This is a genomic window from Mucilaginibacter sp. McL0603, assembly GCF_049992945.1.
GTDB lineage: Bacteria > Bacteroidota > Bacteroidia > Sphingobacteriales > Sphingobacteriaceae > Mucilaginibacter.
On record NZ_CP188251.1, the window covers coordinates 1,902,946 to 1,959,579 of the forward strand.

General features: G+C 42.1%; 63 protein-coding genes (2 of these 63 cut by a window edge). 37 read left to right on the forward strand and 26 right to left on the reverse strand.

Annotated elements, in window-relative coordinates:
- On the reverse strand, positions 1-82 hold the start of the coding sequence (locus tag ACPPVU_RS08785) for a hypothetical protein (protein ID WP_426671318.1). Its footprint begins 155 nt before the window's first position; 82 of the gene's 237 nt are visible here — the first part of the coding sequence; its start codon is at positions 80-82; its stop codon lies off the left edge, out of view.
- A 50-nt stretch (positions 83-132) separates the two neighbouring features.
- Between ACPPVU_RS08785 and ACPPVU_RS08790 the strand changes: the two genes are divergently transcribed.
- The 11 genes from ACPPVU_RS08790 to ACPPVU_RS08840 all read left to right on the forward strand — a co-directional run bounded on the left by ACPPVU_RS08790 (position 133) and on the right by ACPPVU_RS08840 (position 13,674).
- On the forward strand, positions 133-1,092 hold the full coding sequence (locus ACPPVU_RS08790; RefSeq protein WP_426671319.1) for a hypothetical protein: 960 nt from the start codon (positions 133-135) through the stop codon (positions 1,090-1,092).
- Between the two features lie 780 nt (positions 1,093-1,872).
- A complete protein-coding gene (locus ACPPVU_RS08795) occupies positions 1,873-3,381 on the forward strand; it encodes a DUF1254 domain-containing protein (protein WP_426671320.1) in 1,509 nt (502 codons plus the stop codon).
- Between the two features lie 282 nt (positions 3,382-3,663).
- Positions 3,664-4,317: a hypothetical protein gene (locus tag ACPPVU_RS08800; protein WP_426671321.1), complete on the forward strand. Its 654-nt coding sequence runs from the start codon at positions 3,664-3,666 to the stop codon at positions 4,315-4,317.
- 482 nt (positions 4,318-4,799) lie between these two features.
- Positions 4,800-6,650, forward strand: coding sequence for a M12 family metallopeptidase (locus tag ACPPVU_RS08805; protein ID WP_426671322.1), 1,851 nt, complete (start codon positions 4,800-4,802; stop codon positions 6,648-6,650).
- 491 nt (positions 6,651-7,141) lie between these two features.
- Positions 7,142-7,348: a hypothetical protein gene (locus ACPPVU_RS08810; protein ID WP_426671323.1), complete on the forward strand. Its 207-nt coding sequence runs from the start codon at positions 7,142-7,144 to the stop codon at positions 7,346-7,348.
- A gap of 356 nt (positions 7,349-7,704) precedes the next feature.
- Positions 7,705-8,442 (forward strand): carbonic anhydrase family protein, encoded by a 738-nt coding sequence (locus ACPPVU_RS08815; protein WP_426671324.1) that lies wholly within the window; start codon positions 7,705-7,707, stop codon positions 8,440-8,442.
- 335 nt (positions 8,443-8,777) lie between these two features.
- A complete protein-coding gene (locus ACPPVU_RS08820) occupies positions 8,778-9,032 on the forward strand; it encodes a hypothetical protein (protein ID WP_426671325.1) in 255 nt (84 codons plus the stop codon).
- A gap of 94 nt (positions 9,033-9,126) precedes the next feature.
- On the forward strand, positions 9,127-9,360 hold the full coding sequence (locus ACPPVU_RS08825) for a hypothetical protein (protein ID WP_426671326.1): 234 nt from the start codon (positions 9,127-9,129) through the stop codon (positions 9,358-9,360).
- A gap of 130 nt (positions 9,361-9,490) precedes the next feature.
- Positions 9,491-10,921: an ATP-binding protein gene (locus ACPPVU_RS08830; RefSeq protein WP_426671327.1), complete on the forward strand. Its 1,431-nt coding sequence runs from the start codon at positions 9,491-9,493 to the stop codon at positions 10,919-10,921.
- Positions 10,922-11,392: 471 nt separating this feature from the next.
- The gene (locus tag ACPPVU_RS08835) at positions 11,393-12,124 is read left to right on the forward strand and encodes a hypothetical protein (RefSeq protein WP_426671328.1); all 732 of its coding nucleotides are present in this window, start codon (positions 11,393-11,395) and stop codon (positions 12,122-12,124) included.
- 212 nt (positions 12,125-12,336) lie between these two features.
- Positions 12,337-13,674 carry a hypothetical protein gene (locus ACPPVU_RS08840; protein ID WP_426671329.1) on the forward strand — a complete coding sequence of 446 codons (1,338 nt, stop codon included), beginning with the start codon at positions 12,337-12,339 and terminating at the stop codon, positions 13,672-13,674.
- Positions 13,675-14,028: 354 nt separating this feature from the next.
- On the opposite strand, the gene ACPPVU_RS08845 is transcribed toward ACPPVU_RS08840, so the two are convergent.
- The gene (locus ACPPVU_RS08845; protein WP_426671330.1) at positions 14,029-14,229 is read right to left on the reverse strand and encodes a hypothetical protein; all 201 of its coding nucleotides are present in this window, start codon (positions 14,227-14,229) and stop codon (positions 14,029-14,031) included.
- A 663-nt stretch (positions 14,230-14,892) separates the two neighbouring features.
- On the reverse strand, positions 14,893-16,125 hold the full coding sequence (locus tag ACPPVU_RS08850; protein WP_426671331.1) for a metallophosphoesterase: 1,233 nt from the start codon (positions 16,123-16,125) through the stop codon (positions 14,893-14,895).
- Between the two features lie 203 nt (positions 16,126-16,328).
- On the opposite strand from ACPPVU_RS08850, the gene ACPPVU_RS08855 reads away from it, so the two are divergent.
- Positions 16,329-17,432, forward strand: coding sequence for an AI-2E family transporter (locus ACPPVU_RS08855; protein WP_426671332.1), 1,104 nt, complete (start codon positions 16,329-16,331; stop codon positions 17,430-17,432).
- 69 nt (positions 17,433-17,501) lie between these two features.
- Here the strand turns inward: ACPPVU_RS08855 and ACPPVU_RS08860 are convergent, their stop codons facing one another.
- Positions 17,502-18,131 carry a DUF998 domain-containing protein gene (locus tag ACPPVU_RS08860; protein WP_426671333.1) on the reverse strand — a complete coding sequence of 210 codons (630 nt, stop codon included), beginning with the start codon at positions 18,129-18,131 and terminating at the stop codon, positions 17,502-17,504.
- A 352-nt stretch (positions 18,132-18,483) separates the two neighbouring features.
- Here ACPPVU_RS08860 and ACPPVU_RS08865 point away from each other — a divergent pair, with 352 nt between their 5' ends.
- The gene (locus tag ACPPVU_RS08865; protein ID WP_426671334.1) at positions 18,484-19,122 is read left to right on the forward strand and encodes an outer membrane beta-barrel protein; all 639 of its coding nucleotides are present in this window, start codon (positions 18,484-18,486) and stop codon (positions 19,120-19,122) included.
- Positions 19,123-19,214: 92 nt separating this feature from the next.
- On the opposite strand, the gene ACPPVU_RS08870 is transcribed toward ACPPVU_RS08865, so the two are convergent.
- Together ACPPVU_RS08870 and ACPPVU_RS08875 are read right to left on the reverse strand one after the other, a co-directional pair.
- Positions 19,215-19,904 (reverse strand): hypothetical protein, encoded by a 690-nt coding sequence (locus ACPPVU_RS08870; protein ID WP_426671335.1) that lies wholly within the window; start codon positions 19,902-19,904, stop codon positions 19,215-19,217.
- 192 nt (positions 19,905-20,096) lie between these two features.
- Positions 20,097-20,756, reverse strand: coding sequence for a porin family protein (locus tag ACPPVU_RS08875; protein WP_426671336.1), 660 nt, complete (start codon positions 20,754-20,756; stop codon positions 20,097-20,099).
- A 147-nt stretch (positions 20,757-20,903) separates the two neighbouring features.
- Here ACPPVU_RS08875 and ACPPVU_RS08880 point away from each other — a divergent pair, with 147 nt between their 5' ends.
- A complete protein-coding gene (locus ACPPVU_RS08880) occupies positions 20,904-21,464 on the forward strand; it encodes an NUDIX hydrolase (protein WP_426671337.1) in 561 nt (186 codons plus the stop codon).
- A 188-nt stretch (positions 21,465-21,652) separates the two neighbouring features.
- Here ACPPVU_RS08880 and ACPPVU_RS08885 read toward each other — a convergent pair whose 3' ends face one another.
- Together ACPPVU_RS08885 and ACPPVU_RS08890 are read right to left on the reverse strand one after the other, a co-directional pair.
- Positions 21,653-22,030 (reverse strand): YybH family protein, encoded by a 378-nt coding sequence (locus ACPPVU_RS08885; protein WP_426671338.1) that lies wholly within the window; start codon positions 22,028-22,030, stop codon positions 21,653-21,655.
- A 150-nt stretch (positions 22,031-22,180) separates the two neighbouring features.
- A complete protein-coding gene (locus ACPPVU_RS08890) occupies positions 22,181-22,540 on the reverse strand; it encodes a response regulator (protein WP_426671339.1) in 360 nt (119 codons plus the stop codon).
- Between the two features lie 186 nt (positions 22,541-22,726).
- Here ACPPVU_RS08890 and ACPPVU_RS08895 point away from each other — a divergent pair, with 186 nt between their 5' ends.
- Positions 22,727-23,533, forward strand: a complete 807-nt coding sequence (locus ACPPVU_RS08895; protein ID WP_426671340.1) for a DJ-1/PfpI family protein — start codon at positions 22,727-22,729, stop codon at positions 23,531-23,533.
- Between the two features lie 130 nt (positions 23,534-23,663).
- On the opposite strand, the gene ACPPVU_RS08900 is transcribed toward ACPPVU_RS08895, so the two are convergent.
- Both ACPPVU_RS08900 and ACPPVU_RS08905 read right to left on the reverse strand, forming a co-directional pair.
- On the reverse strand, positions 23,664-24,236 hold the full coding sequence (locus ACPPVU_RS08900; RefSeq protein ID WP_426671341.1) for a transposase: 573 nt from the start codon (positions 24,234-24,236) through the stop codon (positions 23,664-23,666).
- A 187-nt stretch (positions 24,237-24,423) separates the two neighbouring features.
- Positions 24,424-25,059: a hypothetical protein gene (locus ACPPVU_RS08905; protein ID WP_426671342.1), complete on the reverse strand. Its 636-nt coding sequence runs from the start codon at positions 25,057-25,059 to the stop codon at positions 24,424-24,426.
- Positions 25,060-25,601: 542 nt separating this feature from the next.
- Between ACPPVU_RS08905 and ACPPVU_RS08910 the strand changes: the two genes are divergently transcribed.
- The 7 genes from ACPPVU_RS08910 to ACPPVU_RS08940 all read left to right on the forward strand — a co-directional run bounded on the left by ACPPVU_RS08910 (position 25,602) and on the right by ACPPVU_RS08940 (position 32,717).
- Positions 25,602-26,699 (forward strand): hypothetical protein, encoded by a 1,098-nt coding sequence (locus tag ACPPVU_RS08910; protein ID WP_426671343.1) that lies wholly within the window; start codon positions 25,602-25,604, stop codon positions 26,697-26,699.
- A gap of 185 nt (positions 26,700-26,884) precedes the next feature.
- Positions 26,885-27,304, forward strand: coding sequence for a putative quinol monooxygenase (locus ACPPVU_RS08915; protein WP_426671344.1), 420 nt, complete (start codon positions 26,885-26,887; stop codon positions 27,302-27,304).
- Between the two features lie 34 nt (positions 27,305-27,338).
- Positions 27,339-27,989: an ankyrin repeat domain-containing protein gene (locus ACPPVU_RS08920; protein ID WP_426671345.1), complete on the forward strand. Its 651-nt coding sequence runs from the start codon at positions 27,339-27,341 to the stop codon at positions 27,987-27,989.
- 105 nt (positions 27,990-28,094) lie between these two features.
- Complete coding sequence (locus ACPPVU_RS08925; RefSeq protein WP_426671346.1) at positions 28,095-28,778, forward strand: DNA alkylation repair protein; 684 nt, start codon at positions 28,095-28,097, stop codon at positions 28,776-28,778.
- A gap of 296 nt (positions 28,779-29,074) precedes the next feature.
- Entirely contained in the window at positions 29,075-31,447 is a 2,373-nt protein-coding gene (locus ACPPVU_RS08930) for an ABC transporter permease (RefSeq protein WP_426671347.1), read from the forward strand.
- A 35-nt stretch (positions 31,448-31,482) separates the two neighbouring features.
- Positions 31,483-31,740 carry a hypothetical protein gene (locus ACPPVU_RS08935; protein WP_426671348.1) on the forward strand — a complete coding sequence of 86 codons (258 nt, stop codon included), beginning with the start codon at positions 31,483-31,485 and terminating at the stop codon, positions 31,738-31,740.
- Positions 31,741-31,841: 101 nt separating this feature from the next.
- Entirely contained in the window at positions 31,842-32,717 is an 876-nt protein-coding gene (locus tag ACPPVU_RS08940; RefSeq protein WP_426671349.1) for a hypothetical protein, read from the forward strand.
- A 451-nt stretch (positions 32,718-33,168) separates the two neighbouring features.
- Here ACPPVU_RS08940 and ACPPVU_RS08945 read toward each other — a convergent pair whose 3' ends face one another.
- Positions 33,169-34,038 carry a hypothetical protein gene (locus ACPPVU_RS08945; RefSeq protein WP_426671350.1) on the reverse strand — a complete coding sequence of 290 codons (870 nt, stop codon included), beginning with the start codon at positions 34,036-34,038 and terminating at the stop codon, positions 33,169-33,171.
- A 70-nt stretch (positions 34,039-34,108) separates the two neighbouring features.
- Between ACPPVU_RS08945 and ACPPVU_RS08950 the strand changes: the two genes are divergently transcribed.
- Both ACPPVU_RS08950 and ACPPVU_RS08955 read left to right on the forward strand, forming a co-directional pair.
- Entirely contained in the window at positions 34,109-34,441 is a 333-nt protein-coding gene (locus ACPPVU_RS08950; protein WP_426671351.1) for a hypothetical protein, read from the forward strand.
- 110 nt (positions 34,442-34,551) lie between these two features.
- Positions 34,552-34,917, forward strand: coding sequence for a hypothetical protein (locus tag ACPPVU_RS08955; protein WP_426671352.1), 366 nt, complete (start codon positions 34,552-34,554; stop codon positions 34,915-34,917).
- Between the two features lie 193 nt (positions 34,918-35,110).
- Here the strand turns inward: ACPPVU_RS08955 and ACPPVU_RS08960 are convergent, their stop codons facing one another.
- Together ACPPVU_RS08960 and ACPPVU_RS08965 are read right to left on the reverse strand one after the other, a co-directional pair.
- On the reverse strand, positions 35,111-35,833 hold the full coding sequence (locus ACPPVU_RS08960; protein WP_426671353.1) for a hypothetical protein: 723 nt from the start codon (positions 35,831-35,833) through the stop codon (positions 35,111-35,113).
- Between the two features lie 118 nt (positions 35,834-35,951).
- Positions 35,952-36,419 (reverse strand): hypothetical protein, encoded by a 468-nt coding sequence (locus ACPPVU_RS08965; RefSeq protein WP_426671354.1) that lies wholly within the window; start codon positions 36,417-36,419, stop codon positions 35,952-35,954.
- A 574-nt stretch (positions 36,420-36,993) separates the two neighbouring features.
- Here ACPPVU_RS08965 and ACPPVU_RS08970 point away from each other — a divergent pair.
- Positions 36,994-37,689, forward strand: a complete 696-nt coding sequence (locus ACPPVU_RS08970) for a S24 family peptidase (protein WP_426671355.1) — start codon at positions 36,994-36,996, stop codon at positions 37,687-37,689.
- A gap of 476 nt (positions 37,690-38,165) precedes the next feature.
- On the opposite strand, the gene ACPPVU_RS08975 is transcribed toward ACPPVU_RS08970, so the two are convergent.
- Both ACPPVU_RS08975 and ACPPVU_RS08980 read right to left on the reverse strand, forming a co-directional pair.
- Positions 38,166-38,786: a dihydrofolate reductase family protein gene (locus ACPPVU_RS08975; protein ID WP_426671356.1), complete on the reverse strand. Its 621-nt coding sequence runs from the start codon at positions 38,784-38,786 to the stop codon at positions 38,166-38,168.
- Positions 38,787-39,024: 238 nt separating this feature from the next.
- Positions 39,025-39,567, reverse strand: a complete 543-nt coding sequence (locus tag ACPPVU_RS08980) for a DUF1572 family protein (protein WP_426671357.1) — start codon at positions 39,565-39,567, stop codon at positions 39,025-39,027.
- Between the two features lie 558 nt (positions 39,568-40,125).
- On the opposite strand from ACPPVU_RS08980, the gene ACPPVU_RS08985 reads away from it, so the two are divergent.
- The 5 genes from ACPPVU_RS08985 to ACPPVU_RS09005 all read left to right on the forward strand — a co-directional run bounded on the left by ACPPVU_RS08985 (position 40,126) and on the right by ACPPVU_RS09005 (position 43,262).
- Positions 40,126-40,335, forward strand: a complete 210-nt coding sequence (locus tag ACPPVU_RS08985; RefSeq protein ID WP_426671358.1) for a hypothetical protein — start codon at positions 40,126-40,128, stop codon at positions 40,333-40,335.
- A 671-nt stretch (positions 40,336-41,006) separates the two neighbouring features.
- Entirely contained in the window at positions 41,007-41,384 is a 378-nt protein-coding gene (locus ACPPVU_RS08990) for a response regulator (RefSeq protein ID WP_426671359.1), read from the forward strand.
- Between the two features lie 536 nt (positions 41,385-41,920).
- A complete protein-coding gene (locus tag ACPPVU_RS08995; protein WP_426671360.1) occupies positions 41,921-42,283 on the forward strand; it encodes a hypothetical protein in 363 nt (120 codons plus the stop codon).
- Positions 42,284-42,517: 234 nt separating this feature from the next.
- Positions 42,518-42,799: a hypothetical protein gene (locus ACPPVU_RS09000; protein WP_426671361.1), complete on the forward strand. Its 282-nt coding sequence runs from the start codon at positions 42,518-42,520 to the stop codon at positions 42,797-42,799.
- Positions 42,800-42,884: 85 nt separating this feature from the next.
- Positions 42,885-43,262 (forward strand): hypothetical protein, encoded by a 378-nt coding sequence (locus ACPPVU_RS09005; RefSeq protein ID WP_426671362.1) that lies wholly within the window; start codon positions 42,885-42,887, stop codon positions 43,260-43,262.
- Positions 43,263-43,317: 55 nt separating this feature from the next.
- On the opposite strand, the gene ACPPVU_RS09010 is transcribed toward ACPPVU_RS09005, so the two are convergent.
- Positions 43,318-43,575 (reverse strand): hypothetical protein, encoded by a 258-nt coding sequence (locus tag ACPPVU_RS09010; protein WP_426671363.1) that lies wholly within the window; start codon positions 43,573-43,575, stop codon positions 43,318-43,320.
- A gap of 513 nt (positions 43,576-44,088) precedes the next feature.
- Here ACPPVU_RS09010 and ACPPVU_RS09015 point away from each other — a divergent pair.
- From ACPPVU_RS09015 to ACPPVU_RS09025, 3 genes are all read left to right on the forward strand, one after another.
- Positions 44,089-44,283, forward strand: a complete 195-nt coding sequence (locus tag ACPPVU_RS09015) for a hypothetical protein (RefSeq protein ID WP_426671364.1) — start codon at positions 44,089-44,091, stop codon at positions 44,281-44,283.
- A gap of 145 nt (positions 44,284-44,428) precedes the next feature.
- On the forward strand, positions 44,429-44,947 hold the full coding sequence (locus tag ACPPVU_RS09020) for a GNAT family N-acetyltransferase (RefSeq protein WP_426671365.1): 519 nt from the start codon (positions 44,429-44,431) through the stop codon (positions 44,945-44,947).
- A gap of 329 nt (positions 44,948-45,276) precedes the next feature.
- A complete protein-coding gene (locus tag ACPPVU_RS09025) occupies positions 45,277-45,462 on the forward strand; it encodes a hypothetical protein (protein ID WP_426671366.1) in 186 nt (61 codons plus the stop codon).
- 169 nt (positions 45,463-45,631) lie between these two features.
- Here ACPPVU_RS09025 and ACPPVU_RS09030 read toward each other — a convergent pair whose 3' ends face one another.
- Positions 45,632-45,991: a hypothetical protein gene (locus ACPPVU_RS09030; protein WP_426671367.1), complete on the reverse strand. Its 360-nt coding sequence runs from the start codon at positions 45,989-45,991 to the stop codon at positions 45,632-45,634.
- 287 nt (positions 45,992-46,278) lie between these two features.
- Positions 46,279-46,782 carry a DinB family protein gene (locus ACPPVU_RS09035; protein WP_426671368.1) on the reverse strand — a complete coding sequence of 168 codons (504 nt, stop codon included), beginning with the start codon at positions 46,780-46,782 and terminating at the stop codon, positions 46,279-46,281.
- A gap of 229 nt (positions 46,783-47,011) precedes the next feature.
- Here ACPPVU_RS09035 and ACPPVU_RS09040 point away from each other — a divergent pair, with 229 nt between their 5' ends.
- A complete protein-coding gene (locus ACPPVU_RS09040) occupies positions 47,012-47,239 on the forward strand; it encodes a hypothetical protein (RefSeq protein WP_426671369.1) in 228 nt (75 codons plus the stop codon).
- A gap of 97 nt (positions 47,240-47,336) precedes the next feature.
- On the opposite strand, the gene ACPPVU_RS09045 is transcribed toward ACPPVU_RS09040, so the two are convergent.
- Positions 47,337-47,570 carry a hypothetical protein gene (locus tag ACPPVU_RS09045; RefSeq protein WP_426671370.1) on the reverse strand — a complete coding sequence of 78 codons (234 nt, stop codon included), beginning with the start codon at positions 47,568-47,570 and terminating at the stop codon, positions 47,337-47,339.
- Between the two features lie 534 nt (positions 47,571-48,104).
- The gene (locus ACPPVU_RS09050; protein ID WP_426671371.1) at positions 48,105-48,734 is read right to left on the reverse strand and encodes a porin family protein; all 630 of its coding nucleotides are present in this window, start codon (positions 48,732-48,734) and stop codon (positions 48,105-48,107) included.
- Positions 48,735-49,068: 334 nt separating this feature from the next.
- Here ACPPVU_RS09050 and ACPPVU_RS09055 point away from each other — a divergent pair, with 334 nt between their 5' ends.
- Positions 49,069-49,821: a hypothetical protein gene (locus ACPPVU_RS09055; protein ID WP_426671372.1), complete on the forward strand. Its 753-nt coding sequence runs from the start codon at positions 49,069-49,071 to the stop codon at positions 49,819-49,821.
- A gap of 27 nt (positions 49,822-49,848) precedes the next feature.
- Here the strand turns inward: ACPPVU_RS09055 and ACPPVU_RS09060 are convergent, their stop codons facing one another.
- From ACPPVU_RS09060 to ACPPVU_RS09085, 6 genes are all read right to left on the reverse strand, one after another.
- Positions 49,849-51,306, reverse strand: a complete 1,458-nt coding sequence (locus tag ACPPVU_RS09060; RefSeq protein WP_426671373.1) for a hypothetical protein — start codon at positions 51,304-51,306, stop codon at positions 49,849-49,851.
- A 190-nt stretch (positions 51,307-51,496) separates the two neighbouring features.
- The gene (locus ACPPVU_RS09065) at positions 51,497-51,712 is read right to left on the reverse strand and encodes a GDCCVxC domain-containing (seleno)protein (RefSeq protein ID WP_426671374.1); all 216 of its coding nucleotides are present in this window, start codon (positions 51,710-51,712) and stop codon (positions 51,497-51,499) included.
- A 4-nt stretch (positions 51,713-51,716) separates the two neighbouring features.
- Positions 51,717-52,322 carry a mercuric transport protein MerTP gene (merTP, locus tag ACPPVU_RS09070; RefSeq protein ID WP_426671375.1) on the reverse strand — a complete coding sequence of 202 codons (606 nt, stop codon included), beginning with the start codon at positions 52,320-52,322 and terminating at the stop codon, positions 51,717-51,719.
- Positions 52,319-52,687: an ArsR/SmtB family transcription factor gene (locus tag ACPPVU_RS09075; protein ID WP_426671376.1), complete on the reverse strand. Its 369-nt coding sequence runs from the start codon at positions 52,685-52,687 to the stop codon at positions 52,319-52,321. Before ACPPVU_RS09075 ends, merTP begins: the two co-directional genes overlap by 4 nt.
- A gap of 260 nt (positions 52,688-52,947) precedes the next feature.
- A complete protein-coding gene (locus ACPPVU_RS09080) occupies positions 52,948-53,637 on the reverse strand; it encodes a hypothetical protein (protein WP_426671377.1) in 690 nt (229 codons plus the stop codon).
- Between the two features lie 114 nt (positions 53,638-53,751).
- Positions 53,752-54,147, reverse strand: coding sequence for a VOC family protein (locus ACPPVU_RS09085; protein ID WP_426671378.1), 396 nt, complete (start codon positions 54,145-54,147; stop codon positions 53,752-53,754).
- Positions 54,148-54,352: 205 nt separating this feature from the next.
- On the opposite strand from ACPPVU_RS09085, the gene ACPPVU_RS09090 reads away from it, so the two are divergent.
- Complete coding sequence (locus ACPPVU_RS09090) at positions 54,353-55,933, forward strand: nucleoside hydrolase-like domain-containing protein (RefSeq protein ID WP_426671379.1); 1,581 nt, start codon at positions 54,353-54,355, stop codon at positions 55,931-55,933.
- A gap of 122 nt (positions 55,934-56,055) precedes the next feature.
- On the forward strand, positions 56,056-56,634 hold the 5' portion of the coding sequence (locus ACPPVU_RS09095; RefSeq protein WP_426671380.1) for a hypothetical protein. It continues 120 nt past the right edge of the window; the window shows 579 of its 699 coding nt (coding positions 1-579); its start codon is at positions 56,056-56,058; its stop codon lies off the right edge, out of view.

Below are 56,634 nucleotides of genomic sequence, written 5' to 3' on the forward strand. Positions count from 1 at the left end.
CCCCATCATCTCCCCATATCAGTAGCATTTTAAAATGTGAAACCGGATTAGCCCCCTTAATGACATATTTAGTACCTGTCATAGCCTTACTTTGTACTATAATATTTAATCAGCCTGTCAAATGATCTTACCATGAAGAAAGTATTATTAACCGCACTGACTGTTTGGACACTAGCCAATTTTTGCCTGGCCCAGGAGAACGGGGCGCTAATTACAAACATTCACATTGATGATAAACTTTTAAGTGATACCACTCTAAACGCGCCATCGGGCAGCGGGCAAAGTAATGGCTTGCTAACCCGGCAGTCAACAGTGCACACGGCACCCTGGTATGTTGAAAAATTTTCTGTATCGGCAGGCTTCTTCTTCGCTATAAATAATACCACTGTTGAAGTAAGCAATTCTGATGGCACCAGGGGAACTGAAATTAATTTTGAAAACAACCTGGGATTTAACAAAACATCGTCAAGTTTTATAGGTGATCTGCAATGGCGTTCATCCAGCCGCTCCCGGTTCGACCTGAGTTACATCTGGTTAAACAGAAGCATAAATTATACGCTGCAAAAAACTATAAATTTTGGAGATCAAACCTATAACCCAAATGCTGATATAAGTGCTTTTTTTAATACAACTGTATATCGTTTTTCTTATGGTTATGCCATTTTTAGCAAAGAAGACTGGGAATTGGGTTTGATGATAGGTTTGCACATTGTAAAGGCCAACGTTGGGATGGGATTACTTGCTAACAATGTTAATGCACAGAAAAATAGTGATTTTGGATTTACGGCGCCTTTGCCCGATATAGGTATATGGGGAGGATACGCATTTAACAACAGATGGGCGTTTAATGGCGAAGTCGGATATCTGAAGATGACGATCAGTAACATAACAGGCAGGATAGTGGCAGCCAATTTTGGAGTGATGTATAAGGCAATTGACAACCTGAAGTTCGCATTAGCTTATACAGGATTTAATTTTAAAGTTGATGTTGAAAGAGAACGCCGTGACGGCCAGTTGAAATGGGGTTATAACGGCCCTTCGTTAACTGCTATCTACACATTTGGAAACAAGGGATGGAAGTCTGGCAATTGATTGTTTTTTAGTCCGGAAGTCGGCGTAAGTCGGAAAGTCCGGGAGTTGAAAATTGAATGGAGTTGATTTTTTGATTAATAGTTGATTTCGTTAACAGTTAAGTTTAGTTGATTTAGTTAGAGCGTCAGGCGGCAAATGGCCGGCCAACTCACCGGCCATTGCCCCACCTGACATTTATCTTAGTACTGGAATCCTACCAATTCACATAGTGAGGTTTGACTGGGTTAATAGTTGATTTAGTTTAGTGTTAATTAGTTTAACTGCCAGAAAGTTAATGGCCGGTTTCATTTCCCGGCCATTACTTCGCCTGGCGAATTCTTCTTTGTACTTCCTCTTTTCTCCGGATACGGATAAGTATAGATCCATCGCTTTGTTATTTTACTCACCTGGTCATTCCGCCTATGGCGGATCGACCACCCTCCTTCGCTGCGCGGAAAGATGGATTTTTGTGAGATTGTTTTTTACGCCCCCTCTTTCCGCCATAGACGGATAGAGGGGGCAGGGTGGGAGTCAACTATGCGCTTTGCAAGGGTATTTATTCAACCCAGTTCCAAATTAAAAAGTGCAACCGCTTATAGCTTTGCTTTTAGGTTGATGCTGCCTGGGCATCAGTAATTTTGAGTCTCCCTTATTGAGCGAATCCGTATTAAAAGGTTAAAATCATGGAAAAAATAGCATTTATCATCCCACTGATGTTGCAGATGGCCTGCGGACAAAAGAAGGCCTGGATACTGCCGGATATAGAAGAAGTTAAATAATCACCCATCAAAAAATAGTGTCATGAAAAGAACCATTTCAATAGCAAGCAATAAAGCAGTCCTTGTTTTGATCGCTGTTATTGCATTTGCTTCATCCGTTTATGCGCAGAAGTATAAAACCAACATCCCTGCCGCTATTACCATACCTGATATGGTGGACACCCGCCTGGGGACGCTAAATTTTATAGATGGTTTCCCGGATGACAATACCGTCCAAAAGGTATATGATAACCTCGATTTTGTACATGGAATGCAGGCGTTTATGAACACTATGCCGGCAGCATCCCTGTTTGCCATGCGCCAGGGATTGAAAAGTATAGGAGTAAATAATCACTCGGTAGTTGTTTTTAATGACATGACGGACTCGCGTACGCTTTTTCTCACCGCCAACACCGAATCCGTCTATCTTGCTGGCTGGCTGGACCTGAAAAATGGCCCCATGGTGGTGGAATCAGGTCCCGGTGTACTTGGGTTTGTTAACGATTTCTGGTTCCATTATGTGGCCGATATTGGCAATGCCGGGCCTGACAAAGGTAAGGGCGGCAAGTTTTTATTTTTGCCACCTGATTTTAAAGGAGACACTCCGGCAGGGTATTTTGTTTATCAATCGCGCACTTATAGCAACTGGCTGACAATGCGCGGTTTCCTGGTAAAAGGAAGTGCTAAGCCCGCTGTAGCGAGTTTTAAAAAACATGTAAAGATCTATCCGCTTTCAATGGCGGTAAAACACCCGGCTACCTCTTTCATCAACGGATCTGGTAAATATTTTAATACCATCCACGCTATGGATTATTCCTTTTTTGAGGAGGTGAACACTGTAGTGCAGGAAGAGCCCAATAACGCAATGGACCCCGAAACCCTTGGATTGCTGGCTTCCATCGGAATTGAAAAGGGAAAGCCATTCGCCCCTGATGACCGGATGAAAAAGATTCTTACAGATGCGGCGGTGATGGGCAATGCTACTGTTCGCACTCTTATGTATAAAGCACGTATTCCTGAATTCTATTTCTTCCCAAATAGCGCCTGGGGCACGCCCTTTATTGGCGGCAGCTATCTTTTTGAACGGAATGGTGTTCGGCTGATCGATCCGCGCAGCATGTTTTTCTTTGCCGCAACCGGGATAACACCCGCCATGACGGTTGCCCGGGTTGGCATTGGCTCACAATATGCAGCAGCATCTGTCGACTTGAAAGGGCAGGCTTTAGATGGAGGGAAGAACTACCGGATCCACCTGCCGCCTGGCATCCCGGCTAAGGATTTCTGGTCGCTGGTAGTGTATGATACTCAAACACGCTCCATGCTGCAAACCGACCAGCAATTTCCGAGCACCGGCAGCCAGAAGAAAGGAATTAAAATTAACGCGGATAAATCAGTAGATGTTTATTTCGGGCCTAAAGCGCCTCAAGGGAAAAAAAATAACTGGGTACAAACTGTTCCGGGGAAAGGCTGGTGGGTTATTCTCCGCTTGTACGGGCCGTTGCAACCCTGGTTTGATAAAACATGGAAGCCGGGGGAAATAGAAGAACTGTAATCGTTTTTACTCACCTCCAAAGGAGTCCTTCGGACCGGTCATTGCTTCGCTCGACCACCCTCTCTTCGCTGCGCGGAAAGAGGGAAGAAGAAGAAGGAGAAGAAAAGAATAAAAATATAAATGTCTTCACCCTCTTTCCGCCAAAGGCGAAGAGAGGGTCGACCAGCGTAGCGTAGTCGGGGTGAGTAAAATATACGAGCGACAATAACGCCAATACATGATACACACAAGAGCGAAAAGAGGGAATTTAAATTAAATAACATTCATCTTAAATAAATCAAAATGACCCAAAAACTAGTATTTGCCGCCGCCGTTACCTTAGTAGTTGCCCTTGGTGCATGTAGCACCCCCATGACTATTGTTGCATCGTGGATAAATGCCGAGGAGATAAAACCCGATCCCTATAAAAGCGTCTTCATTATCGCCCTCACCGGTAACCTGGATGTAAAAAAGGCTATCGAAAATGACCTTGCCGCGGCAGCCGAGGCAAAGGGGCTAAAGACTTATAAAAGCATTTCGGTTTTCGGCCCGTTCTCGGGTAAGGAAAGTATCCCGGCTAAGGATATCATTTCCAGAAAAGTAGCTGAGCTTGGTTGTGAGGCAATTTTTACGGTGGCGCTGGTCAACAAAGAGGAGGTAACTACCTATGTGCCGCCCTCAACCGTGGTGGTTGGAGGTTATTATCCATCCTATGGCTACTACGGCAGCTTTGGCGGATATTATAATAATTACGCCGCTGTTTACTATGATCCCGGGTATTATTCAGTCGACAAAAAATACACCATAGAGTCTAATATTTATGATGGGAAGTCTGAAAAACTGGTGATCTCTATTGAATCAAAGGCAGTTAACCCTGGTGATATTCAGAAAGCAAGCAAGGAGTACACAGCTCTATTGGCAGGAGAAATTGCAAGGTTGAGGCCGATGAAGAAATAGTGGGCATTTGACTCACCCGGTCATTCCGCCCATTGGCAGATCGACGATCCTCTCTTTCCGCCTCAGGCGGAGACAGGGGGGGGGGTGTGGTTTTTTTTCTGCCAGCTCATCGCGTTGCCGCAACCTCCAATCTTTAAAAATAACAAAAAATATTTCTTTTAAATTAAAATTGAACGTCAATCTCTTAGCGCCTGAACTTGATTTTTATTTTCGGCTCAAAAACGTATAAATACGCATTTTTTTTAAAATTTACCGTAAAAATACGTAGCGTATTGAGAGGCATATTGGCTTTATTTGTTCGGTAATTAATCGTTATTGTAATAAATTATAATTAATAATTAATGCCGTAAAGGAGTAATCCCCATGGTACATCAAACAAAACGGATACTTACTACCCCTCGTCGTTTCGCTTTTACAGGTAATAGAAATATTGCCGGTTACAGAAATCACTGATTCATTCATATCCACTTAAAAACTAAAAAATGGAAACATTGGAAAAAGCACCTCCCAAAAAAGGAACAGCTGACATCAAAACTTGTACTATCAAAGTTCTGCCGCAGGAACATTGGGAATCTGCTGCAGCTACAGCTGTACAAATTAATCCCGCCAATGCGCCGGCCATTAGCCAGTTAATGGCTGCACTGCCTAATGCAGTTATCTCTACCGAACACCTCGCGCTCCTTACCGCAAAATACTGGGGGGTAGGGGGCGTTAACCTGACGGTTGGTTTCCTTGATAATCCTCCGGCCGACCTTCGTGCGAGGCTCCTTTCGCATATGAATGCCTGGGGCGCATTTGGGAAAGTTACATTTACAGAAACCACTACAAATCCGCAGGTAAGGATTAGTCGTACAGCGGGCAGTGGCTATTGGTCGTACCTGGGTACAGATATATTAAGTATCCCGGCCGGACAGCCAACCATGAACCTGGATAGCTTCAGTATGAATACACCTGATTCAGAATTCTATCGCGTAGTGCGGCATGAGACGGGTCATACGCTTGGTTTTCCGCATGAACATTTACGCACCGAAATAGTAAATGGGATTGATACGGAGAAAGCGATAGCTTATTTTATGGCCACACAGGGTTGGAGCCGCGCCCAGGTGATTGCCCAGGTATTAACGCCAATATCACAATCAGCCCTTATAGCTACCGCACAGGCAGATCCAAATTCAATTATGTGTTACTGGTTGCCCGGCTCGATCATGAAAAATGGTGTAGCAGTACCCGGCGGAACAGATATTGACACCCTTGACGGACAGTTTGCAGGCCAGGTTTATCCCAGGTTAGTTAACCTGCATGGCCGCAGTACTACACCTATTAGTGTTGTAGCCCGTTACCCAACACACCTTGATGTATTTGCAGTGGCATCAGACGGTCGTACCATGAGTAATTGGTGGGATAATAATGGCGGCTGGGCTCCCTGGTTCCAATTGGCAGGAGGTGTAGCCTCAGGCGGTGGTGCAGGTTCGCCTATTACCTCTGTTGCAAGGGTTCCGGGGCATCTGGATCTGTTTACCGTAGGCACCGATAATAGGGTTTATAGCATGTTTTGGGATCAGTCCAGTGGTTGGTCAAATTGGTTTACAATCGGGAATTTAACTTGTCGTCCGGGCTCAACAGTCAACGTGGTATGCCGATATTCAGATCACCTTGATCTGTTTACCACCGGGGCAAACGGCGAAACAATGTCAACCTGGTGGGATGCCAACGGTGGATGGGCCGACTGGTTCCAATTATCCGGAGGCGTGGCTGCCAACGGCGCGACGGTTACCGCGATCAGCCGTTTTACCAATCACCTGGATGTTTTCACTATAGGAACAGATAACCTGGTATACAGTTGCTGGTGGGATGCAAACGGCGGTTGGTCTAATTGGTTTACCGTAGGTAACCAGCTATGTCACCCGGATTCATCAGTTAATGTTGTATCCCGTTTTACCGATCACCTTGACCTGTTTACTACCGCTTCAAACGGTGCTATAATGTCTACCTGGTGGGATGCTAACGGTGGCTGGGGCAATTGGTTCCAGGTATCAGGGGGCGTAGCTTCGCCGGGATCGCAGGTTACTGCAATTTCCCGCAACCCTAATCATTTGGATGTATTTGTTACCGGAACAGATAACCGGGTATACAGCTGTTGGTGGGATGCCAATGGCGGATGGGCAGGCTGGTTCAATGTATCCGGAGGTGTTACCATGACGGGTGGACAGATAACTGCCATCTCACGGCTTCCTGAACATATTGACCTGTTTACTGTAGGTACGGATGGTGTTGTTTATTCTACCTGGTGGGATGGCGCAACAGGCTGGGCCGGTTGGTTCCAGTTGTTGTAACTGTACTACGATTATATTCAGAGCGGGCAAACGGGTTAACTCACCTCCAAAAGAGTCCGTCAGACTGGTCATTGCTTAGCTCGACCACCCTCTCTTCGCTGCGCGGAAAGAGGGTTTTTGTTTGTCCCCGCAGGATATCGCGAAGGGGCTCTTGCACTATACAGACTTCAGAAATTCCGCTGGGCGCCTGTCGAGACGTGAAGGATTACTTATTGATGCCATTTAAATTCTCAAATATCTTTAATTGCTAATATCTACTAATTTAGTGAGAATTAGTAGATAATTTAAACGCCGGGGAGATAAAACCCGATCCCTATAGAAGCGTCTTCATTATCGCCCTCACCGGCAACCTGGATGTAAAAAGAGCCATCGAAAATGACCTTGCCGCGGCAGCCGGGGCAAAGGGGATAAAGACTTATAAAAGCATTTCGGTTTTCGGCCCGTTCTCGGGCAAGGAAAGTATCCCGTCTAAAGATATTGTTTCGAGGAAAGTGGCTGAGCTTGGTTGTGAGGCAATTTTTACTGTGGCGCTGGTTGATAAAGAAATAACAACTACCTATGCGCCGCCCTCAACCGTGGTGGTTGGAGGGTATTATCCAACCTATGGCTACTACGGCAGCTTTGGTGGATATTATAATAACTACGCCGCTGTTTACTATGATCCAGGTATTATTCAGTCGACAAAAAATACACCATAGAGTCTAATATTTATGATGGGAAGTCTGAAAAACTGGTGATCTTTATTGAATCAAAGGCCGTTAATCCATCAGATCTTAAAAAGGCCAGCCAGGAGTATACCGCGGTATTGGCAGGAGAAATTGCAAGGTTGAGGCAGGTGAAGAAATAGTGTTGAACCAGATAATTAAACGAGGTTTCGACAAGGCAGTTGGTGTAAATTGTGCCATATTTAAATATGCAACCTATATCTATTCATAGCACTATGTTATAGCGGGCTTGTTTAATAATTTTGAATTTTATTTGATGACGGCTACCTGGTAAGCCGTATGTGCCAATAAATTAAAAATTCTTAGATCATATTCAAATTCCCCTCCCCATGAAACAGTTTTTGATTACACTAACAGGATTTACCCTGGTTTGCTTTGTGTGCTCATGTAGCCAAAATAAACAAACCCCAAATACATCTGACGCCATGGCTGATTCCATCAGTAGCTCGATGATCACAAAAAGCGAGCAGGAGCACCTCAGTCCGGATGACGTGATCGCAAGTTTAAAGAAGGGGAATCAAGAATTTGTGAAGGATCGGTTAACGGTCAGAAACAATACTACAAGAGTTCATGCAGCTTCATCGGGACAATATCCTGAGGCTATAGTTTTATCCTGCATAGATTCCAGGGTTCCTGTTGAGGATATTTTTCATAAAGGCATAGGTGATCTTTTTGTTACACGGGTAGCCGGCAATATTGTTGACGAAGATATTCTTGGAAGTTTAGAATATGCCTGTAAAATTTCCGGATCAAAAATAATTGTTGTTTTAGGGCATGAGCATTGCGGGGCAATCAAGGGCGCCATTGACAATGAAAAAATAGGGAATGTTACGGTTTTGCTGGCAAAAATACAGCCCATTGTCCAGGAGGAGAAATCTAAATTTAAAGACGATACAACTTCAAAAAATGAAAAATTTGTGGCAGCTGTTTGTCAAAAAAATGTACTCCACTCTGTTGAATTCATTCGCAAGCAAAGCCCGGTTCTTAAAGAAATGGAGCAAAAGGGGCAAATTAAAATTATCGGAGCCGTATATAACATGGAATCCGGAGTGATTGAGTTCTTATAAAATTACACCTTGATTGTGCCGATACCGGGCAGCTAAAATTGAACTAACCGCTGACGATCCTGGTGATATAAATAAAGCCGTATCAGAGATTTCGGTGCAAGGAGCTGCATCTTTATGATGTTGTCACCAAAAAACCACTCATTAAGTTACCTAACAGAATCAGGATATGCATGTGCTTGTTGGTGACAACATCAACAGAACGTCATGATTAATCGCGTAAAAACCGCAATCAAAATCCGTGTTTTCACGGTGTTTTGGGCTGTTTTTTGTTTTTATTTTTACATCGGAGCCAGTATGGACCTATTTACTGGTATAACATTTGGACTGAAGAACTTATGAAAACAACATTTACCAAACTTATGCCTGAAGAACTACATAATGTTTGCCCGGTGCACCACGTTCGGCCGTTTATTAATACAGATACTGACCATATAAATATACGCTGCCATTGCGATTCGTTAACAGATAAATACCTGTTAACCGTTGTGGATAAAATAAAAGGGAAAACATTAACCCAGATTATAGACAGCTGGGAAGCCGACCTGTTATTGAATGAAGCCGCGAATGAGGCAGGTCGTTTTTTAAGTTAAAAGGCATTCACCCTTTGCTGGTATTTTTAACACGCTACCCATTTGGTACAGCGCTTGATTATTATCTTCCGAAAAATAATAAATATATCACCTTATGAACTACTTAAACATTAAATCAGAAATTGAAGCCAAGGCTTGTCCTATACATAACGTAAGACCTGTGGCTAAGTTGGTAAACGGCCGTATTACCCTGCGTTGCTGCTGCGATAAATTTACCAGTATATGTATGGCCGAGCTGGATAAGAAACTGATTAACAACAAAACACCGTTTAATATTGTGGATGTTTGGGAGGCGGAACATTTTAATCACGGCCTGCAGGTAGCCTGAAAAAAACGCACATCAGTTTATTTAATATGTAATTAGGGGTCCTCTACTGCAAAAGGTAGGGGATTTTTTCTTGATAATTAAAAAATATTTGCGTTATTTATATGTTGATAATATGGAATAATAAGTCTATATGTATAATAAGATCAACCAGTTGGCTAATTTCCTGATATGGTCTGGCAAAAATAAAACCAGGCCTGCTTATATCCGCTACGGTTTGCCTATTATTCTCATTGCGCTGGCTACCTTATTAAAATTACAGTTCCCAATTGCTATAGGCTTTAAAAGCCCGCATCTGTTATACTTTGGCATTGTTTGCCTGAGTGCTATTATGGGCGGTATTGGTCCGGCTATTATGGCTTCCATTATTTCGGCTGTTGTTGGCGATTATTATTTTCTGGAACAACATGGGGCAGGTAGTTTTAACAGGGATGATATAGCCGAAGCGATCTTTTTTTTATCCGAATGCTTTTTGCTTACCATTTTAGGCTCAATTGTAAGGCTTGCTTACCAGCAAATGAGGCGAAATCAGTTACTTTTTAAGGCGATGGTAGAGAAAGGATCGGAAGTTATTGTAATGACCAACCGCGAAGGAAAAAGAGTATACTGCAGTGCAGCCATAGAAAAGGTGACCGGCTACACAGTTGACGAGTTTTTACAGATGAAAACCCTTGCCCTGGCTGACCCGGAGGAAAAGGCTGAATTACAGGCGCTAGTGGATGACCTGATGAAGCACCCCGGTGCAAATATTACCTATGTGCGCCGTGTGCGCCATAAGGACGGGCATTGGCTGTGGATAGAGAATACAGTTACCAATCTGCTGGAGGATGAATCGGTACAGGCCATGGTGGCCAATTTTTATAACGTGACGGACAGGGTGCTGATGGAGCAAAAAAAGGATGATTTTATCAGCATAGCCAGTCACGAATTGAAAACGCCGCTTACCACCTTAAAAGCATCATTACAACTATTGGACAGGGTAAAGGACGATCCGACGGTAGTTATTGTGCCGAAGCTGATTGCACAATCCAACCGCAGCATGGATAAAATAACCGAATTGGTTGACGAACTGCTGAATGCCAGCAGGGTAACACAGGGACAGCTTAATTTAAACCGGGTAGCTATAAGCATAGGTGCCTTGCTTGAGAACTGCTGCAACCATATACGGCTGTTAGGTAAAAATGACCTTGTTTTGCAGGGCGATAAACACCTGCAGGTATTTGCCGATGAGAACCGGGTAGAGCAGGTGTTGGTGAACCTGGTTAATAACGCGATAAAGTATGCGCCTGCCTCAAAAGAGATATTTGTTATTATCGAAAAAGAAGACAATATGGCCAAAATTTCGGTTAAGGATACCGGGCCGGGCATACCCTATGAAAAGCAGCAGCACATTTTTGACCGATACTACCGTGCCGAATATGGCGGCAACCAAAACCAGGGACTTGGCCTCGGCTTATACATTAGTGCAGGCATCATCAAAAAGCACGGCGGACAAATAGGTGTTAACAGCGAGATAGGCAAAGGAAGCACCTTTTGGTTTACGCTGCCGCTGAGTGAGGGGTGAGGGTGTAGTCTGAGGCAACAGGCATAATCGTCCGAACACGTTTATAAATCCGCACTAGCGGGGATTTGTGTTTAAACAGGTTTTAGCCGGTAACTGGTACTTGGCCGCATATCCTAATTATGCGGCGAATAATTGAACTAATCACCGCATGACTGCGGTATTTAAGGAGGGTAATTACCGCACAGTACCATCAGGCTATACTAGTGTCGTGTCAATTAAGAACTGACGTTTAGTCCTGAGTCTAAAGTCTTAAGTTCTAGGTAAGGGAATGGGAAAAATTCGACTTACGACTAAAGACTGTTGACTTAACACTAGTGCCCCAAGGATTTATTACCACGAAAAAACTTCCGGTTCTGGGATTGTAATTCCTTGTTATTTAGTCTGGAATTAATCCGGACTAACAGGAAAAACCCAGGAAAATCTGATATCTTCGCCGACTAATAAAATCACAACCTTAAACCTTAACACAAAATGAAAAAGAGTTTCATCTTTACCTGCCTGTTTTTTATCCTTTTATCATCTTTAAGCTTTGCACAAGACAAAAAAGTTGCCGTAGTTACCTTTTACGTTAATAAAAAGGTTGATGTAGCAGAGTTTGGTGCAGCAGCGTATGCCGCCGAAAATAAGCTCCTGGCAGATTCGAGTTTTAATCTGGCGCCATTATTAAAGAACTTCCACACACAGTTTTCCGAATCGTATTCAAAGGCTTTCCCTTTTCAGCTTCTGCCTGAGGATGAGGTGGTGAATAATAGCGCCTACAAAGCTTTTATACCGGTAGGAGTGGCCAGTGATGGCCTTTTAGATGTCAAGAAATTCACTATTGTCATCCCCGGTTATAAGGTCTTGATTGAGAAACTCATGGGACACCAAAACGAGAAAGAAATGCTCAAAATATTTAACCAGGCAGACGGTGTGATGGATGTATCCATCTATTTTAAACTGGTAAAAATAGGTTTTGGCGGCATGGGTGTAGTTAAAGCTGAAGCTATAGCCAATATAGCATTGTTTAACAAAAGCGGTGACCTGGTATTTTCTGTTGATGAGTCTGCAAAATCAAGTGGTGTAAGTCCTCTTGTTGCAGGCATTCCGGTTATGACTGCAGAAAAGATATTGCCGATGTGTGAGAGCGCAATGACCGAGCTAATGTCCGACCTGCAAAAGGACATGCCTAAAATGGTTAAAAAGGCCGATAAAAAATTGTAACCCTTTGACGTTCCTGCAAGGGCTCCTGATAAGGGCTCCCTGCAACACCTGTCGCTTTAATACCTCAGGGTCCTCTGCGAGAGACCCTGAGGGGACAGGAAAATTCCGGTTCGGGGATTGAAAATCCCTTGTTATTTAGTCTGGGATTAATCCGGACTAACAGGTGAGTTTTTTTATATTTACCACACATTATTCAAAAGCTTATGCGTAAAATGCTGACCTTAATTATATTGGTTATCATGGGCTGGTACCGAACCGATGCCCAATCGCTGGAACCTATTGATAGTATTTACCTCAACGCCTTGCCCCGGTTTTCCGAAAATATGGTTCACATTACAAGCCAGGTTTGGCCGGGCATGACGATCGGAGCCTATGCTATTTTCAGGATCGGCGGCCCTGTCTTCCTGAAAAACCATCCGGAGCCGCCTAAAAGCGCCAAACAACTGAAAGACAATATTTACGAGTTTAGCCAGTCTGAATACGCATTACTTGGCACTTCACAAACAGAGATCAACCACTACCTTACCGCACATAACAACTACGGCCAGCCGCAATATATTAGCGCAAACCAATTCTATTCCGAATTATTCCACGAATTGCACCATGTTTATCAGCGGACCGTCGTCAAAACCGTACAGTTTGATAATCCGGCAGAGTTATTAACTTATCCCGAAGATTACCGGAATGATGCGATGAGGCAGTATGAGGACGAATTGCTGCTTTCTATGCTACAGGGGCCGCCCCTGCAATTCCAGGAAAATTTAAACTGCTTTTACAGTAGCAGATTACTCAGACAAACCATTGTCGGCAAAGAATACCTGGACTATGAAAAAAGCGTTGAATCTTGCGAAGGGCCGGCTACCTTTTGTGAATACCAATATATGAAAGCCTTTGCTTCAACACCGCAGGAACAGCAGTATATACAAAAACGCTTCTTTGAAATGCTGATAGAACCCACTTATGGCCGTGACGGCCTAAGGAACAAGCGTTTGTTGAGCGGCATGATTCAATGTTTATTATTAGACCAAAAATTAAAAAAATGGAAGCCGGAATATTACAAGTCGCGCTTATCTTTGAGTGATTTTTTCTTTTCAAAGTTTAAACCGAATCATGTCCTATTGCCTGACCTGTCAGCTTACCTGGCTAAAGCAAAATACTTTACCGCTATTGAAAAAAATAAGCACAATATCAATCTTGAATCATTTAATAATCAGGGCGGTTTAAAAATCACACTGCTATTCAAAAGCCCGCCGGAATTCCGGGGTTTTGACCCGATGCATGCTGAGGCAGTTAGCGATAGTTTAGTCTTACATACAACATTATTGAAATTGGGTAAAGGCGCAAATTATTTTACCGCGGCTAATGAACGTACAGAAACTTTGGTAAAAGGTAGCATTTGGACGGTTAAAAGTGTTACCTTTTTTGCGCCAGCCGACAAAATTTTACTCGATAATAACATCCTGAAGTATGAAGGGCAGCACATCGAGGTAAACTGGCATTATACGACGGAGACTAAAACGGACAATACATACCTGATCACGGTGGAATAAACTAATTGGCCAGTACCCGGCAGATCACCTGATCTCAATTGCGGCTTGCAAAACACCCTTATGTCTTCAAATTCAATAGCTTGTCAGCATTACCATGGGCAATCTTTGCTATCTGGTCAGCAGGCAGGTCAATGGCATTCAAAAATTCAATGCCCATTTCGTTTGTGCTGAACGGGTATCTATAGAAAACATAATATTATCAATACCAAAAATATCTAAAGCGATTTTTAATGGCGGCTGCGTAAAAAAGCCAAAGCCTCTTTGGGTATTTTATCAGCCATTCCCGGAAAGGAAATGTGTTCTTCAAGGGTAATTATTTGCATATTATATTGGTAAATAGATGTTTATTGAAACCTAAAATGCCATAACGTAATCCAGGTCCTGCTGAGACTGAGTTAAACGGCGTAAAAAATTCATCACTGTTTGTGCTCGCTGTGATTCCATCAGACCAGCAAAGTTGAGTATGTCGAGAAACATTATAGCCAGTTCGCTTTCCTCCCTGATATTCGGCATCACTGAAGTACTATTTGTGGATGTCATATTATAGTTTTCCATATTTATATTGCTGGTTGTTATATTAGACTAGACGGGTAGGCACGCAAAACATTTTAAGAAAAATGGAACTATTGCAATCAGTGACAATGGGATGACAGGGGTTGATTGAATTTGACTTGATCGGGTAGCCGTTGTGCGGGGATAATTGTTTGTGCCTTTCATGTCGCTACAGGGTCTCCTGATAAGGGAACTTGCAATATCTGTCGCTTAATACCTCAGGATTCTTTGCGAGACCCTGGGGGACGGGAACAATTTCAAAGGTAAGATTTACATTAATAAGCAAAACGAGAGTAAAAAATACCTATATTTACTCTCGAAATACTTACAGGTGTAAATATTACTTTCGAAATTATGCCTTACAATCCTGACAAAACGCGCCTGTTCTAGCGTGTCGCCATAGCCGTTAACCTAAGAACCGGCCCTGTAAGGGCCAAATATTGGTAGACACAGAAAGCCAAAAAATCCGTGCCGTTAGGTACGGAACCCAGCGTTGTTGCGTACCTAACGGCACGCTATACCTTTAATTTTTTATTTTCTACCAATATTTTGCTCCCAACGGAGCAAGTGAAAAACAATATATCCTCTTAAGTTAACGGCTATGGCGTGCCGCTTGAACAACAACCATTAAAGCGTCCCGCTTAAATGATTAAATTATTTCACCCTCTACTTCACCTTCCTCAGCACACTCGTACTCAAATACTCATAAAAGGTTTTGCTGTAGCAGTTGGTATCGTTTTCTACAGGCTGGGCGCCTACGTTGTAGAACTGGATGTACCCGGTTGGCACGGGCGACTGCGGCGTACTATGACCGTTGATAAAACTCAATATCCCGGCAGGGCTTACCGCGCTTAAGCCGGATGTGCCGATGCCGAACGCAGGTTTAAATACAAAGCCGGTGGTGGAGAGTGTTTTCAGGTCGAGGTAGTAGGTAGTTTCGTTGGTTACCCGGTAATCCTTATCAAAATCAGCCACCTCGAAGGATGGGTTATTATAATGATTGGGCGATATGGACGGCACTACACGCATGTACGAAACCGGTTTCCCGCCCGCATCGCAAAATACCCTGAAATCGTTAAAATGGGTATGGCTGGCAATACTAAACCTTATTTGCGGAGCATATTTAACAATCAGGTTGGTATAGGTCTGACTGTAATTGCTGCCCCACATATCTGTAGTGGCGCTTTTGTTCAGCATGGAATAAACATTTTTCCCTGGCGGGATATGAGATACGATCCAAATCTTCTGGCCCTTATTTTTGGCATCAAGCAGGGTATTATTCAGCCATTTCAGCATTGAATCAGCTTTGGCATTATAGCCCTTGTTGTTGTTTACTACACTCAGCAGGGTTGTGTTTAACACCACAAATTCCATATCCGGATATTTATCCTTTATGGTATATGCATAATAACCTTTCTCCCTGAAGGGGGCATTAAACACCTTCACACCGCCTTTTTCCCATTGATCAGCAAACATGTTTAAGAAATCTCCATCTTGTATATCGTAATCTTCCTGGTAGGTGTCGTTATTGCCTAACGTGGCAATAACCGGCACGTGCGGAAAGTGCTTCTGAAACACGTCTGTAATGGTTTTGATGATCGCGGTTTTTGTCTCTTTGCTGATTTTGTAGCCATTGTTACGGTCGCCATGCCATATAAAATCGCCTGCTATCATAATAAAATCAGGATTAGGCAGGGTATGCTGCATGGCTTTGATGCTTTGTTCCAGCAGTTCGTGGTTAGAGTCGTTACCCGGCTGTAGTTTATAGGTGCTATCAGGATTATAATGTATATCCGATACGATGAGGCATTTACCCTGCGCATGGCCTTTGTCCTGCCAGAGCAGTAAAAAGAAAAACGCAGCAATAAGAGGGGAGAAGTACTTATAAACAGCTTTCATGGGAAAAGATAAGAAGGTGATTTGATGAGTTAAAATTAACATAAATTAAACGGAAAAGCCTCACCCAATCCTTCTCCAAAAGGGAGGGGCTTAAAGTCCTCTCCTTTGGAGAGGATCTGGGTGAGGCACCTCTGCTTAAGGGTTGGGATGAGGCAAACATTTTCCCCTGTTTCTGCTTATAGTATCAAATATTCAACCTGTTAATGGCCGTTAAAGAGTATCCGTTTTATTTAAAGTCTACCACCGTGCTGTTCGGACTGGTTTTGCTGGTTTATGTTTTACTGGCACTGGGTAGCATCCTGGTTCCTTTTTGCTTTGCGGTACTCATAGCTATTCTTTTAAACCCTTTATGTACGTGGCTGCAAAAACGGCTCCCAAAAGTGCTTGCAGTGGTGCTTTCTTTGCTTATCGCCATTATCGTATTGGGCGGGATCATCTTTTTGCTGACTACCCAGGTTGCACAATTCAGCGACGCAATACCTGCATTAAAGCTCAAATTTGCATCGATGATGGATAGTGTCGAAGATTATATTATGCTCCATTTTGGTATAGCGACCAGCAAACAGGCGGCCTTTATCAAATCGGCATTAAACAGCAGCCAGGCTTTAGTGGGCCGCACCATTGTCACCGTGCTCGGAACGATAGGTGTTGTGCTGGTGATTCCGGTTTACGTTTTCCTGATGCTGTTTTATAAAACGCTGATCGTTAATTTCCTGTTCGAGGTGTTTAAGGAGAAACACTCGCAGCGTGTAGGCGAAATACTGAGCGAAACCAAAACCGCCATACAAAGCTATATAGTTGGTCTGCTGATAGAAATGCTGATAATATCTACCCTCAATTCTATAGCATTGCTTATTTTGGGCGTAAAGTATGCCATATTACTGGGCTTTTTGGGCGGCGCATTAAACATGCTCCCTTATATCGGCGGTATCATAGCCATTGCCTTGCCCGTGATCATAGCTACGGTAACTAAGGACGGTTACTCCACCCAATTCGGGATCATCATTGCTTACCTGGTTATCCAGTTTATTGATAATAACATCATATTCCCGCGTTTTGTATCCATCAAAGTGCGCATCAACGCCCTGGTATCCATTATTGTGGTGCTGCTGGGTAATGCGTTATGGGGTATATCGGGCATGTTTTTGTCTATTCCTTTTATTGCTATCCTTAAGATTATTTTTGACCGTATTGATGATCTTAAACCCTGGGGAAAATTGTTTGGCGATACCGTACCAACCCGCCACATGGGGCAAATATGGGGACGAAGAAAAAAGACTGTGGTTGAAAAAACACTGGAGGAGTAACTTTCTGACTTGAAGTTTTAGTTTTTTTTAGGCCCTTCTCCTTTGGACAAGAGTTGGGATGTGGCTAAATTACTGCATCATCCGCCTGCCATCAAGCAGCCTGATGGTGAGTACAAACGTCCAAACAAGGCGCGTAACTACACCCAGCCGTTCATAGACACCTGCATAGTTGCTGCCGTTATGCCGGGTATAGGTGTACATGGTAAAAAATATGCTCATCAAAATGGCAGTCACCATGGTGTAAGCCGACCATCCTTTCCACCTCTCATCACCTGCAAACCGCAGCGACAACAACAAACAGCTGCACACTATCGATAATAAAGCGATGCAGCCGGCAAGGGTATGTGCAGGTTCATAAGCAAACATCCCCAAAAGCACGAGTCCCACTGTGGTAGCCACCATGCTCAGTGGTATCAGCGTAGTGCCGAAACCGTTTACCATTTCGCGGCGCAATCCTTCGGCAAAGGCAAAGTTGAACAAACCAAATACGATAAAATTTGCCGATTGTATCCATCCGTCCCTCAGCAACTCCAGGTCGCCGATGGATTGGCGCATCATATTATAATCAGGAGCAATGGCACCGTAAGCAAAATAAACAAACGTAAATAGTAATGCCCCGCCAATACCACAGCATAACAAGAAAGTATGTGTGTTGGAACGGTTAATAAGAATATCGGCTAAAGTATCTGTCTGGCGCATAATGGTAAGATTTTCGTCAGGGGGTAATTCAATAAATATTAACCAACAGTTGTCGGCTAAAATAAGTATTATTTTTTAATTAATAATATAACAAGTTGAATATAAGGGTATTTTATCATCTGCGCTTGCGATAATGCAAGCAGCATAAAAGGGTTAAATGGGCGTTAGTGTACCTGCAGGGTCTCTCGCAGAGGATAGATACTGCAGGAACAAATGCGGAAGTAGCGTAAGAGGGTTAAATGGGCGTTTCCGCCGCTGTTACACTGGTTCCGACTTCGGACAAATGGGTTTTCTTGTACTTTTCTCCCAGTTTTCCAACAATTCCCTATCTTTCGGCACTTAAACTTTATTCATGAAGAAACTATTACTAACCTTTTTGCTGGCTATCGCGGCAATGACCACATTTTCGCAAACTATCAATTACGGTATTAAAGGCGGCTTTAACCTGTCAGATCAATCAACTGGCAGCTTCCCTTATATTATAAAACACCAAAAAGCCCCAGGCTTTAATATTGGCGGAATAGCGAGCGCTGATTTCGGCAATTTTACATTACAACCTGCTTTATCCCTAACCACTAAAGGCGTAAAGTACCCTGATCAATCCCATGTGTTGTTTGCGGGGACCCCGAACCCAATTACCCAGACTATGCCTGCGGCCACTGTTACGGCATATGATATTGAGCTTTCGGCTAATGCATTTTATAACATTCACGTCGCACCCGGCGCGGTTATTCAGTTAGGGGGCGGCCCATCTTTCGGCTATAATATTTCTGCAAGGGCTAATGTGGATAATCCTGCACCTAACACCCCCTCCAAGTTCGCCCTCGGATATAACAACCCCGAACTTGGCGTAAACTTCATCGCCGGTGTCAAACTAAAAAAGAAATTACTGATTGATATTGGTTACAATCTTGGGCTGTCTAACCTAGTAGACAATGGCACTATTAAAAACCGTGTAATGAATATTTCTGTGGGGTATTTGTTTTGGTAGACAAGTTGGCCAGATGTACACCTTGCCTATGGGATGCCGAATAAATTCGGCATGACAGGGCAAGTATATTACCGATGTCAGAAATTCAAACTTTAAAACACCCAAATCATGTACGCAGAGAGCATACTGCGGAATAAAAATGTACCTGCCAGCATCACCGCACTTATCAGCATAATAAAATAGACTATGGTTTTTATATCGTTTATGCTACGGCCTTCTTTTAATACCAACCGGCGGAATGGTTCAAGTGTCAACAGCAACAAGCAGGTGATCAGGATAAAACCTAAAGCAAGCTGACCGCCAAGACCGATCGGGCTTGCCGCTTTATTGCCACTGGTGAAAAAAACATAAAAATTATACAGGAACAATACGTTCCAGATCACCACAATGGCAACAGCCGCAATTGGCTTTATAGGGAAGCCCCCTTGTTTTTGGGTCGATGACAAGTCTGCAACCGGGATGTAATTACCGGGATTTGCATTATCTAAAAAACCTGTCTGTTTGATCTTGTTTATCAAAACCAAGGGGTTATCAAACGTCCAGAAGATCACTTTAGGGTTATAACCACTAACGTTATGATTGATCTGGATGCCGCTCCCAATCACTGTTATGCCGCTATACGGTTCGATAGAAACAATATTGGATGGATTAAAAACCAGTTTCCCTAAAATTCCCGCATTAAGGGTAAGGGTATCTTTATTAACAGTTAGTTTTGCAAAAGGCCAGGTCGCATTTGCCATTCCGATGCGTGCGCCTCCCGTTTGATTGATCTCCTGGTACATTGTGTAAGGTTTAAAGCTGGATAAAGCTATCTAAAATTAATAAAGAAACAAATAGCGGACTTTGGTTATACGTTGGACGTAATACGTTTTACGTTGAATGTCGCCCTGAACTTGTTTCAGGATGACGGCTTTAACGTACCGCAGGGTCTCTTGATCAGGAAACCCTGCAGTATGCAAGCTCAACACATCAGCCTAAAAAAGATATCCTACCGAAAGGCCAACTGTTCTGTTTTTATCAGTAATACCCCAGGCGATACTTGTTAAACCCAAACTATAGTTCAGGTCAATAGTAAAATGTTTTTTTAGTTCAACGCCTGCAATAAAATTAATACCATAATTAATGCGCTTATCATCTTTATTATGGTCGCTCCCATATGATATATCTCCATGGTAATCATAAGTTGTGGAGCCCGTAACATGCTGGGTACTTGTGCCGGACAGGGAGTAATCCATATATGGCCCTCCGCCTGCATAAATTTTCACTCCTGGTGCGGCCCGCAGCTTATAGAGCAGGTTTACAGGGAGTTCGAGATAATTATATTTCGTATTCCCTACCACGTGTTCCACATAAGTTTGACTGTTGCTCACATAATCAAATTCTTCTATGTATTTTCCCCCTTTTGTAATAAAAAACAGTCCGGGTTGAATACTAAAATGCTGAAATCCAACATCAGCCGTTACACCAACCTGGTAACCCGCTCTGTTTTGATTATCGCCGGTAAAATTTAATGCAGGGCCGCTGAAGGCCACGGTTGATAAATTTACACCCCCTTTTATACCAAGGTTGAAAGTTTGCGCAAAGGAAAATGTAGTAATTAATACCAGGGGAAAAGTTAGTAGCAGTCTGTTCATGTATAAAGTTTAAGTGCCGCAAAATGTAGAAATTAATTGAAAAAACGTGGCTTTTCATGCCAATTTATTTCGGCATGATGGTTTCCAAAAAGAAAGGTTTATTTTAGCTTGTCCTATCACCCTACCCGTAAGAGCACCTTTACAACCATGAAAGACATCCAAAAATGGAAAATACTACAAACCGACATTGCCTTTGATAACGAATGGTGCAGGGTGAATAAGGACATTGTTGAACTGCCATCCGGTAAAATTATTGATGATTACTTCGTTCACATCCGGCCAGAGGTGGTTTTGACATTTCCCGTAACGAGCGATAACAAGGTGATCATGGTGCGGCAGTACAAACATGGGGCAAAGGAGATATTGCTCGAGTTCCCCGGCGGGATATTTGATCCGGCCGAAGAATTCCCCCGCGACGCTGCCCTGCGCGAAATGAGAGAAGAAACCGGCTACCACTCAGACGATATAGAGGACCTGACCATTGTATACGATAACCCCACAAAAGACACCAACCGGATATTCCTCTTCCTGGCCCGTAACGTGGAGAAGAGGTTTGATACCGAATTTGACTCTACTGAAGATATTGAGACGGTTGAAGTTCCACTTAATGAAATCCCAAAGCTGATAAAGGAACGGAAGATAGTGGTTACTGGTTCAATTGCGATATATTATATGGCGTTGATGGCGTTGAATACAAAAGTATATTAATGTCATCCTGTCCGCCCATTGGCGGATCAGTATCTCACAGGACAGGTCGCCGCCGTGATACACCTTGAATGTGGGATGCCGAAACAAGTAATCGGTATGACGGTTAGTTCGCGCCAGGTTAAGCGTCGACGATGAAACAGGCGATAGTACTCAATTTGAAGATAGAAATATAAATGAATTTTATATTTCTATGGCTCATTAGTTGCGATATCTGCAACATTTTTCCAGGAACCGTCAGATTGTTTTTTCCAGACGGTTACTCCATTATAATGTTGTGTTACAGCTTTGCCAGATGAATCGTTCATGACGATTTGACTTTTTTCTACAAGATAAGCCAGATCACCGATTTGCGAAACCTGAACACTTTGAGGCTCCCAGGTTATTTTAAATCCCGGTATTTTAAAACTTCCTTCTATCATCTGACGGATCTCTTTTTTCCCTTTTAAAACAGGTTGTCCTGGCGACATAACAACAGCATCCATCGGTCCAATAGCTAAGTGTTGTTTCGATATCTCCGGTTGAAGCAGCTTTAGCCCATTCTCTGCTTGTCTGCATAACTTTTTCACCTTCAGCTTTTGTATCAACGCTTTGTTGACCGCAGCCTAAAACCGTTATTAGTATTAATCCGATCAGAACTTTATGTTTCATAGTTCATTTATTTGAATGTTCGGTTCTCTGCTTCGGACAGCGATTTGTCCCCCGCGCCAGGTTAAAGCTCACGACAACGCTATCCTATGCACCAGATACACAAAATCTTCCAGCTCAAGCGGTTTGGCTATGTGGCCATCGGCACAGGTGCCTTTTTTTGATATCTCGTCGACCGTTTTAGTGGCCGAGTACAGGATGATGGGTATCTGCCCGGTTTGTTCGTTTGCTTTTAGTTTGACGCATAGGTCGTTGCCCGGGGTATTGCCCAGTTGTGCGCCGATAACGATGATATGCGGTTTTATCCGGCTTATATCTTCAATGGCTGTCTCTTTGGTACTTTTGGTTACTTCGTACCCGTTATTTTCGAATGTAAAAACGGCCATATTAAGCGCGTCGGTGTCCTCTTCAATAATAGTTAGCTTTTTCACTGTGGTGTGTAATTGGTGATCCTAAGTTAGGGAATTAAATTGTCTGAACCATGATTACGCTGATTAAATGATTTACATGATTATTTTTATATCAATTCCCTAAATCAGAGTAGTCAGATAATCTCGAAAACTTTACCTTTAGCTGTAACATCACCTCATTATCAGGCTCTAACAATAAAACCTATTATGAAAAATATCTACCTTATTATTCTGCTGGTATTATTTGTTGCCGTCAGCTCTTATGCGCAGCCATCGGCACAAAAAGACAGCGTTTTTGCATGTGGTGTGTGCGGCGGCAGTTGCGATAACATAAGCTATGATAAGCCGGGCATCTGTGCACATTGCAATATGCCACTGGTAAAAATATCATTAGCCGACTTTAAAAGCCGGCTGAATGCTAAGCCCGTCACCATTGCCTTTTACCTGCAGGATAACGTAGTAGTATTGGATTTTGCCGGTCCGCTGGAGGTATTTACCACCGCCGGGTTTAATGTGTTCACGGTATCAAAAACGTACAAGCCTATCCGCTCCAGTACTGTTTTATTCGTAACTCCCGATTACACCATACAGGACGCTCCAAAAAGCGACATTCTGGTGGTATTCGGTGGCCCAACCCAACCCACAACCGATGACCCGGAAGTGATGGCGTGGATAAAAGCACAAACCAGCCAGGATCAGTATATTATGTCGGTATGTACGGGGGCGTTTATTTTGGGTAAAGCAGGTGTACTGGACGGCCTTACTGCAACTACCTTCCACACCGCTATTGATGATCTGGCTAAAGCCTGTCCCAAAACCAAAGTGTTGGCCAATACCCGTTTTGTTGACAATGGCAAAGTGATCACCACGGCAGGCATCTCGGCCGGGATAGATGGCGCCTTGCACCTTGTTGAAAAGCTACGCGGTCGTGCCTACGCCGAGGATGTTGCCAAAACAATTGAATACGATAAATGGGTACCCGGGCAGGGACTGATTGTACAGGCGGGGAAATAAGTAACCAATTCTGGGTACTGCAGGGTCCCTTATCAGGAGACCCTGCAGGGACAACATCGGGACGTCGGAGAACACCGTCCCCCAAACACTGTCCCCTCAGGGTCTCTCGGAGAGGACCCTGAGGAGCACTTCACACCCAATGATCACGGTAATCCACAATATTTATCAATTCGTTTGGTTTCTCCAATTCATAATAAGACGCGCTGCTATGCAAATAGTCAGTAAACTCATTACATAAGTTCCATTTCCCACTCACCGGATTATGATGTATGTAATCCAACTTTTGGTATAAAAAGTCCATGCTGTAAATTGGTTTGGCATCAAATGAAGGCTCAAATACTTTGTGCAACTGTCCCTTTGCTTTTTCTTTTTCAGAACATGCCAGGGCTAAAGTATTCAACATCGCATGATTATGACCAGCTACAAGACGCTGAATAATAGCATAAGCCATAAACCGTTTACCATTGCTTATTATGGTATTTAGATGTAGCTGGTCATTACCGAACTCCAAAAGCAGATGGATATGATTAGGCATAATCACATAAGCCAGGGTCTTGATATCATATTTACTATCAATCAGTTTTAACCAATTATATATCAGATCATATGATTGTGTAATATCAAATAGCGGTATCCAATTAAAACAAGTAAATGTAATAAACCACGTACTGTCTGTTATTTGATGATTTGTTCTTATGGCCATGGAGTAAAGAATAAATTCCGGTACTGCTGGGTTCAGAAGACCCTGCAGGGACGTTAAGGACGTTAAAGATTGAACTTGAATTAATCCGCGCTGTCATCCTGTCCGCCCATTGGCGGACGGCATGACTATAGGAGTTGAGCTGCTGCCCAAAGCATATTCCGGGCAACAGCTTAACTCCGATCATCCTTTAATCAGCCTTTGTCACCTCCGGTTGCAGATCTGCAACCTTAACTTTTATGCCTTCAAAGCTGTTTGTGCTGATGCCTACCAGGCCGTATACCGTTTCGCCGTTTTTAACTACGGTGCCTGCGATATCATACTTTAACAATTCCTCTTTGTATTTACTGTTTGCCGAGCTTGCAGCGATGATGTTACCGCCTGCAATACCCGGACCAATGGCATAGCCGATAGGCACAGAATTTGATGCTCCGTTGCCCGACGAGGTGGTGAGCTTTGACGGGGTAAGCAGCAGGTAAAGCAAGTAAATTGCAGGGTGTTGTTTGGTGGCATCAAAAAGCTTTGCGTTATCAAGCATCACTACATCCGCGCCGTTGTTGTAAACGAGTTTAATGTCCTTGCCAAAATGGAGATCGCGGCCACTGTTGTTGGTTACCTTTACGGCCACCAGTTTTACGTTGCTGTTGGTTTCGCGTTTGGCGTAGCGGCCTGTCAGTAAATTATATTTATAATCTACATTAACAGATTTGTCACTGCTGCCTGACATATAACTTAATGTATTGGGACTGATGACGTTGTAGCTTGATGCACAGCTGCCAAGAAAGAAAATGCTTAATACCAGTAATAGGTTTTTTTGTGTTTTCACGATTTGTATAAGGTTTTGGTTGAAGCTGCAATATACAAATTGCCGGGATTTTGGCAAGGGAGAATTTAGTGTAACAGGGCAAACGCATCAAAATAGTTTATATTAGGAGGCTCCTATCTTTGGTCTAATAAAGCCAATCCTACAATGTTATTATTGTTTGAAATGGGGGTGGAGCCAAAATACATTGATTGTGTTAGCTATAAACAGGATATTCCTAACGGAATAAAAAAACAAGTTAACAAAACTGGTACCAGGCTCTGGAGGAGTTGCCTGTTTATAGAAAAAGCACATACAGCACCGTCTCCATTAGGAGTCACCTAACTCTTATTTGGTCCGGGATTATAAATCCGGACAGACGTAAAATTAATTGCAATTAGAATTAACTATCTGATATTAAATAAAATATGAATTGTAAATAAAATTTTCCTACATTTAACTATCCCTAATATTTATCCGTATCCGAACTATCCTCTTTGTTAAAGAATGCCGTTATTTTCTTGAGTTGTGTTTAAAGAAGTTGAATCATTTAACCTGGTTGGATTATGAAAAAACTTATACTTTTAACAGCTGTGCTATGCCTTACATTTGTGGCATGTCAAAAAAACAACGCCCCTCAACCTGAAACATCACCTACATCGAAAAGCATAAGTCCGGCGCTTGCAGTTTCAACCGATTGCCTGAGAAGGTCCCGGGGTACTGATGTATATATAACAGGTATTTATCAGCCTGCTTCGGCTCGACCCAGAGCAATTTACTGGAAAAATGGCACCATCGTAAACCTTGCGCCGAATGGGCTTGGCTCAGAAGCATTTGGAATTGCCGTTAAAGGCAATGACGTGTATATAACCGGCGATATTATCGAAAACAATGGCGAGAGACATCCTGTGTATTGGAAGAACGGAGTTATGCGTCAGCTTTATCCAGGCCCTGCAACAAGCTTTAATTCTGCGACATACGATATTACACTGGATGGCAATGATGTATATATAGTAGGGGATTATAATGATTTCGTTAACAACACACAGGCAATGTTATGGAAAAACGGAGTACCGCAAATTCTCGGATATAATCCGTATGGTTCCAGCGCACGGGCTGTTAAAGTGAAGGGCTCTGATGTGTACGCAGCAGGCTATTCGGGCATTGACGTTATGGCAAACGATATTGCTGCTTACTGGAAAAATGGTGTTGTACACCAGCTTGAAAACAACCAGGAATCAGGCTTTGCAATGGGAATGGCGCTCAATGGTGATGATGTATATATTGCCGGTGAAACCTCTCCTAAGCCGGCATACGCGGCCACGCCCCGAACAGCAGTTTACTGGAAAAACGGCGTAAGGTATAATGTTCAATATAATGCAACAGCAGCAGCAATTACTATCAGTAACAATAACATTTACATCGCTGGTTCTATCTTATCTGATAACAACCAGGATTCCCAGGATACTTACTGGAAGAATGGCGTTCCCACCTTAGTTGGAGACGTCGAGGGTGGTAATTTCGCACTGGATATCCAGGTGGCCGGCAATGATGTTTACTTACTCACCGAAAAACTCAGTACCGCAATATGCTATAAGAATGGTGTTGCAGGGGTGACAATCCCCAATGTGTTGGGTTCGAGAATCCTCGTTGTACACCATTAAAAATATGGTGGCAGAAGCCCGAAGTCTCTGACTGCGAACTTGTATGATTACTGTCCCTGCAGGGTCTCCTGATAAGGGACCCTGCAGTACTTGCTGCTTTTGATACCTCAGGGTCCTCTGCGAGAGACCCAGAGGGACGGAAAGAGTAAATATGGCTATATTTACTAAAATAACCTCCCAATAATATGAAAGCAGTTAAAATACAATTAAGCCGCAACAGCAGGCTGATTTTGATTGTTGCGATCAGTATACTTATGCTTTCTTTTAGTAAACACGCTATGGCGCAGCAGAAAAATAAAATGGTTAGACTGGCAAAAATCCAGGTTGATCCATCACAACTGGAAAAGTATAATACTGCACTGAAAGAGCAAATGACCACCGCTGTTAGTGTTGAGCCCGGTGTATTAACTTATTACGCGGTCGCCGACAAAAGCGACCCTTCACACATCACCATCCTTGAAATCTATGCAGATTCGGCAGCATACAAATCACATATAGAAACGCCACATTTCAAGAAATATAAGGAAACCGTTCAGCATATGGTTAAATCGCTGGAATTGGTTGATGTTAACCTGATTGGTTATGCAAGAAAACCGGACAGGTAATTTTTTGTTGAACCTTTATTGTTTAATTTCATCTATGGCAAACCAATTATTTAAATTGATCAGCAGCACCGACTATCCGCAAATAAGAGAAGTGCTATCTAATGACCCGGCTTTGGCAAATGAGGGCGTGCCCCTTAACGATCACCTGTTTTCGCAGAAGGGACATCCGCTGCACCGGATATGCGATGCTGTATTTGCAAAAAAGATCACCGACGAACAGGCTGTAGAAACCGCGAAGATACTTTTAGAGTTCGGGGCCAATATAGATGGATACAAATCAGCAGGAGATAACAATACGCCTCTGATAGCTGCCTCAAGCCTGCATGCCGAGCAATTAGGTATTTTTTATATTGAACACAGGGCAGACGTTTTCTATACACCTAAAAGCGACGGGGCAACAGCCTTGCACTGGGCAGCGTTTTGCGGAAGGGATAAATTGGTAAAAAAACTAATCGAGAGCGGTGCAAACATAAATCAGCCTGATACCTCGTATAACAGTACACCAACCGGATGGGCTATCCATGCGTTATTATCAAAGGACAATGGCAACGCGCATAACCAGTTACAATGCATTAAATTGCTTTTAAAAGCAGGGGCCGATAAAAGTTTATTGAATAGTGATTCGATGCAGTATCTGCGTTCGGTAGCTGAAAGTGATAAAGAGTTGGAGGGGTTGATAAGATAGCTTATCGGGTGTCACCCTGAGGCCTTTGCCCACATGTTTCGAGTGCTTCAGCATGACACCTCCACATTTTCGGTGTTCCAAAAATTAATAGCTTTACCTATCAAAATGAAAACACCGGCCCACCAAACAGAACTACAGGAAGCCCTACTACATATCAAGGCGGTACGGGGCAGCGTGCCTACTCACCGCAAGCAATCGAAACGCGTCTACTCCTTTTCCAACAAACCGTTTAGCGAGCAACTGATAATATGGAACGAGCTATGGCGTAACACCAACGATTTTTGGGTGAGGCTGCATGCTTATTTCTTTTTAGAACGTCACCTGAAAAAAGATAATGAACTGCTGGAGATGTGGCCGGTTATTGTTGACTGGCAGGACCAGGTAAACGATTGGCCCCTCTGCGATGCCCTTGCCAAAATATATACCAAAATACTGGTTGCAGCACCCGACCTGGTTTATCCCCAACTGCAGCAATGGAACCGCGACGAAAACTTATGGAAGCGCAGGCAGTCTGTTGTATCGTTGTTGTATTACAGTCGCACCAAAAAGCAGCACCTGTCTTTCAGCGAGGTTGAACAATTGATCAGTCCCTTGTTGGCCGACAAGGAATACTACGTGCAAAAGGGTGTCGGCTGGGCTCTGCGCGAGTTGCGTAATGTTTACCCGCAGGAAACATTGGCATGGCTAAAAACGCACATCAAACACGTAAGCCCCATCGCCTTTACTATCGCGATAGAAAAGCTGGATGTGGAGTCGGTTAATGAATTGAAGAGGATTAGGAAAGGGTAGACTCCGTATCACAACCGTCATCCTGTCCGCCCAATGGCGGATCAGGATCTCACGGGACAGGTTACCGCCATGGTGTACACCTTGCTTATGGGATGCCGATCCGCCAATGGGCGGACGGCATGATGGGACTGGCATACCTTCAGCCCAATCCAAAAACGGACATACCTTGTAACGAAAACGGACGGTTTATAAACGCAATAACCGCCTTAAATATCTGTATATAAAATATTTACATAAATGGCATCTATTTGGTAGCAATATTGCCATAAGAAACCGTGTAAGCTAATTCAATTCATATGATCAGAAATTATCTTAAAACAGCCTGGCGCAATTTGTGGAAGAACAAAGCTTTTTCCCTTATTAATATCCTGGGTCTTGCCATGGGGCTTGCTTGCAGCCTCCTGATCTTTTTATGGGTACAGGATGAAACCCAAATGGACGCTTTTCATGCAAACGGCAAACAGCTTTACGTGATTATCCACAGGGCGTATTTCGATCATAAAAAAGCTGCGGGATATTCCACTCCGGGTTTGCTGGCCGAGGAACTGAAAAAAGATATCCCGGAGGTTATCTATGCAACCCAATTTAGCTGGAATCAGGATCACACATTCAAGGTAGGTGATAAAATATTGAAACTCAATGGCACCTATGCCAGTCCTGATTATTTTAAGATGTTCAGCTTTCACCTTTTAGAGGGTAAGCCAGCTTCGGCACTGAGTACGCCCACAAGTCTGGCGATATCTAAAAAAATGGCAGACAATTTTTTCGGTAGTCCGCAGCAGGCTATCGGAAAGACCATCAAATACGAAAATCAAAAGAACTTTACCATTACTGCGGTTTTTGATGATCCGCCCAAAAACTCTTCCCTGCAACATGAGTTCATCGTTAACTGGTACACTTTTCTAGATGAAAATAGCTGGACCAAAGACTGGGGAAATAACGGGCCGATGACCTTTTTCCAGATACGTAAGGATGCCAACCCTGTGTTAATAGATAAAAAGCTGACACATTTTCTGGATAACCTCGACAAGGGCCAGCAAAAAGGAAAATTCTACTCAGAATTAGGAATGCAGCCCTTCGCGGAAAGATATCTTCACGATCATTTTACAGATGATAAAGTTGATGGTGGCAGAATAGGCTATGTTCACCTATTCAGCATTATTGCAGTATTCATTTTGTTGATCGCCTGTATCAACTTTATGAATTTAACTACTGCGCGTTCTTTAAAACGGGCGCGTGAAATTGGGGTAAGAAAAGTGGTTGGAGCAATGCGCCCTATGTTGATCCGCCAGTTTTTGGGAGAGTCATTATTGTTGACCTCGATCGCTGTATTGTTCTCTGTGATTTTAATGGCTTTATTGCTTCCGCTGTTTAACCAGGTAACCGGTAAACAAATAAGTTTGCCATTTGACCAACCGATATTTTGGTTTGAATTACTTGGCCTCACTTTGATAACCGGTATCGTCGCCGGTAGTTATCCTGCCTTATTTTTGTCGTCCTTTAAACCTGTTAAGGTGTTAAAAGGTGCGCTGAAAATGACATCAGGCGTGGTTATCTTCAGAAAAGGTCTGGTGGTTTTCCAGTTTGTGCTTTCCGTGGTTTTGATCATCAGCACCATTATTATTACCCGCCAGGTCAATTATGTAGAAAACCAGAACTTAGGCTACGACCGCGAGAACCTGATCTATATCCCCCTTGAGGGTGACCTTGCTCCAAAATACGATCTGTTCAAAAATGAATTATCGAGAATGGGCGGCATACAGGAAGTAACGCGCACTACAGACGTACCAACCAATATTCAGAATAGTACCGGCGGTGTAGATTGGGATGGTAAAGATCCCAATATTAATATACAATTTACCCAGGCTTCGGTTGGGTATAATTTTGTCAATACATTGAAATTGAAGCTATTGCAGGGGCGTGATTTTTCAAAAGACTACCCTACCGACAGCGCCGGTTACCTGGTTAATGAGGCTGCATTAAAACGTATAGGCTATAAAGACCCTATCGGCAAGCGACTGACTTTCTGGGGAAAGAAAGGAACGATCATCGGTCTTTTGAAAGATTACCACATCGCTTCGCTGCAACAGGCAATAGTGCCTTTGGTTTTAAGACTTGACGAGAAGGCCACCTGGGGCAATGCGCTCATCAGGACAAAACCCGGGCAGACCAAACTGGCGTTGGCAAGCATGGAGAAGCTTTGCAAGCAGTTGAACCCGAATTTCCAGTTCAGTTATTATTTTTCGGATGAGCAATATCAAAAACTTTATAACAATGAACAGGTTGTAAGCAAGCTGAGTAACGTATTCGCATCATTGGCTATTATCATTTCCTGCCTTGGTTTGTTAGGATTAGCTATGTTCACTGCTGAGCAGCGGGTTAAAGAGATCGGTATCCGCAAAGTGCTGGGTGCGGGGCTGATTTCATTATTCTCCCTGTTGTCTTCTGAATTTTTGATACTGGTAGGGATTGCCTTATTAATAGCTTCACCGCTGGCCTGGTACGGGATGGATAAATGGCTGCAAAACTATGCCTACCATACCGTTGTAGAATGGTGGATATTTGCCTTAGCAGCGATCATTGCATTACTGATCACCGTTTTGACCATCAGTTTTCAAACAATCAAAGCAGCATTGGTTAATCCGGTGAAGAGTTTAAGAAGTGAATAAAATTGTTATCCGCTGAAGCATAAAAAAGTAACATTTTGGAAAAGGCGCAAGAAATTGAGCCTTTTTGCTTTAAATCCGATGTTGACGTCCCTGTAGAGTCTTTTGCCGTCCCTGCAGGGTCTCCTGATGACGTCCCTGCAGGGTCTCCTGATAAGGGACCCTGCAGTACCCGTCGCTTTAATACCTCAGGGGCCCTGCGAGAGATCCTGAGGGGACAGGAACGTTGTTCTAAGTCAGACACCTGGGATATTGACGGAAACATCGGAAAGTTTTCAAACTATTTTTTTGGTTGATGGAACAACTTATGGTACATTAGATACGTTACTGTGAAAATGCGCTCGTCTATAATTTATACGAATAAGTAATTTTAAAATATAAACCTAAACCTCGTAATATGAAAAATGTATTTCCTTCCAAAATAGGCCTTTTGGCGTTTTTGCTTATATGCGTTTCAACTTTTATCACTTCCTGTAAAAAGGAAACGTTAGTTGATTCCAATCAGTCGCCTAAAATTGCACCACCAAAGCCGCTTGACACAGTTTATTATCAATGGGGTGATCTGAGCATCAGCCGAAGTAATATTACAGATATCATCCAGTATGATAATACAGGTAAAATTAGCAAGATCACCAGTATTTATTCGGTCGGACAGCTTGCACGTGTGGTTAATTTTACCTACCAGGATAACAAGATAACCCTTGATACTGATATGAAGGACATTTATACCCTGGATGAGAGTGGTCGGGTAGTGTCGCACCAAAGCACTGAGGTGCAGAATGGGCTTACCTTTACAGAAACCCAAACTTATAATTACGACAGCAACGGCTACTTAAGTACAATACCTATGTCGGTAAATGGTACTGTTTACTCAACTATTAATTACAAGGTAGCAAACGGGAATTATACCAGCTATGTATTATCAAATACGAGTGACGGAAAGATTACCAGGGAATACGATTTCACCTATGGTAATACAAAAGCTACCAGCCCTATTTCACTTTTTACACCTGTTTTTGGCGATAATACTTATGTGGCTGTTGAGAAGTATTTAAACTTTGGCAAGCAATCAGTGAACACGATATCGGGAATAAATTACACCATAGCCAATGAGAACGGCACCGTGAGCAAAGGCACGCTACCCGCCACCAGCCAGGTTGACACCGATGGTAATTTAACCGGTCTGGATTTGAGTTCGGGGACTTATATTAACGCGTTTCCTTCGGATAACCTTTCACCGTTGCCCAGGAGCGTTCGTTTTGTATATAAGTAGGGTTTATTTGATGTCCCTGCGGGGCCTCCTGATAAGGGACCCTGCGGTATCTGTCGCTTTAATACCTCAGGGTCCTCTGCGAGAGACCCTGAGGGGACAGGAACCCGGTGAAAAGTTTAAGAAGTGAATAAACCCCGTCATCCTGTCCGCCCAATGGCGGATCAGGATCTCACGGGACAGGTCGCCGCTATGGTGCACACCCTGCATGTAGGGTGCCGGAACAGGTTTGGCATAACGGTATTTAGTCCGGGATTACAAATTCGTACCAACAGGTGGACTTTACTGCTTTGCTATTTTACTCACCTCCAACGGAGTCCTTCGGACCGGTCATTTCCGCCTATGGGCGGATCGACCACCCTCGCTTCGCTGCGCGGAAAGAGGGGGGTAAGAAAAAAAAGCTTTTTCAAGCCCCCCTGTAACAAATTAAGAATCACATAAAACGTACAACGTATCACGTCCAACGTTCAACCTCTTCAAAACATCCCCGTTTCCCTTCCACCACCGCATCCAGATCTACCTCCTCCATCATCACCTGGTTAAAAAAGGCATCAAGTGCCAGGCGTTTGCTGATGCGTATTACGTTTTGGTTTTGCTCGCCGGTAAGTGCACCACCTTTGAGGGCAGCGGTGTAGGCGTCCTTGTCGCGCCGCAGGGCAGAGCGCTGATGACCGGGGGCGGTAAGGAGTTTGTACTTCAGATCGCCAACCAGTTGGCGGCAGGCATCAGCCATCATATCGTACTTCTCGTCACGGTTGAATTGGAGCAGTTGCAATCGATCCAAAAAATCATAAACCGAACCAGCCATGCTGGCGAAGCTTTTACCCGATTGTTTATGCTGCAACGCCATCAGCGTATTTGATTTTGCTGTCGCGAATTGTTCCTGCTTGCCGGGTGCTGGTCGTGCTGTGCCTAACGCGGGCAAAGATTTTACGGCCTGTACGCGCTCTTCCGACAGTAGGTACTGCTCAATAAACCGCTCAAAAGCTACCACGCTGAGGCCATAGAACTCGCCATACTTGCCGCGGATGCCGTTGGCAATAGCTACGGGGATCTCGTTGATACGGATAGCGGGGTAGCGGGCGATGATATTGTCGGTAAGTTCGTTCACCATATAGTCGCGCTCCTGCGGACTGAGGCTTTTGTTGTTAAGATCGGCAAATGCTTTGGCAACGCCGATAAGCACCATGTTGAACACATCGCGTTTGGGCACTTTACGCACGGGCGATTGGGAGAGGATGGCCCATGGGGGGATTTCTTCGGAGGTCAGATGTCTGATGTCGGAGGTCGGAGGTTCGATGTGGGATTTGGTTAGGTTTGACATTTTTTATAGATTTTATTTGCTATTGACATGCAAGAAATAATTATGTAACTTAGAATAAACCTTAATTGTAATGGATATGTTACATTGCCCCGGATGCAAAAGTGAGCACATTACTGTTCATAGCAGGCGAAAATATTTTGCGTGGACAGTCTTATGTCTCCTCATTATTCTGGGCAGCTATTCTGTATTAAGAATCCCTCTGCTGCGGCCCGGCGAATGGGACACCCTCAAAATGTTGCTCATCCTTTTCTGTGAGGTTGCATTGTGTATATCGCTCATCATGGTTGTTTATTACCTGGTATTGGGTATTTCTAAAAAACATACCAGCTATACCTGCCGCGATTGCCACCACCAGTTTGATGATGGTTTGATGGTTCAGCATGATAGTCGCCGCCAGCACTAACAGGTAAAGAAGTCGGAGGTCGGAGTTCGGATTTGGTTAGATTTGTCATAAAAGATCGACTTTTGGACACAACTGATGTTTTTTGTATCTTCGGATAAACCGTATCGCAAATGAATAGAATACATTGTCCGAAATGCAAAAGCGGCAACGTTACCCACCGCAGCAGGCAGAAGTACCTTTTTAGATCAGCCGGATGTTTAGCCATCATCTTACTTTGTTGTTTAGTGGCTGATGGATTAAGAAACGCAAACGTTGATGGTGTTGTAATCATTGGAATATTTGGGAGTTTATTTTTCTCCAGCCTATCCCTCATGTTTGGCATATACTATGTTGTTAAAGGCATCAGGCAAAAGCAAACCAATTATCATTGCGGCAATTGTAAAAATGCATTCCAAACAGGGCTGATCCTTCAGCACCTTGATGAAGAAGATGACATCCTGCGCAGTATACGGAAACAAAGGGGGAGTGGTCAATAGTCATTGGTCAGTAGTCATTAGTCAGTAGTGATTAGTCAATAGTCATTTGTCGCAATGAAAAGAACGTTATACATCCTTTCTGCACATTAACCGGGGCATGGATCTTTAAATTTCTAAAAAAACGAAAGCTATAAAATCTAATGTATTGAACTATTCACCAATGAACTATTGAACCAATGAGCTAATGAACTAACTACTCCCTCATCACCACATCGGTAAACTGTAAAGCCGCCGCGACGCCTCTGATTGGTTGTACGTTTGATGTTTTACGTTTTATGTTGGGCTGATCAAGTATAACGTCCGACGTATCACGTATAACCCTCTGCGCCGCAAGGTGTTTAGGCATCCAGTAGTAAAAGTTTTTGGTGATATCTTCCAGCGTTTTGCCGTTCAGATCGCCCAGGTCTACTTTTGAATCGTAGAATACCAGGAAATACCATTCCAGTTGCTCGTCGGTTAGTTTATGCTGCTCCACCAGTAAACGCTTATTTTTTGTCGACATAAAAAAATCAAAAGCGGTAGTGCAGTCTGCTACTACTACTGTTTGTTTTGGTTTTTCTTTTAGTTTATTATAGTCTGGAGGGTTTACCGGAGTAATTGGCGGAGACTTTACCGGAGTAATTACCGGAGATTTTCCGGTTGATAAAAAGGAATACTCAGCAAAAGCTCTTTTATTTTTGTTGCTTTTATAACTAATTAAGTCACTTTGTATCAACTCCAGCCTGGCCGCAATTATCGTTTTATCAGTCATTGATAATGCACTGCACAATTCGCCATTTGAACATTTAAAGGTATCGGGCCATCCTTCCTCATTGGCTATAGCTACGAGTTCGTAGTATAAGGCTTGTGAGGCGGCAGACAGGCGGTATCTCCGTCGTGTTCTTCGTAATTGTGCGGCAAGGGTGTATCCGTCCATTTCAGTTGGCAGTTTTGGGTTGGCAGTTGGCCGTTTTGGTTGAATTACTTATTAGCTATTGTCAATTGCTGACATGTAGACGAAAGCGTGATATGTTATATATGCTAATTGGCATACTTCAATCAAAATAACACTCATCAAAACCACTTCCAGACATTCCGTCTTCGCTATCTTCCCGGCTTCCATCAAATACCTCACTATCTACCAGCTGCGTAAGTACGTTTTTAAGGGCGGCTTCGCGGGCCCATTGCTGCTCGGTGGTGCTGGCATCTTCGCGGTACCATTTAATGGGCTCGTTTATTTCGATGCGGGTTTTGTATACGTAATTGCCCTTTGGGTGCAGTTTGGTGCCTTCGTAGCTGTTCAGGTTATCATTGCGGATCATTTTGGCGAAGTTTTTCAGGCTGATGTCCAGCTGCAGGCATTCGTCTATAGAGTTTTTAAAATCCTGCTTATCCTCCAACCAGAGGGTAAGTACGTCGCCGTTGATGTCGTGGTCGGCAATGCTGATGCGGCTATAGTCGTAATCTACCGAGATCACAAGCCACCACAGCTCATCTTTGAGTTTTTGGTTTAGTTTTATCATTTTATTTGGTCATTAGTCATTGGTCATTAGTCATTGGGGGGATTGGTCATTAGTCATTGGTCACTTGTCATTAGTAAGATGGTCACTGGGTACTGGTTATTAAATGCATAGGATATTTCCCGCTGCAAAATCAGCCAATGACAAGTGACCAATGACTACCTAAATCTAGGCCGCCAGTTTGGAAAATACTTCTGTATCTCGGCTATGTGGCTGCTGTGTTTGTTGCAGGCGGTTTGGTAGGCCTGGTAGCGTAGTTTTAAATGGTTTAGTGGCTCATGAGGCTTGTTTTGGTCTTCGGGTCGTGATCTTAATGCGGAATAGGCTAAGTACATATTATAAGGTTTGGTTCAATTTTTTTGTCTGAACCGGAATTCTTGAAATTTAGGAATTTTTCGAATTCTGTTAATTCTTTAATTCGGAAAAATTCCGGTTCAGACAATTTATCTTTAAATTCTTTATTAATACAATCGGATTTTATAGATTTGTATTAACATTGAGCAGAACGACGATACGAATATAAAGAAAAATCATACATTTACAAAGAAAAATATTTAATAAAAGTTTTCAACATACTATGGAAGAGCAGGCAAAACCAAATAAAGTGCGCAGGATTCGTCCGGAAACATTAGAGTTTATAATCCTCTATAATCAGCTAAGGGGCAGGGCTTTTAAAGGTAATGCACAGCTGGCCGAAGTGCTCGGTTTTAATTCGCCCGCGTCAATAACCGAGATCATCAAGAGCCGCCAGAATATCGACCCGGATAAACTCAAAATTTTTAAAGAAAAATATAAAGATTTTATAAATAACAAAAAAAATAAAGAAACTCCCCATGCTTCGCAGACTATTTTTGAGGGGATACCTATGTATGAGGTGGTTGCAACGGCGTCGGGAGTGGAGGTTTATAAAGATATTAATGACAGCACGCCCATCGGTCATATGAATTTCCCCGGGATTGAGGATTGCGATTTTGCCCTGCCGGTTTGGGGGCACTCCATGTACCCGTACCTGGAGAACGGCTGTTGGGTGGCGCTAAAAACCATTCATGATAATAAGATCCTCCCCGGTGAGGTATACTACATTGAGTGGGGCGATTACCGCATGTACAAACGCCTGCTGGCCGCTGATAACGACGACGAGGTGATTGCCCACAGCGACAACACCACCGAGTTAGTAGGCGACCGCCTTAAATACGCGCCCTTCATCATCAAAAAGCAGGATATCAAAAAGCTTTGTTTGGTGAAGGACATTCATAAGAAGCATAATCATTAGGGGGAGGTGAAAGCTGAAAGGTTAAAGGCGAAAGCTTTTATCTAAGAATGTTCCAAAAAAAACTAACTTAGTTTAAACCTTAACACAATGAAAAGAAAGTATAAAATAATAATAACAACCGCTGTCCTACTGATATTAGCAATAGTTATTTTTATTTATACACACGGTAATTATTCAATCGATATCAGGTTACATTGATTATAATTCCGGCGGTTTACACGTATTTTCCCGGTCCTTGTTGGTGTTGTCACCTTAGGTGTTCGGAAGATTATAATTTCTTAAAAAACAACAAGTCGTGCTGAATTTATTTCAGCATCCCATCAGAAAGTTTGATACTTTAAAGGTAATTCGAAGTTCAGCACAGGTGGTACCTTGCAAGTGAAATACCAGTCTGCATCAGCATGACAGCCTTTTTATTTCTTCCGAACACCTATGGTGACAACACCAACAAAGGCGGAAAGACAGGATTAGACTAGTCATTTCTTTGTCAGTTGGTATCTCAAGTGTGTTGTCAAGTCTGATGGTGTCACTTCTACAATCTGAAGATCATATTTGTCTTTGTCAATGCCGTCAAACAGCCGGATACCACTTCCTAAAAAAACGGGAGCAATGTGAATGAAAAATTCGTCCACAAGCCCTGCACTCAGATATTGTTGAATAGTATCGGCACCACCCTGTATTCTTATGTCCTTTCCTTTGGCTGATTGTCTTGCTTTTTCTAAAGCGCTTTGTATTCCGTCATTGATGAAATAAAAAGTTGTTGTCCCCTTTTGAACCCAGGGTTCCCGTTTTTCGTGTGTCAGCACATAAACATCTGCTTTGTATAAATCTTCTGCCCAATGGACTTCGCCTTCTTCAAACATTCGCTTTCCCATAATGTAAGAACCTGTTCTTGCAAACACATCATCAATTAACTTACTGTCTGCACCGTATTCTTCGCCGCCTTCCATATTGATGTGTTTCCAAAATGCTTTTTGCTTAAACATCCATTGGTGAATTTCTCCTGCAACACCACCCATTGGGTTGGCCGGACTCCTGTTATCGCCTGCGAAAAAACCATCAAGTGATATCCCGCTGTCAAAGATAATTTTGCTCATAATTTCTGTTTATTTTTTGAGATGAACAAGATAATAATAGGTTTTGTTGATGACAACAGGAGACTATATACTTTCACGTCCCTGCAGGGTCTCCTGATAAGTGACCCTGCAGTAGTGCGGATACTTCAGGGTTCTCTGCGAGAGACCCTGAGGCGACGGGAAAATAAAAACCCCCATCCCGAGGTTTGTCTTAATCGTTCCCTGTTAGGCCGTATTATAAATCCCGACCAACAGCTAGTTAATTATCCAGCAACCGACGATGATAGTTTATCTGCCCCAAATGGTAGTCCAGGTGCATGGCCAGGTGAACAAAAAAGTATTCGGCAGATGCGTCTTTTAAGGATATCTCGGCCGGGTATTTTTCGTTCAACTGATCTTCTGAGATCATATCAAAGGTTTTATCGATCATGATGATCGTTTTTTCTATTTTATCCACTAGTTCCGCGCGTGGTACATCTTTTAGCGCAAATTCATCTGCGCGGTTCCTCACATAACCGGTTTTGCCAAATTCCGCACCGACGTATGCGTTCAGGTTACCAACCAAATGTAAACATAGGTTGCCGGCAGAATTCAATATACCCTTTTCGATATACCAGAGCTTTTTCTCGTTTTGGTAAGCTTCTATCTCTTGTTTTAACTTTTCAAGGTCGCGGATGATCAGTTTTTTCAGCGTATCTTTTATCATGTATTTGGTATGGCCTGTTGCAGCTTTTACTAAGAAAATCTTTTGGTTTGACGATGCAAGGTAAGTTATTTTATAGTTGACTGCTGAAATTATCAATTCAAAGTTTATCTTTTTTTTACACACACGCTGTTCGTAGTTTCTGACTACGAACTTTTATGCATATCTCGTCCTAAAATGAGTTTACTTTGCACAACGCCATTTTAGGACGGGACAGATGGTGGTGTTACCACGTAATCGGATGACGGGGAGAGATGAGAATATCGCGCCGCTATTTTTTGGTACCAATTGCAAGCGACCTCCATCAACACAAGAAAGTCTCTCACAATAACATGTGGACAGGCTTTACCAGGTTTATAACTGTAATAGTAAGTGTTTTTTACTGAGGGCGATTTAATATTCAGTTCGATTATCCGGCTTAATCATCCTGTAGAGGGCTATAAAATGGTGAGGCGATTACCATTCCGATTGCCAATATAATACCGAGCGTATAACGTAATATTCTGATCATTTTAACAGAGGTTCCGCGAAGATAATAAACGGCATCATCATTATTGAAAAAAATATTTACCTCATAAAATCGTTACAAAACACAGAAAATTAATCAATTGTATATACCACGCTTATTGATTATTTTTATAGTTTAAATATCTTAAAATGAGCATAGATAAATTCAATAATCGTATTTTGGATATTGAAGCAAGGCACAAAGGGGATCTGAAGGGCAAGCGCATTTTTAGCTATTTTGAAGTGGACGCTGTAAGAAGTACAACAAATTATATTATTGATATCGACCCCAAAAAGGAATTGCCTCAGCGGATCCGTGACGAGATTCAGGAGGCTTACAACCAGTTTTTATCAAAGTGATCAAAATGCGCTGACTGGGGAGAGGAAGAAAAAAACTAATCACTGACCACCGTTCACTGATCACAATTACTAATCACTTAATCAGATTTTTTTCCACGCAACATTAAGCGTTTGATCCTTGCATTCGATCAACAATCTGACTAAAGTTTTTAAACAAATAACTTTAAAATTTGAACAACAGCATGTAACTGCGATGTCATCTCCGGTTACATTTACTGAGGGCATTTGATGATGAATAGAGCAAGTCATGCGTTCGATCACAGACTTAACATGAATGTTTAAGTCCATGATTAAAGAGAAAAGTGTTTATATACAACTGTTTAACTTGTTAAATGTTTGGACATTCAAGATCGGTACAATAATTTCTGAAGTTTTCGAGTTAGATTTAATGCTCAACCGCCCTATTAAATGAATAAGTTTCGAAAGTTTCTTCGACGTCGCCGCGTATTTACCATTATTTTAATTGTGATTATGCTGGCTGTTTTGCTACTTATATTTTTTAGGATCGAGGTCTTTTCTCAAACAGGTAAGTAAAAGCAGTTTTTGTGCCCCTGAAAGCCCTTTTCTGAAGCTATTATGTTTCGTGCTGCTTATCATTAAAAAATGTAATACAAATTATATATTATTTTCCATTATATTTTACTTATATTGTATAACCAATCCTAATTCTCTTGAAAAAACTGCTTGTTATCGAAAACGACATGGATACGCTCGAAATAGTAGGTATCCTGCTGGAGAATAACGATTTCGAGGTGGTTCAATCGTCCGAAAAAAAATCGATAAAAGAGATAGCAGAAATAAATCCGGACATTGTTGTAATTGATTATTTACTGGGAGACGGCCTGGGGAACGAACTATGTTTTGAAATAAAAACAAATCCCTTAACCAAACAAATACCTGTTATTTTATTTTCGGCCAGTCCTAATTTAGAAAAGGTAATAGAGACTTGCCTTGCCGATGCATTCATTGCCAAACCCTTTGATCTGGAAGACTTTTTGGAGATGGTAAATCAATGGGCATATAAATCACAAAAACCCTCTGCTCTTTAAGTAATCTGTTGACAGGCATAGCTTTTTTAGCTGACTATTTGGATATGGAAAACGTAATAAGTTGCCCCCATTTATTTAAAGATTGACAATCCTCAGTTGCAGGCAGCTAACATCCATTAACAGACATTGCCACTCATTATTCCTGCTTATGCTTCATCATTCATATTGCTAATACAGCGGTTATGCAGAAAGGTTTTTTTAGGTTAGAGGGTAGCGAAGCATCTTCCTTCAACCTAAAAAAGCAATCAGGAAAGTGCTCTAAGTATTATAAAATAAAACAACTTACTGCTACTGCTTGTTATTCAATATCATAGCAATATGATAGGGTTAAATTAATTAGGGTAAGCCCCCTGCAGTAGACGGCAGGGGGTTTTGTTTTTTATCCGTTTTAAAGTAATAGCCATAAAAAGGACAGCTACTTTTAGGGGGCAGACAAATTCAACTCGTTGTTAAAATTGACTGTTACTTTTTAATTAACTCATAACCTGTATTTTATAATAAAAATACATTAACTTAGAAGTACGCAAACTTATCTCATGATAAACGATATTAATTTTATCGTCGCCAATATTTTGAAGCTCGAAAAAAAGTATGCCCTATACTTTCGGGATAAAGATTATAAGATCAGAAACTGTGTGAAAGTTATTTTGAGTGAACCTGTAAGTATCCATCTAATTAACCATGTACTGCCCTTTGAGATTGCCTGTGACATTGAGGAGATGTTTTGGCGCGAGCCCGATAAAATTGATGACCTTAGCCAAATTATGCTTGACATAAAGCAAGAGGCACAACGGGCACAAAAATTAAGAGCTAACTGCTATAACCTTTGTGCCGGCTTAACAGAAACATGCAGGCAGCGGCAGTCCATTTTTGCCCGCATCAGAAATTACCAGGACTGAGGATTAATCAATCTTACTGACGCTATAAAATGGCGACGCTATAACCACGCCGGTTGTCAATAGAATGCTATGTGCGTAAACAGGACTCACCTTACGATCAATGCTTTTTACGGCTTTTTACTTTAAACCTTCTTTGTAAAATATAGTCTGTATCCAAAAGGCATGTTATTACGTAAAAACCTCATTAGTAAATCTTAGTAAATGCATACTCGTATCAGAATTCCTTTAATCATAGTGAGCATTTTATTTATAATATCACTAGTTGCTTTGCCTTATCTTTTTTATAAAAGCAAAGTCCAATACCAGTCGTATCAATTTAACGGGAGGGTTGACAGTGTATTATACAATGTAAAAGGCGAGCCGACGGTTAAAATCGGGGATAAAAAATATCATCTGCCGGTACACTACTGGACTATTAACAGGCAAATACAAGTGGGCGACTCTTTGGTAAAGGAGAAAAATTCAATTACGATAAGGATTGTTAAGAAAGACGGGACGGTTATAATTAAAGATTAACCTTCGAATAGTACCGCAAGCACCCCTGTAATAAATGTTTGAACTATAGAACTTTAGCTGTAACTTCACTCAAAACCTAACTGAAATGAAGAAGTTACTTTATCCCCTGTTGTTAGCACTTGCATTACTCGCATGCAAACAAAAACCCCATGAACCTGTAAAAACAAAAGCCGAACTTCGGGCAGAATATCTAAAAAAGGCGCTGGAAAGTGACGATTACAAAAATGCATATCAGAATGTTAAAAGGGTGCACAGTATGCTGGATTCTGTTAAGAAAGGATCGATGGACTCAGTAGCTGCTATTTTTGTATATAACAACTCGATAGCCACTCCAGCAGGCGAGGTGCATACAGTAGCACAAGTTAAAGAGGGAATGAAAAAAGATACGGCTTATTTAAAAGCAGTTCAGCTGAAAGTTGCGGATGATCTGGCTTTGGCGGATTCGGCGAAGATGAAGAAGTGAGGGGATGACTTTATTTAAGTGCACGCTTGGATGAGCGGAGGTTTTTAGCGCCACCTCACCATCTCAAAACCGTGTATAAATATTTTTTGTTATTGTGAATTAGCTTCAGTGTATCATTATTGGCTGATTTAAACAGGCTATCACCTATTTTGGCCGTTTGGTACAGATCATTTCCGTTATTTAACGACACTGGGTTTACCATAAAAGCTTCGTAATTTACAGATATCGTCCCATGGAACTTGTACTGATAAAGCGTATCTATTGTGCCTTTAATCACTGCCGCATGAAATTCATTATATTTAATTCGTCTCATAGCGAATGAAAATCCAACCGTGATTATCAGAATTATGAGGAAAATTTTTTTTCTCATTGTAACAAGGTTTGCCAAAGTTATAAAAATGTGGTAGATGTAGACTATAAACACCAATAAGGGCGGTAAGCGCAGCTAAGATTTGAATATGCCTGTCTATACCGAAAGTATAAGTTTAAAGTATTGAATATAAGAATATTTCCCCACCTGTTTTTGTCCCCTCTGGGTCTCTCGCAGAGGACCCTGAGGTAGCAAGATACCCTGAGTACTGCCGGGTCTCCTATCGGAAGACCCGGCAGGGACGAGAAAATCATTATCTTCGGACAAACCTTATCGCAAATGAAACCGCATCAAACAACTGGCTTATCGGTAATTTCTTTTGGAGTCGCATTAATTTGCCTCTTGGCCATTTCAGGCTGTACAAAGGATCTTAAATATAGAAACATACAATTGCAGGTCACAATCCCAGCTAATACAACATTCGATATCAGAATAATCAAAGCTGGACTTCCAATCATGACTGAAACAAACAGTAGTACTAACCTCACGTGGTCTACACTGGCTAAAGGCGGCGATACACTTGCGGTAGCTTATAACTTTGTTACCCAAGGCCAGCAAAATGGGCAAGGAGTGGCAACATTCAGTTACAACGGTGGGGTATTATTAACCATTAATGGCGGTAGCGGTAGTCAAATAGTTAAGGTGCCATGAAATGGACTGTTTTTTATGTCTCCTAAGAATTTCCCCGCGTCCACGCTGGAATGATTTTTAAATTAAGCGTCTGCGCTTAGCCCGGCTACGTATAAATCTTCACCAATCTCTGGTCACTAATCATCAATTTCCTATTTTTACACTTATGATCATCCGCCGTGCTACGCTTAATGATATTCCGGGAATAATGCTGCTGATTGCCGAAGTGGTGCCTGCCATGAACGCTGCCGGTAATTTTCAGTGGGATGCTACTTATCCCAATGCCGGGGTATTTGAGGTTGACATTAATCTGAACCAGCTTTGGGTAGCCGATGCGAATGGTGACATAGCCGGTGTAAGCGCTATTACTACCGATCAGGATCCCGAGTATGCAGAAGTAGGGTGGGACCTTAACGAAACCGCCATTGTAACACACCGGTTGGCCGTAAGCGCACGCTACCGCGGACAGGGCATTGCCGCCAAACTGCTGGAGCAAGCAGAACAGGAAGCCATTAACCGTGGGATAAAAACGCTGCGGATAGATACCAATTCAGAAAACAGCGCCACCCAGCGGCTGTTCCCCAAGCTGGGCTACCGGTTTGCCGGTGAAATAGGTTTAAGTTTCAGGCCAAACCTGAGTTTTTACTGCTACGAGAAAAGGCTCGATGGCAATCATATCGCTTGAAATTTCAACCTAAATGAACTTGATCCGGGTAATTTTAAATAACCTGATTATTTTATTGTGCCTCAATAAAATAAAACATTTATAGCTGTTTTACGCAGAATTTTGTGATTTCATCCTGTGATTATACTTTCTGTACGCTTAAATCACCAGACCTGGATGTGGTGCTTTTGGTATTATTAAATAAATAAACCAATGATCAGAGTAAAAAAATTAATTATTTATATTTATTAGTTAAATATACTTGTTGTTTTAATTAATTATATATTTGCAACATCTTTACAATTGCTTGCATTTTAACAATTTGTTTATTTATATTTAAAGTTCCCATTATGGAGAATCAGGCTTATAAACTCATTATCAATAGCTTCAGTGTAGGTACCTGGCAGCAGACATTGATATTTTATTTCTTTTTGTTTGTGCTGCTCCGTATTATACTTATGCAGCTGAGTGTACGGCATACTCATGGCCGTGGTAATTTTATCCAGCGATGGATGGAAGGCCGCCTTCAAAAATAAAGGCAACAAAAAATGCCGTTGTCCCTTCCGGGCAAACGGCACCACCAATTAACCAAACTAAATTAACAAACTAAAGGTTTAAGCTTGACCAGCAAACTTATTTTGTCCGCTATCCACGGCGGATAGCGGGGCATTCATAGGTATTCATAAGCAGATGTAGATATCTTTATCAGGCAGACCGCTTTCTTAAGCCGATAACCGGTTCTTCCTGTAATATATATTGCATTTGTATCATACTCTCAAGATCATCAAAAGTACTGGCCTCGGGATGTGTGCGAAGGATGACCTCGCCATCAACTTCGTCAAATTCAACCCTGGCGCCATAACGCCACTGTATTAAATGATAGTTCCAGGTGATAGTAGTAATTTGGGCCCCGTCTTTTAAAAGACGTCCTACATTATCCTTGTTTGTTTTAATTCCTTTACCGAACCCACCCTTTGTTGAGTGCAGAAAAACATCCGTAATGAATTCTAAATCACCCGCTTTTAACTTCCAGATGCCGGAAATATAGTAGTCCCAGTTCTCCATAGAATAAGTTTTTCGTTAGTAATAATAGATTGCATGCTAAATTAAAATTTAAAAACAACAGTTGCACCCCGTGTTTTCACGGTATTTTCAATGTGGTATTTACGCGGGGTGGGCGTTGAATATTCGCGTGACGAGTTGACTCACCCCCCAGCCCCCTCTCTGCTATGCAAAGAGGGGGAGAGAAGAAAGAAAAAGAAAGAAAAATAAAAAATTCCCTCTTTCCGCGCAGCGAAGAGGGGCGACCAGCGTAATGTAGTCGGGGTGAGTAAAATATCCTGGCGACGAGTTTAAAACATCCCCTGTTCATCCGCGCTTGGCCCGTAGCTGCCGGGGATAGGAATATCCAGCAAACGCAGGAACACACCCAATTGTGCCCTGTGGTGTATGGTCTGGCTCAGGGATACGCGAATGACTTCGCCCCGGGTTAATTTGGAGTAGATCTGGTCGCCGTTGCGCATTATCCATTCCTGGTCAAGAGCATCTTCTTTTGCTTTAGCCAGTGCAGCTTGCCCTTTGGCTACGCTTTCTTCAAAAAATTCTAAAAGGTGTTTGGTGTCATTTACAACAGGCTCTTTGTGGTCGGTATTGGCAAAGTCGAGCTCATTGCTGTTGATGGCCATATCAACCCAGCTTGGTATATCTGCAATATGAGTAGCCAGGCGGCGAATGGTCATGCTTTTTGGGTGCGGCTGCCAGTCGTACTTGTCGTTTGGTACAATAGACAGCATTTTACGGGTAATTTCGGCTTCCTGATTGAACTCTTTGGTGAACATTTCAATGATGGTTGTCATAATGTTTTTCATTTTTTTGATTATACCTCAAAGTAACAACAGGGTTGTGACAACCCTATGTCAGCAGTGTTTTGGGGGTGGGTAATTAAAAATTATTTGGGGTGTAAATAGTTGAACTATCATGGCGTTCCCGCTTGGTAGAAGCGGGCGGGCTCACTCCGGTACAGGCATTAGGCCAATGTCATTAAGTTAAGTTAAGGAAAAACAGAAGTGCTGATAATATCGAATAATGAACCTGCCTGCCGGCAGGCAGGTTTTGAATATCGAACGCCGATGTTTTTACTTCATTATTCAGCATTGGACATTTAGTGGTTTTATCGAAGCGGCTTATTCACAAAATGCAACCGTAAAGCTATTTTCTAATGATAAAATGGAGATCATATATGATGATATCGTCACAGAAAATGGTATAACTGAAAGGGACCTGGAAGTGACGTATATGACAAAGCAGAATTGATATCCCTGCAGGGCCTCCTGATAAGAGGCGCTGCAGTTCAGATTGTATAGTGCTAAATAGCACAGAGGTACTCTGCAAGAGACCCGCGGCATAAAAATTAACGGTGCACCTCTATCAGCGTAGTTTCTTCAATAATCTCGTTGATATCGAAAATATGCTCTATCACCGAAACGTAGGTATTATTATCCAAACAGATGGTAGTTGATAATGACGAGTTCTCGTTGCATTTGCCATCGATCTCGCACATGTAAGCTATTTTGTCCACATTGATCAATACATTGATCAGGTTGTTGCAATCATCCAGTCCGGTTAGCTCAATAAATTTTTTCATCTCTCTCTTATTTTAGTTCAAATCTGTAAAGATCTAATATACGGATAACGTTTGCTTAATGTTTAGTTAACTTAATATTAATATTAACATTTGCACATTTTGGTGAAACAGTGTTTGGCATTTCATGGAACAGACGATCAGTGGTGAGCATAACAGACAGATATTACATTTTCTGAAAGAAGCCATCACGAAATTAGATAGTGTGACCCACAAAAAAAAATGACGTGGCATGGTTGGATTGACGGAAGATACACCTAATTCACTTACTAAATCACTGCTCCAAAATAAGATATCTGCACATCCATGTTGGTGACAACACTAAAAGTGTTCGGAAGATCGAAAAAATATACAACACTATTCATTTTGTCATTCTGAACGTAGTGAAGAATCTTCTGCGTTTAATAAGTATGCGCTATACTTTCCACCGTGAAGTCCTAGTGAAGAAGATTCTTCGCTATCGCTCAGAATGACAATCTTCTCTTTTGGCCATCTTCCGAACATCTATGGTGACAACACCAACATGGGCAGGAGTGGTTAAAACAAATATCCAACGGAGATACCGATTACCCGGTTTCGTATGGTTAGACCTTCCTCGCGCGATAAATTACCCAGGCCCAAACCATAGTTGGCATCAATAAGTATTTTCTTGGACAGTTCGATACCTGCTACAAAATTAACGCCATAATCCGGGTTCTTATAGCCGTATGTGTCAAAATGCACTGTATAAGTAGGCATGGAACCCCATGTAGTGCCGTGCCCGGAAATGCCATAAGCCAAATATGGGCCACCGCCAAAGTATATCTTGACCTTAGGTGCGTCCTTTATATTATATAGAAAATTTACAGGCACTTCAATATAGTTCAATACCTCTTTTGCATTATAGGTGCCATGATCTACTCCAGTAAGAAGTAATAGATTTTGCGGTGTTACTTCGCCTTTGGTGGTAAAAAATAGTCCGGGCTGTATAGAAAAGTTTTTTAAGCCGATATCAACAATTATACCTGCATGAAAGCCAGTCAGATTTTTAGTATCTGCGGTACCGGATGGGTTTATTGATTGAGTGGATAGATTTAGTCCAGCTTTGATGCCGAAATTAAGGGATTGAGCAAAGCAGATGGTAATTGTCGCCAAAAACAAGCAAAGCGTTAGTGGAATTTTTTTCATGAATAAAGTTTAAGTTCTGCAAGATAGTTATTGTCCGGATATCAGTAAAATTAATTGCGATTTTGCCTGGTTTGGGTGCTGTTTTGCTAATAGATGTGCTGAAGATTGAACAAAGAGGCCAGTGCTGAAGCTACTGGTTGATATTTCTATAAATGCTACGTGAGGGGGCGCAGAAAAGAAAAATACAAAAACAAAAATCCCCTCTTTCCGCGCAGCGAAGAGAGGGTGGTCGAGCGAAGCAACGACCGGGTGAGTAAAATAATGCCATTTAGTACAGATTATAAATTACGGACTAAAATGAAATTCTTAAATTGTGCATCATAAACCGCTTATCATGGGAAATCCTAAATCTTTAAATGAAAAAAGACTAACAAAAAAGCAGGTGCAACAAATTATTACAAGCGAAGGAAGGTTACACGAGGAATATACGGAATGCTTCAAGGACATCTATGCTTCGGGATATATACAACAGGATTTAGTTTACGAACTTTCTAATGACAGGTTTTTATTTGTCTTTGATCCACAAGAAAAATCAATTGGGGGAAAGGGGGACATCTTTACAAAGGATTATTTGATACGCAGAATTAAATGGAGGCAACGTGTCAAAGATGACTACGCGAATAACCGTGGCAGTTCTGTAAGTCATTGGCGATTCTACTCAAAACATAAAAATGATTTCATCAAACAGGTTGACGTGCTTATTACAGAACTTGCCAAAATTTTAAATATCGATATCAAAAACCTTAACAAAACCTATAAGAGTCTTGATATTGTTTCAGAATCAATAGAGCAGTATGGGATAGACAATGCAATAATCAATATTTACGATAATTTGGTGGCCTATATTGGAGAAGTAGTACGCACACAAGTTGATGGAAACTGGGAAATCAATTCCAATTCCTCAGGCGGACCTTATCCATATATCGATATTGGACTTAAGCGAATTCAATATATGCCTATCAATATTGTATGGGATTGCCTGCATGGATTGGAAATTGTAGACTTTAGAAAGGCCGCAGGTAATGAGGCAAGGCAGGTTGGTGCTAAAGCAAGTATTGAAAAAGGAGAATACGGACAAAAAATTTAAAGTGCTGTCAATCGTAAGTCCGGATTTTTACCAGGCCTTATCCGGAAAATGTGCTATGAATATCCCACCGGTGTAATCATTCGGCGGATCATTCGGGTCGCCTGCCGTGCCTAACAGCTTAAGGGAGCTAACATATCCGCCAATCATATCAATATTGCCCGAGTTATCAATTAGCGCATCAGACAGGTTAACGTGCGATACATTATGATACCCGGTTAAAATATTAGTATAAACAGTAGCGCCGGTTGAAGTATACTTATTCAGGTAAATAGAATTGCTATACTCTATTCTTGGGTCGTTGGCATAAATACATTCGCCCATATACAATACGTTGCCCGTTTTATCAAATGCTATTTTGGTGGAGAGGTTATTAAACAATCTACTCACCTTATTCGTCCACAGATCATTTCCATCAGCGTCGATTTTACTGAGCAAGTTGGTATCAAACAATGTTGTGGTTTCACTGGATGTATAAATATTCCCCTCGGCATCATTACTAATTTCATAAAATGTACTAAACTTAACGCCCCTGACCCATATCCAGTTACCGTCTTTATCATATTTGGTAATAAATCCACCGGCATCATGTGTCAGGTCATCACCAATTATTGTGTGGCCATTTGCCGGTACAAATTGCGTTTCTCCTGCTATGTAAACATTTTCATTTTTATCAACAGTAAAGTAAGTGCGTTGATAACCGGGATTGATCGAAGCCTCGCTGAACGGGACTACGGGCTTGTTAAACAGAAGCTTACCGCCGGCATCATATTTGGCCAAAAAGTAATATTGCTGATCAACAGGCAATTGTAACGTAAATGAATTATCACCATTATAATTATAAAAGACAACGCTGTGCTCTGATACCCCTACAACATAAAGGTTACTATTATTATCAACTGCTATTGATAATACGCCGTCCATACTGAACTCGCTGTAGTATAATGTTCCGATTTCTTTTACCCATTGCTTTTGGCCCTGGCTGTTAAATTTGATAACGATGTTGGAGGCATTAGGTTGTTTTAAACTGTAACTATCACCCCCAAATTGCAATACGGGACTATTAGTGCAAAGCATTGAACAATAAATATTGCCCTGGTTATCCGTGATCATTTTAATTCTGTTAATAGCGCCCGCAGTACTGAATTGCTTCATCCAGATAAATTTACCTGCCGGGTCATACTTAACCAATGTTGCAGAATATTGCACCGGACTGCTGCCTGCTATAACAGTGGCAGATCCCGGGTCGGCATCAAAAATCCCGTATGGATTGAACATTACAAAGACATTGCCACCGGCATCAGTTGCCATAGAGGGGGCAGAGTTACCGCCAAGGTTGATGTTATGTATATCCGTTATCCAGGATGTACCATTGCTGCCGAAAGTGGTGGAAACATTTTGCTTAGTGCTGTCAACAGGTGGTGGTAGAATCTTCTGGGGATCAGTACCTGGTGCTTTTGAACAGCCAAGTACAAAAGAAAAAAGCATAAGCGTTATTAAAAACTGTAAAGGTTTAAGCATTGTGAAAATACTATACTGTAAATATAGTTAAAATGTTTATTGGCAGAAGTGTTAGTGGATTTATTATCAGGGCGTTCCAGCCGCTGTCACACCGGCTCTCGACTTCGGGCGGGGGAATCACCCTTGTTGCCTCTCTGCTGTCAAAGAGGGGGAGCGCTTAACCGCAACAAGAAGTACCCTGCTGAACAGGTGGGCATTTAATTGTGCCATAGCTGCAAAAAACGCAGCAATCACCTGCTAACGGCTTTAAACGGGTTTTGCAGTTTTCACATTCATAAAAGTACTGGCAGGCATCGGTCGGCATTTCTTCTTCTTTTTGAAAACCACAATCAGGACAAGTAATTACAGAATTAAGCAGAACCACTGTTGCCATTGGATTAGTCGTTTTTCATAAAAGCGGGTTGATACCCTATTTCTTTTATTTTATGATTGATGCTGTCGGCGTTTGTTTTAGCCGGGTCAAAATAAACTATCGTTTGAGCCTTCTCAAATGACGTGCTGGAAGATAATACGCCATTAAGTCCCATCAGGGTGCCGTCAATATGCTTTGTGCAGTCGGCGCAACCCATGCCTCTAATATTCAATAGTACATATTTAAAATTAGCTTGTGCAACAAAATTATCAGATGTTTTCTCCGGCGATTTGTAAAACAAGGGCGAATAATAAGGGAAAGTAATCAATACACCTGAAAACAAAGTAACGATCAGCAGGAATTTTTTGGATTGCCAAAACGAACTTTTTGCAGGTTCGCAGCAGTGCTCTGACTGCCGTGGTGCTATCACCAATTTCTGATACCAGGCGAAAGCAAAGATTAGAATGGTGATACCTATAAGATAAGGACGATAAGGCCCGATCCAGTTAAAGTAAGTGGCCGCGCCGCCGACACCGCCAAAAAAGGCCAGCAAGGGTGCAATACAACAAAGCGAAGCTGCTGATACTGCCAGTACACCACTTATCCAGCTTTTTTGAATGGCTGCTTTCATGTTTTTATAGTCGCTAATGGTTCGTTGATGATACTAAAGAATGGTTTAAGCAGGGGTAATTGGGAAGCACACACTGAGTAGAATATCGTTTGACCAGCCTTGCGGGATTGTATAATGCCGCCATCCTTTAATTTATGCAGATGCTGCGATATAGCCGGAATCGTCATTCCCAATATATCGCTCAAGTCACAAGGGCATAATTCACGCTCCTGGTTTAAAAGAAAAAGTATTTTTAAACGGACTTCATTTCCTGCTAAAGCCACAATCTTTGAAAGATTAGCAAAGGATTGCTGATTTTCTTTGATCATTTCCCGGCAATTATTGATCTGCCCGCTATCCGCAAAAATCCGTTTACACTCGCTCATAAAAAACCATTAAGTACGAAGATATGTATTTAAGCAATTACTTAAATATGATTTTTATTTAAAATTTTTCTTTGAATAATTTGGTTTTTTAACGGTATAACTAACACGTAACTCTTTCTTCTGTTAGTCAGGTTTTATAATCCCGACCAACAAAACAAAAATCCCTCTTTCCGCGCAGCGAAGAGAGGGTGGTCGAGCGAAGCAATGACCGGGTGAGTCAACTATTCGTGCAACGAACAGACTCATTACGATAAAACTTTTTATTCCTTCACTTTATCCCAAAGATCGCGGTTGAAGGCTAATACTTTGGTTACGTTACCTGCACTGTCCTTTGTGAATTTGAGCGGAAAGGCCGCTTGTTTATTCAGAAAATCAACATCACTTGTTGCTATGAAGTTTATTTCGCGGCCGTCCCACATTTGTTTAAGTGTTAAGCCTGTGGCTGTTGCTGTAATTTGCAGGTACGCGTCATCTTTTTCTTCAAACTTGTATTTTCCCTCAAACGCTTTTAACTGTTCTGCAGTAAGAGTTACCTCCTTTACAGGTATGTATTCCTTAACCTTAACCCATTGGTCCTTATCGGCTACCATTAGGCCAACAATTTCGCCGGCGTCGTTTTTGGAGAAGGTTACAGGTATAGTTTCGTCGCCGTCATCGTCCTTCATTTCAAACCCAAATTCTGATTTCCGGGTCAGTACAATTTCCCTGTCGCCATCCATTTGTTTCGCAACCAGGGTAGTACCGGCAACCGTAATTTTAAAATATGCGAATGTATTTACTTTATTCTGGTAGATACCTTCGAAAGCCGTAAGCGCTGTTTCGATGGTTTTGACTTTTAACATAGGCGCGGCACCAGCCGTTTTAATGGTAAGGCAATTTATAGTTACTAAGAAAAATGCAATCAGCAATGGAGCCAGCGTGCCCGCAAAGGTTTTCTTTAAAGTGATCATTTTGATTTGGGTTTAGTTAAAGGTATATACAACAATTGGTTATAGAAAGTATAACGTAGTTTTTACCAATATATTCTTTATGCAGGTAAAGCGTAGCAATGACCAGTAGCTTTCTTACATATGAAATACATTCCATTTATGCCCGTCCGGATCTGAGAAGCCAAAGCCATAGTAGCCTTTACCAAATTCAGCCGGTTCGCTAAAGATCGTCCCGCCGGCGTTACGAACTTCTATAGCCCAGGCATCCGCTTCTTCTTTACTATCAGCCCAAAGGGTGAATATCAGTTCATTTCCGCGGGTCAGATCAGCAACTTCTCCTTTTGTGGCATCCTTAAAAGGATCATGCGCAAAAAAGTGCACCACAAAATCATCATCGCCAATTAAAAAGCTGGTCAGCTCTTTTGCCTTGTTGCGTCCCTCGTTAGATTTAAACCCTAATTTGGTATAGAAATTCCGGGTATTTTCTACATCCTTTACTACCAGGTTAGCCCATATTTTTGTCGGTCTCATAATTTTTTATTTATAGGTATAATGTTGGTTGTTCACATATCTGCAAACAATTATAAAATCGACTTGGTTTTGTGCTCTTTCGCCTGTTCGAGCGACACGCCTGGACAGGCGGAATTGGACAAGCGGAAATTACTATGTGTCTAAACGACACATTTGGACAGGTGGATATTTTTTCTGACATTGAGATACCAAAACAAACCACTTCATGAAATTCAAAATTAGCCTTTACACACTTATCATAGCGGTTGTGTGCTTTTTAGCAAACGCTGTAAAAGCACAATCGTCGAATAAACCAACACGACCACGCATTGTAGTAACTGCCGATCCCGAACTCGACGACAATAATTCACTGATCCGTTTTTTGCTGAATAGTTGTGATTTGGATGTGGAAGGACTTATTTATGCCAGCAGCGGTTACCATTGGAAAGGAGATGGCAAAGGGACTAAGTGGTATGTTCCCGGTAGGGAATATGCACGTTTTGGGCTGGATACCTGTCCGTGTACATCATGGCGCTGGGCTAAAGATGAACGCTTTATTCATAATGCCGTTGAAGCTTACGAAAAAGTATATCCGAACCTGAAAGTGCATAACCCTGATTATCCCTCACCTGACTTGCTGAAATCAAAGATCCGCTATGGAAACATTGAATTTGACGGGGATATCTCTAAAAATTCGGCAGGTTCAGACCTGATCAAAGCACTGATACTGGATGATAAACCGGGACAGTTGTTTATAACAGCATGGGGAGGACAGAGTACAATAGCCAGGGCCCTAAAATCCATCCAGGAGGAATACGGGAATACCATTCAATGGGAAGCGATCAAAAAGAAGATATCAGGAAAAGTGGTGTTGCTGCCATCCGGCGACCAGGACGATACTTATGCTAAATATATTAAACCTAACTGGCCCGATATAGAATACCGGCAATTTGTTGCAGGGCCTAACTATGGATACGGTGCCCAGTTGCGTGCAAAACCAGCGGATTCGGTTTATTTAACTTCTTCCTGGATGAAAGAAAATGTGTCTGACCGCGGGCCATTGGGAACACTGTACCGGGTTTGGGGCGATGGAAAACAAATGGTAAAAGGCGACCGTATGGATTATTTCGGCTTTTCGGGCTATACGAATGAACAGCTAAGAAAAATGGGCTATTTGGTATGGATGCCGGTTCAGCCAAAGGGCTCGTGGATTGGTGAAGGCGACGATTTTACGTTTATGAATATGCTGGGGAACGGCCTGCGTGCCTATGAAAAAGGATCTTATGGCGGATGGGGCGGTCGTACAGTAAATGAACGGGAGCAAAGCGGAATTTCCTTACCGACGAATGATACATCCCAGCAAGCTATGGCTGCTGCAATGAGTTCAATGACCGAACAATTAAATAAAATGGCTAATGGGTACCCTGATTTCTTTCCTGCAGCCCAGCGCGATTTTGCCGCCCGTCTTAAATGGTCTGTTACCCCTAAGTACGCTGACGCAAACCATGCACCTGTTGCAGAGATAGAAGGGCCGTTAAGCATTTTAGCATCGCGCGGAGAAACAATCAGGTTAAACGGAGCTGTTTCAGATCCCGATAAAGATAAAATATCCGTTAAATGGTGGCAATTCCAGGCTGGGACTTATCCCGGTAAGATCACTATTACTGATGCAAATAACGCACAGGCAAAAGTAACTATACCGAAGGATGCAGTTTCAGGGCAAAGGATTCATGTTATTTTGGAAGCTACGGATAATGGATCGCCGTCACTTACGGCGTATCAGAGGGTGGTAATTACGGTGAAGTAATATTGGTGCGCTATTTGAAGTCTCTGAAATTGAAAGCTTCGGACAGAGGGGGGTGAAATAAAGGACATTATTTAATTAAATAACTTATTCCTAACTTGGGCTACCTAACCAGTAGTCTTTTTATGCTCAAACTTCAAAATAAATATACCAATGAGATTACCGATGTAACTATTAATTTATGGCAGACAGGTATCAATAAGGATTTATACCATGTACTTGATATCAAAGATATCGGAGTTCTATATAAAGAATCAAAATATGCAACAGAGAAAAGCACTATTATTGGATTAATGGAAAAGTCGGAAGCAAAGACTATTATTGCTTCAGATCACAGCTATTATTTTGATCAATTTCCAAAGTTGCCTAATATTCAATCGGAACTTCATATTCTTGAAAAAATTGATTTATACTGTTACAAGGCTTTAAACCAAATAAAGTCTAAGACTCCAGGCGTGGGGATATCTGATATTCAAATACAAGGATTAAACCTCGATGACATTTGGTTTATTGTGAAGTTTCTTGAAGTAAAGAAACTAATTACCCTTAGCAACATAGCTTGTATTACTCAAATAGGTAGGAATTATGTGAATACCTATTATTTCGAGCCTGACCTACTCTTCGAGCCTAAGAATATTCCAAACAAACAACATACAACACCCCAAACTATAAGAAAAAAAGCCGGAATCGTATCTGTAAAAATA

Coding starts and splice junctions, on each gene's coding strand:
- ACPPVU_RS08825 (WP_426671326.1), top strand. CDS start 9,127: ATGAACTACTTAAACATTAAATCAGAAATTGAAGCCAAGGCTTGTCCT.
- ACPPVU_RS08805 (WP_426671322.1), top strand. CDS start 4,800: ATGGAAACATTGGAAAAAGCACCTCCCAAAAAAGGAACAGCTGACATC.
- ACPPVU_RS08930 (WP_426671347.1), top strand. CDS start 29,075: ATGATCAGAAATTATCTTAAAACAGCCTGGCGCAATTTGTGGAAGAAC.
- ACPPVU_RS09015 (WP_426671364.1), top strand. CDS start 44,089: ATGACTGAAACAAACAGTAGTACTAACCTCACGTGGTCTACACTGGCT.
- ACPPVU_RS09075 (WP_426671376.1), bottom strand. CDS start 52,687: ATGAGCGAGTGTAAACGGATTTTTGCGGATAGCGGGCAGATCAATAAT.
- ACPPVU_RS09055 (WP_426671372.1), top strand. CDS start 49,069: ATGGGAAATCCTAAATCTTTAAATGAAAAAAGACTAACAAAAAAGCAG.
- ACPPVU_RS08865 (WP_426671334.1), top strand. CDS start 18,484: ATGAAGAAACTATTACTAACCTTTTTGCTGGCTATCGCGGCAATGACC.
- ACPPVU_RS08870 (WP_426671335.1), bottom strand. CDS start 19,904: ATGTACCAGGAGATCAATCAAACGGGAGGCGCACGCATCGGAATGGCA.
- ACPPVU_RS08970 (WP_426671355.1), top strand. CDS start 36,994: ATGGAAGAGCAGGCAAAACCAAATAAAGTGCGCAGGATTCGTCCGGAA.
- ACPPVU_RS08915 (WP_426671344.1), top strand. CDS start 26,885: ATGAAAGCAGTTAAAATACAATTAAGCCGCAACAGCAGGCTGATTTTG.
- ACPPVU_RS08855 (WP_426671332.1), top strand. CDS start 16,329: ATGGCCGTTAAAGAGTATCCGTTTTATTTAAAGTCTACCACCGTGCTG.
- ACPPVU_RS09060 (WP_426671373.1), bottom strand. CDS start 51,306: ATGCTTTTTTCTTTTGTACTTGGCTGTTCAAAAGCACCAGGTACTGAT.
- ACPPVU_RS08995 (WP_426671360.1), top strand. CDS start 41,921: ATGATAAACGATATTAATTTTATCGTCGCCAATATTTTGAAGCTCGAA.
- ACPPVU_RS08835 (WP_426671328.1), top strand. CDS start 11,393: ATGAAAAAGAGTTTCATCTTTACCTGCCTGTTTTTTATCCTTTTATCA.
- ACPPVU_RS08830 (WP_426671327.1), top strand. CDS start 9,491: ATGTATAATAAGATCAACCAGTTGGCTAATTTCCTGATATGGTCTGGC.
- ACPPVU_RS08975 (WP_426671356.1), bottom strand. CDS start 38,786: ATGAGCAAAATTATCTTTGACAGCGGGATATCACTTGATGGTTTTTTC.
- ACPPVU_RS08950 (WP_426671351.1), top strand. CDS start 34,109: ATGGATATGTTACATTGCCCCGGATGCAAAAGTGAGCACATTACTGTT.
- ACPPVU_RS08790 (WP_426671319.1), top strand. CDS start 133: ATGAAGAAAGTATTATTAACCGCACTGACTGTTTGGACACTAGCCAAT.
- ACPPVU_RS09085 (WP_426671378.1), bottom strand. CDS start 54,147: ATGAGACCGACAAAAATATGGGCTAACCTGGTAGTAAAGGATGTAGAA.
- ACPPVU_RS08920 (WP_426671345.1), top strand. CDS start 27,339: ATGGCAAACCAATTATTTAAATTGATCAGCAGCACCGACTATCCGCAA.
- ACPPVU_RS08940 (WP_426671349.1), top strand. CDS start 31,842: ATGAAAAATGTATTTCCTTCCAAAATAGGCCTTTTGGCGTTTTTGCTT.
- ACPPVU_RS08910 (WP_426671343.1), top strand. CDS start 25,602: ATGAAAAAACTTATACTTTTAACAGCTGTGCTATGCCTTACATTTGTG.
- ACPPVU_RS08860 (WP_426671333.1), bottom strand. CDS start 18,131: ATGCGCCAGACAGATACTTTAGCCGATATTCTTATTAACCGTTCCAAC.
- ACPPVU_RS09050 (WP_426671371.1), bottom strand. CDS start 48,734: ATGAAAAAAATTCCACTAACGCTTTGCTTGTTTTTGGCGACAATTACC.
- ACPPVU_RS08845 (WP_426671330.1), bottom strand. CDS start 14,229: ATGGAAAACTATAATATGACATCCACAAATAGTACTTCAGTGATGCCG.
- ACPPVU_RS08840 (WP_426671329.1), top strand. CDS start 12,337: ATGCTGACCTTAATTATATTGGTTATCATGGGCTGGTACCGAACCGAT.
- ACPPVU_RS09090 (WP_426671379.1), top strand. CDS start 54,353: ATGAAATTCAAAATTAGCCTTTACACACTTATCATAGCGGTTGTGTGC.
- ACPPVU_RS08895 (WP_426671340.1), top strand. CDS start 22,727: ATGAAAAATATCTACCTTATTATTCTGCTGGTATTATTTGTTGCCGTC.
- ACPPVU_RS08880 (WP_426671337.1), top strand. CDS start 20,904: ATGAAAGACATCCAAAAATGGAAAATACTACAAACCGACATTGCCTTT.
- ACPPVU_RS08800 (WP_426671321.1), top strand. CDS start 3,664: ATGACCCAAAAACTAGTATTTGCCGCCGCCGTTACCTTAGTAGTTGCC.
- ACPPVU_RS09005 (WP_426671362.1), top strand. CDS start 42,885: ATGAAGAAGTTACTTTATCCCCTGTTGTTAGCACTTGCATTACTCGCA.
- ACPPVU_RS09080 (WP_426671377.1), bottom strand. CDS start 53,637: ATGATCACTTTAAAGAAAACCTTTGCGGGCACGCTGGCTCCATTGCTG.
- ACPPVU_RS09065 (WP_426671374.1), bottom strand. CDS start 51,712: ATGGCAACAGTGGTTCTGCTTAATTCTGTAATTACTTGTCCTGATTGT.
- ACPPVU_RS09035 (WP_426671368.1), bottom strand. CDS start 46,782: ATGACAACCATCATTGAAATGTTCACCAAAGAGTTCAATCAGGAAGCC.
- ACPPVU_RS08960 (WP_426671353.1), bottom strand. CDS start 35,833: ATGGACGGATACACCCTTGCCGCACAATTACGAAGAACACGACGGAGA.
- ACPPVU_RS09045 (WP_426671370.1), bottom strand. CDS start 47,570: ATGAAAAAATTTATTGAGCTAACCGGACTGGATGATTGCAACAACCTG.
- ACPPVU_RS08850 (WP_426671331.1), bottom strand. CDS start 16,125: ATGAAAGCTGTTTATAAGTACTTCTCCCCTCTTATTGCTGCGTTTTTC.
- ACPPVU_RS08795 (WP_426671320.1), top strand. CDS start 1,873: ATGAAAAGAACCATTTCAATAGCAAGCAATAAAGCAGTCCTTGTTTTG.
- ACPPVU_RS08900 (WP_426671341.1), bottom strand. CDS start 24,236: ATGGCCATAAGAACAAATCATCAAATAACAGACAGTACGTGGTTTATT.
- ACPPVU_RS08925 (WP_426671346.1), top strand. CDS start 28,095: ATGAAAACACCGGCCCACCAAACAGAACTACAGGAAGCCCTACTACAT.
- ACPPVU_RS08820 (WP_426671325.1), top strand. CDS start 8,778: ATGAAAACAACATTTACCAAACTTATGCCTGAAGAACTACATAATGTT.
- ACPPVU_RS08815 (WP_426671324.1), top strand. CDS start 7,705: ATGAAACAGTTTTTGATTACACTAACAGGATTTACCCTGGTTTGCTTT.
- ACPPVU_RS09040 (WP_426671369.1), top strand. CDS start 47,012: ATGAACCTGCCTGCCGGCAGGCAGGTTTTGAATATCGAACGCCGATGT.
- ACPPVU_RS08955 (WP_426671352.1), top strand. CDS start 34,552: ATGAATAGAATACATTGTCCGAAATGCAAAAGCGGCAACGTTACCCAC.
- ACPPVU_RS08985 (WP_426671358.1), top strand. CDS start 40,126: ATGAGCATAGATAAATTCAATAATCGTATTTTGGATATTGAAGCAAGG.
- ACPPVU_RS09030 (WP_426671367.1), bottom strand. CDS start 45,991: ATGGAGAACTGGGACTACTATATTTCCGGCATCTGGAAGTTAAAAGCG.
- ACPPVU_RS09010 (WP_426671363.1), bottom strand. CDS start 43,575: ATGAGACGAATTAAATATAATGAATTTCATGCGGCAGTGATTAAAGGC.
- ACPPVU_RS09025 (WP_426671366.1), top strand. CDS start 45,277: ATGGAGAATCAGGCTTATAAACTCATTATCAATAGCTTCAGTGTAGGT.
- ACPPVU_RS08945 (WP_426671350.1), bottom strand. CDS start 34,038: ATGTCAAACCTAACCAAATCCCACATCGAACCTCCGACCTCCGACATC.
- ACPPVU_RS09020 (WP_426671365.1), top strand. CDS start 44,429: ATGATCATCCGCCGTGCTACGCTTAATGATATTCCGGGAATAATGCTG.
- merTP (WP_426671375.1), bottom strand. CDS start 52,322: ATGAAAGCAGCCATTCAAAAAAGCTGGATAAGTGGTGTACTGGCAGTA.
- ACPPVU_RS08875 (WP_426671336.1), bottom strand. CDS start 20,756: ATGAACAGACTGCTACTAACTTTTCCCCTGGTATTAATTACTACATTT.
- ACPPVU_RS08965 (WP_426671354.1), bottom strand. CDS start 36,419: ATGATAAAACTAAACCAAAAACTCAAAGATGAGCTGTGGTGGCTTGTG.